This window comes from Hyalangium ruber, assembly GCF_034259325.1.
GTDB classification, from domain to species: Bacteria; Myxococcota; Myxococcia; order Myxococcales; family Myxococcaceae; genus Hyalangium_A; species Hyalangium_A rubrum.
Genome location: NZ_JAXIVS010000023.1, coordinates 57672 through 114786, shown reverse-complemented (window position 1 = coordinate 114786; position 57115 = coordinate 57672). Strand labels below are relative to the sequence as shown.

48 protein-coding genes (2 of these 48 only partly in view) are annotated in these 57115 nt (G+C 69.2%); 29 read left to right on the top strand and 19 right to left on the bottom strand.

What is annotated here, in order from left to right; genetic code table 11:
- On the top strand, positions 1-451 hold the end of the coding sequence (locus tag SYV04_RS40890; protein WP_321551526.1) for an Ig-like domain-containing protein. Its footprint begins 2477 nt before the window's first position; the window shows 451 of its 2928 coding nt (coding positions 2478-2928); the start codon falls outside the window, past its left edge; it ends in the stop codon at positions 449-451.
- A 182-nt stretch (positions 452-633) separates the two neighbouring features.
- Here the strand turns inward: SYV04_RS40890 and SYV04_RS40885 are convergent, their stop codons facing one another.
- The 3 genes from SYV04_RS40885 to SYV04_RS40875 form a co-directional block, all read right to left on the bottom strand.
- Positions 634-1197, bottom strand: a complete 564-nt coding sequence (locus tag SYV04_RS40885; protein WP_321551525.1) for an imm11 family protein — start codon at positions 1195-1197, stop codon at positions 634-636.
- Between the two features lie 21 nt (positions 1198-1218).
- Positions 1219-2571, bottom strand: coding sequence for an AHH domain-containing protein (locus SYV04_RS40880; protein ID WP_321551524.1), 1353 nt, complete (start codon positions 2569-2571; stop codon positions 1219-1221).
- A 253-nt stretch (positions 2572-2824) separates the two neighbouring features.
- Positions 2825-3805 (bottom strand): toll/interleukin-1 receptor domain-containing protein, encoded by a 981-nt coding sequence (locus tag SYV04_RS40875; RefSeq protein WP_321551523.1) that lies wholly within the window; start codon positions 3803-3805, stop codon positions 2825-2827.
- Positions 3806-4710: 905 nt separating this feature from the next.
- On the opposite strand from SYV04_RS40875, the gene SYV04_RS40870 reads away from it, so the two are divergent.
- Complete coding sequence (locus SYV04_RS40870) at positions 4711-5250, top strand: DUF1697 domain-containing protein (protein WP_321551522.1); 540 nt, start codon at positions 4711-4713, stop codon at positions 5248-5250.
- A gap of 23 nt (positions 5251-5273) precedes the next feature.
- Here the strand turns inward: SYV04_RS40870 and SYV04_RS40865 are convergent, their stop codons facing one another.
- The 3 genes from SYV04_RS40865 to SYV04_RS40855 all read right to left on the bottom strand — a co-directional run bounded on the left by SYV04_RS40865 (position 5274) and on the right by SYV04_RS40855 (position 7861).
- Entirely contained in the window at positions 5274-6245 is a 972-nt protein-coding gene (locus SYV04_RS40865; RefSeq protein ID WP_321551521.1) for a hypothetical protein, read from the bottom strand.
- Between the two features lie 192 nt (positions 6246-6437).
- Positions 6438-7343, bottom strand: a complete 906-nt coding sequence (locus SYV04_RS40860) for a TIGR01777 family oxidoreductase (protein ID WP_321551520.1) — start codon at positions 7341-7343, stop codon at positions 6438-6440.
- The gene (locus SYV04_RS40855) at positions 7340-7861 is read right to left on the bottom strand and encodes a hypothetical protein (protein WP_321551543.1); all 522 of its coding nucleotides are present in this window, start codon (positions 7859-7861) and stop codon (positions 7340-7342) included. The genes SYV04_RS40860 and SYV04_RS40855 overlap by 4 nt, the downstream gene beginning before the upstream one ends.
- A 162-nt stretch (positions 7862-8023) precedes the next feature.
- Between SYV04_RS40855 and SYV04_RS40850 the strand changes: the two genes are divergently transcribed.
- From SYV04_RS40850 to SYV04_RS40790, 13 genes are all read left to right on the top strand, one after another.
- Positions 8024-9106: a polyprenyl synthetase family protein gene (locus SYV04_RS40850; RefSeq protein ID WP_321551542.1), complete on the top strand. Its 1083-nt coding sequence runs from the start codon at positions 8024-8026 to the stop codon at positions 9104-9106.
- 10 nt (positions 9107-9116) lie between these two features.
- Positions 9117-10682 (top strand): phytoene desaturase family protein, encoded by a 1566-nt coding sequence (locus tag SYV04_RS40845; protein ID WP_321551519.1) that lies wholly within the window; start codon positions 9117-9119, stop codon positions 10680-10682.
- Positions 10679-11683, top strand: a complete 1005-nt coding sequence (locus SYV04_RS40840; RefSeq protein WP_321551518.1) for a phytoene/squalene synthase family protein — start codon at positions 10679-10681, stop codon at positions 11681-11683. The genes SYV04_RS40845 and SYV04_RS40840 overlap by 4 nt, the downstream gene beginning before the upstream one ends.
- On the top strand, positions 11680-13002 hold the full coding sequence (locus tag SYV04_RS40835) for a hydroxymethylglutaryl-CoA reductase, degradative (RefSeq protein ID WP_321551517.1): 1323 nt from the start codon (positions 11680-11682) through the stop codon (positions 13000-13002). The genes SYV04_RS40840 and SYV04_RS40835 overlap by 4 nt, the downstream gene beginning before the upstream one ends.
- Positions 12999-14462 carry a phytoene desaturase family protein gene (locus SYV04_RS40830; protein ID WP_321551516.1) on the top strand — a complete coding sequence of 488 codons (1464 nt, stop codon included), beginning with the start codon at positions 12999-13001 and terminating at the stop codon, positions 14460-14462. The genes SYV04_RS40835 and SYV04_RS40830 overlap by 4 nt, the downstream gene beginning before the upstream one ends.
- Positions 14459-15379: a carotenoid 1,2-hydratase gene (locus SYV04_RS40825; RefSeq protein WP_321551515.1), complete on the top strand. Its 921-nt coding sequence runs from the start codon at positions 14459-14461 to the stop codon at positions 15377-15379. Before SYV04_RS40830 ends, SYV04_RS40825 begins: the two co-directional genes overlap by 4 nt.
- Entirely contained in the window at positions 15376-16503 is a 1128-nt protein-coding gene (locus SYV04_RS40820; RefSeq protein ID WP_321551514.1) for a glycosyltransferase family 2 protein, read from the top strand. The genes SYV04_RS40825 and SYV04_RS40820 overlap by 4 nt, the downstream gene beginning before the upstream one ends.
- On the top strand, positions 16500-16814 hold the full coding sequence (locus tag SYV04_RS40815) for a lycopene cyclase domain-containing protein (RefSeq protein WP_321551513.1): 315 nt from the start codon (positions 16500-16502) through the stop codon (positions 16812-16814). Before SYV04_RS40820 ends, SYV04_RS40815 begins: the two co-directional genes overlap by 4 nt.
- Entirely contained in the window at positions 16811-17167 is a 357-nt protein-coding gene (locus SYV04_RS40810; RefSeq protein ID WP_321551512.1) for a lycopene cyclase domain-containing protein, read from the top strand. Before SYV04_RS40815 ends, SYV04_RS40810 begins: the two co-directional genes overlap by 4 nt.
- On the top strand, positions 17164-17841 hold the full coding sequence (locus SYV04_RS40805; RefSeq protein WP_321551511.1) for a lysophospholipid acyltransferase family protein: 678 nt from the start codon (positions 17164-17166) through the stop codon (positions 17839-17841). Before SYV04_RS40810 ends, SYV04_RS40805 begins: the two co-directional genes overlap by 4 nt.
- Positions 17838-18701 carry a MerR family transcriptional regulator gene (locus SYV04_RS40800; protein WP_321551510.1) on the top strand — a complete coding sequence of 288 codons (864 nt, stop codon included), beginning with the start codon at positions 17838-17840 and terminating at the stop codon, positions 18699-18701. Before SYV04_RS40805 ends, SYV04_RS40800 begins: the two co-directional genes overlap by 4 nt.
- An 11-nt stretch (positions 18702-18712) precedes the next feature.
- Positions 18713-19606, top strand: coding sequence for a MerR family transcriptional regulator (locus tag SYV04_RS40795; protein WP_321551509.1), 894 nt, complete (start codon positions 18713-18715; stop codon positions 19604-19606).
- Positions 19607-19725: 119 nt separating this feature from the next.
- The gene (locus SYV04_RS40790) at positions 19726-20880 is read left to right on the top strand and encodes a S8 family peptidase (RefSeq protein WP_321551508.1); all 1155 of its coding nucleotides are present in this window, start codon (positions 19726-19728) and stop codon (positions 20878-20880) included.
- A gap of 66 nt (positions 20881-20946) precedes the next feature.
- On the opposite strand, the gene SYV04_RS40785 is transcribed toward SYV04_RS40790, so the two are convergent.
- From SYV04_RS40785 to SYV04_RS40775, 3 genes are all read right to left on the bottom strand, one after another.
- Positions 20947-21327 (bottom strand): hypothetical protein, encoded by a 381-nt coding sequence (locus SYV04_RS40785; RefSeq protein ID WP_321551507.1) that lies wholly within the window; start codon positions 21325-21327, stop codon positions 20947-20949.
- A gap of 12 nt (positions 21328-21339) precedes the next feature.
- Complete coding sequence (locus SYV04_RS40780; protein ID WP_321551506.1) at positions 21340-22539, bottom strand: FAD-dependent monooxygenase; 1200 nt, start codon at positions 22537-22539, stop codon at positions 21340-21342.
- 178 nt (positions 22540-22717) lie between these two features.
- Positions 22718-24190 (bottom strand): M20 family peptidase, encoded by a 1473-nt coding sequence (locus tag SYV04_RS40775; protein WP_321551505.1) that lies wholly within the window; start codon positions 24188-24190, stop codon positions 22718-22720.
- A gap of 115 nt (positions 24191-24305) precedes the next feature.
- On the opposite strand from SYV04_RS40775, the gene SYV04_RS40770 reads away from it, so the two are divergent.
- The 5 genes from SYV04_RS40770 (at position 24306) to SYV04_RS40750 (ending at position 30593) form a co-directional block, all read left to right on the top strand.
- Positions 24306-24704: an ArsR/SmtB family transcription factor gene (locus SYV04_RS40770; RefSeq protein WP_321551504.1), complete on the top strand. Its 399-nt coding sequence runs from the start codon at positions 24306-24308 to the stop codon at positions 24702-24704.
- 35 nt (positions 24705-24739) lie between these two features.
- Complete coding sequence (locus SYV04_RS40765) at positions 24740-25222, top strand: SRPBCC family protein (RefSeq protein WP_321551503.1); 483 nt, start codon at positions 24740-24742, stop codon at positions 25220-25222.
- A gap of 218 nt (positions 25223-25440) precedes the next feature.
- The gene (locus tag SYV04_RS40760) at positions 25441-26688 is read left to right on the top strand and encodes a C-type lectin domain-containing protein (RefSeq protein ID WP_321551502.1); all 1248 of its coding nucleotides are present in this window, start codon (positions 25441-25443) and stop codon (positions 26686-26688) included.
- A gap of 122 nt (positions 26689-26810) precedes the next feature.
- Positions 26811-27278 carry a peroxiredoxin gene (locus SYV04_RS40755; RefSeq protein ID WP_321551501.1) on the top strand — a complete coding sequence of 156 codons (468 nt, stop codon included), beginning with the start codon at positions 26811-26813 and terminating at the stop codon, positions 27276-27278.
- A gap of 111 nt (positions 27279-27389) precedes the next feature.
- Entirely contained in the window at positions 27390-30593 is a 3204-nt protein-coding gene (locus SYV04_RS40750) for a carbohydrate binding domain-containing protein (protein WP_321551500.1), read from the top strand.
- Positions 30594-31930: 1337 nt separating this feature from the next.
- Here SYV04_RS40750 and SYV04_RS40745 read toward each other — a convergent pair.
- A complete protein-coding gene (locus SYV04_RS40745) occupies positions 31931-32722 on the bottom strand; it encodes a tetratricopeptide repeat protein (RefSeq protein ID WP_321551499.1) in 792 nt (263 codons plus the stop codon).
- A 103-nt stretch (positions 32723-32825) separates the two neighbouring features.
- On the opposite strand from SYV04_RS40745, the gene SYV04_RS40740 reads away from it, so the two are divergent.
- Positions 32826-33536 carry a 2OG-Fe(II) oxygenase gene (locus SYV04_RS40740; RefSeq protein WP_321551498.1) on the top strand — a complete coding sequence of 237 codons (711 nt, stop codon included), beginning with the start codon at positions 32826-32828 and terminating at the stop codon, positions 33534-33536.
- On the opposite strand, the gene SYV04_RS40735 is transcribed toward SYV04_RS40740, so the two are convergent.
- On the bottom strand, positions 33509-34936 hold the full coding sequence (locus tag SYV04_RS40735) for a hypothetical protein (RefSeq protein WP_321551497.1): 1428 nt from the start codon (positions 34934-34936) through the stop codon (positions 33509-33511). The two genes, SYV04_RS40740 and SYV04_RS40735, sit on opposite strands and share 28 nt — an antisense overlap.
- Positions 34937-34939: 3 nt before the next feature.
- Positions 34940-36184, bottom strand: a complete 1245-nt coding sequence (locus SYV04_RS40730) for a hypothetical protein (protein WP_321551496.1) — start codon at positions 36182-36184, stop codon at positions 34940-34942.
- Between the two features lie 89 nt (positions 36185-36273).
- Between SYV04_RS40730 and SYV04_RS40725 the strand changes: the two genes are divergently transcribed.
- Positions 36274-37017, top strand: a complete 744-nt coding sequence (locus tag SYV04_RS40725; RefSeq protein WP_321551495.1) for a YqjF family protein — start codon at positions 36274-36276, stop codon at positions 37015-37017.
- 37 nt (positions 37018-37054) lie between these two features.
- Here the strand turns inward: SYV04_RS40725 and SYV04_RS40720 are convergent, their stop codons facing one another.
- Positions 37055-38461, bottom strand: coding sequence for a serine/threonine-protein kinase (locus SYV04_RS40720; RefSeq protein ID WP_321551494.1), 1407 nt, complete (start codon positions 38459-38461; stop codon positions 37055-37057).
- A 227-nt stretch (positions 38462-38688) separates the two neighbouring features.
- Here SYV04_RS40720 and SYV04_RS40715 point away from each other — a divergent pair, with 227 nt between their 5' ends.
- The gene (locus tag SYV04_RS40715; protein WP_321551493.1) at positions 38689-40965 is read left to right on the top strand and encodes a serine histidine kinase EspA; all 2277 of its coding nucleotides are present in this window, start codon (positions 38689-38691) and stop codon (positions 40963-40965) included.
- Positions 40962-42767: an OPT family oligopeptide transporter gene (locus SYV04_RS40710; RefSeq protein WP_321551492.1), complete on the top strand. Its 1806-nt coding sequence runs from the start codon at positions 40962-40964 to the stop codon at positions 42765-42767. Before SYV04_RS40715 ends, SYV04_RS40710 begins: the two co-directional genes overlap by 4 nt.
- Here the strand turns inward: SYV04_RS40710 and SYV04_RS40705 are convergent.
- Positions 42748-46641 carry a serine/threonine-protein kinase gene (locus SYV04_RS40705; RefSeq protein ID WP_321551491.1) on the bottom strand — a complete coding sequence of 1298 codons (3894 nt, stop codon included), beginning with the start codon at positions 46639-46641 and terminating at the stop codon, positions 42748-42750. The two genes, SYV04_RS40710 and SYV04_RS40705, sit on opposite strands and share 20 nt — an antisense overlap.
- Positions 46642-46988: 347 nt before the next feature.
- Here SYV04_RS40705 and SYV04_RS40700 point away from each other — a divergent pair, with 347 nt between their 5' ends.
- Together SYV04_RS40700 and SYV04_RS40695 are read left to right on the top strand one after the other, a co-directional pair.
- Positions 46989-48176 carry a D-Ala-D-Ala carboxypeptidase family metallohydrolase gene (locus tag SYV04_RS40700; RefSeq protein WP_321551490.1) on the top strand — a complete coding sequence of 396 codons (1188 nt, stop codon included), beginning with the start codon at positions 46989-46991 and terminating at the stop codon, positions 48174-48176.
- Positions 48177-48197: 21 nt separating this feature from the next.
- On the top strand, positions 48198-49283 hold the full coding sequence (locus SYV04_RS40695) for a tetratricopeptide repeat protein (RefSeq protein WP_321551489.1): 1086 nt from the start codon (positions 48198-48200) through the stop codon (positions 49281-49283).
- Here the strand turns inward: SYV04_RS40695 and SYV04_RS40690 are convergent.
- Complete coding sequence (locus SYV04_RS40690; protein ID WP_321551488.1) at positions 49265-49822, bottom strand: metal-dependent hydrolase; 558 nt, start codon at positions 49820-49822, stop codon at positions 49265-49267. The genes SYV04_RS40695 and SYV04_RS40690 overlap by 19 nt on opposite strands.
- Positions 49823-50041: 219 nt before the next feature.
- Here SYV04_RS40690 and SYV04_RS40685 point away from each other — a divergent pair, with 219 nt between their 5' ends.
- Together SYV04_RS40685 and SYV04_RS40680 are read left to right on the top strand one after the other, a co-directional pair.
- Complete coding sequence (locus SYV04_RS40685; protein WP_321551487.1) at positions 50042-52375, top strand: esterase-like activity of phytase family protein; 2334 nt, start codon at positions 50042-50044, stop codon at positions 52373-52375.
- Between the two features lie 106 nt (positions 52376-52481).
- Entirely contained in the window at positions 52482-52832 is a 351-nt protein-coding gene (locus SYV04_RS40680) for a DUF1428 domain-containing protein (RefSeq protein ID WP_321551486.1), read from the top strand.
- 19 nt (positions 52833-52851) lie between these two features.
- Here the strand turns inward: SYV04_RS40680 and SYV04_RS40675 are convergent, their stop codons facing one another.
- A complete protein-coding gene (locus SYV04_RS40675) occupies positions 52852-53763 on the bottom strand; it encodes a LysR substrate-binding domain-containing protein (protein WP_321551485.1) in 912 nt (303 codons plus the stop codon).
- 119 nt (positions 53764-53882) lie between these two features.
- Between SYV04_RS40675 and SYV04_RS40670 the strand changes: the two genes are divergently transcribed.
- Positions 53883-54668 carry a L,D-transpeptidase family protein gene (locus tag SYV04_RS40670; RefSeq protein WP_321551484.1) on the top strand — a complete coding sequence of 262 codons (786 nt, stop codon included), beginning with the start codon at positions 53883-53885 and terminating at the stop codon, positions 54666-54668.
- A 3-nt stretch (positions 54669-54671) separates the two neighbouring features.
- Here SYV04_RS40670 and SYV04_RS40665 read toward each other — a convergent pair whose 3' ends face one another.
- The 3 genes from SYV04_RS40665 to SYV04_RS40655 form a co-directional block, all read right to left on the bottom strand.
- On the bottom strand, positions 54672-55019 hold the full coding sequence (locus SYV04_RS40665; RefSeq protein WP_321551483.1) for a hypothetical protein: 348 nt from the start codon (positions 55017-55019) through the stop codon (positions 54672-54674).
- Positions 55020-55158: 139 nt separating this feature from the next.
- Positions 55159-56190, bottom strand: coding sequence for a polysaccharide lyase family 20 protein (locus SYV04_RS40660; RefSeq protein WP_321551482.1), 1032 nt, complete (start codon positions 56188-56190; stop codon positions 55159-55161).
- A gap of 230 nt (positions 56191-56420) precedes the next feature.
- A protein-coding gene (locus SYV04_RS40655) for a FadR/GntR family transcriptional regulator (RefSeq protein ID WP_321551481.1) crosses the window boundary here: on the bottom strand, positions 56421-57115 show its 3' portion. The gene runs 553 nt beyond the window's last position; only the last 695 of its 1248 coding nucleotides appear in the window; its start codon lies beyond the right edge, outside the window — the gene reads right to left on this strand; the stop codon is at positions 56421-56423.

The window sequence follows — 57115 nt, the reverse complement described above, 5'->3', positions numbered from 1 at the left end:
CCCGCGCCTGGTGGGCAATGGCAGCCACACCTTGACGGCCAAGGCCTATGACCGGGCCTATAACGTGGGCAGCAGCAGCCCCGTTACCGTCATCGTCAACAACGACATCGCGGCCCCAGTGGTGTCCATCACCTCACCCTCCAACGGGGCGATGGTACAGGGCGTGCTCACGCTGGAGGCCAGCGCCACCGACGACCGGGCTGTGACCAGGGTAGAGTTCTTCTCTGGCACCACGCGGCTGGGCAGCGACACGACGGCCCCCTTCAGCATCCCCTGGGACACGAGTGCTCTGCCCAACACGGGTTACACCTTGACCGCCAAGGCCTACGACGCGGCGGGCAATGTGGGCACCAGCAGCCCCATCACGGTGACGCTCAGCAACTCAGACAGTGCCACCGAGGGTCCGGCACCCAAGGCGGCGGGAGTCGAACCCTCGGCAAGGCGAGAGTAAAACTCCCATGTGTTCGAGAAGCACGGGCCCGGGGTCTCGGTGAGCCCGGACTAAGCCCCCGGACATAGATGTTGATCACCTGCTGCTGCCGCATCCCGCCCGGCGGGTCTCCCCGTCGAGGGCGCAGTAGAGGGCCACCGGCAGCCCTCACTTCGAGGTGTGCAACAACGATGACCGAGGGCTTAGACCTCCTCAAGCCTCGTGCCGGTGGCGCCCATGCGATCCAATGCGTCCTTGATTTCCCCGGAGACGATCAGCGGGCCGGTCCATCCCTCGCACCGCAACACTTTGGCGCTTCCCACCTTGGCCTTGTCGATGTGCAGTTCGTACATGATGGAATACCGCCTGATCCTGTGAAGCACTCCCTCCTCGGGCGTCCACCGATCGAACTGGGAAGCATTTTCGTCGATGCAGTCGATGAGGCGTGTGGCCACGAGGATGAGGTACTGATCCGAGTGGCCCTCCACGTCCACGGGGATGAGTTGCGCATCATCCGGGGCCAGTTCCGAGAACATGGACGCGACCCGGACATGGACCACCGGGATCATGATGCCGGCCTCCGTGTAGTCCAGCGGCTTGCCCGCAACCTCGACGGGGATTCTCAAACGGCCCGTGGTGGAGACGGGAAGCCCAAGCCTGAACTGCCCGTCATCCACTTTGACGCCCTGACGGTCCCTGGGCATCGCCAGATGCCAGCGGTGCGGGACGTTCACATCGTCGGAGAGTCTGAAGAAACGGTGGGACATGGACTCCACTTAGCGCGGTTGCTAGCGGGTGACGAGTTGGTTCAGTTTTGTTCCCGGGGTGGCGATCTGCTTGGCCAGTCTTCGGAGTTCGTCGGTCAGGGCCGCGCGGCACTCGACGACGCTGCGACAGGTCGCCGTTGCCTCACTGAGCGCGTCCATGACGATCTGGTGATACCGCTCTGGGTGTGGTCCGTAATGCCCTGGCAGAGGCATCTTGTTCGCCGGGTCCTCCATCGACATTCCCGCCTTGGCGAAGATTTCCTGGAACCTCGGCGTCCACGGGCCACCGCGCTTGGTGTCCTTCTCATTGCAGATGGTGGCGATGTGGTGCGTCTCGATGCAGGGGCTCTTGCCGCTACTAGGCCGCATCGCCATGGCCACCGCGTTTGCGGGCAGCGTGATGCTGACGCCCTCGGCACTGACCGCGATCTCCTCCACCGCCCCCAGCGTGGGCAGAGAGATTCCTGCTTGCCCCTCGGCCTGTATGGCTACCTGAGCCGAGCCAGGCAGCGTTGGCACCTTCGCCGCGAACAGCTGCGCCGTCGAGCCGATGGCCGCAATCAGCAGCATGGCGAACGCGCGCGCTGCCTCTCGCCCGATGACCTTCCCGAAGCGCTCGCCCGCCTCGCGGATCTCCTCGAAGGTGGTTGCGACCTTCGCCGCCTCCGTCAACTCAACCCAGCCCGTCACGAGGTTGCGGAGCGTGTCATAGCCCACATACAGGAGCATCCCGACGCCCAGGACCGCCACCAGTGCCGGAGCCACGGGATTGAGGAGCATGATCAACAGCATGGAACCCAACGTCCACAGGGCCGCGCTGATGAGCGCACGGAAATCCGCCAGCTCGCCCAGCGCCTTCTTCATCTCGTCCAGCACCGGGCTCTTGCTCATCGCCAACGCCCAGACGTAACGGCCTTGCCTGTCCAGGTAGCGGCCTGCCACCAGCGCGCCCCCGAGACAGTCTCCATAGAAGTTGTAGGCGCTCTGGCACCAGAGCCGATAGCGTTCCGCCAGCGAAAGCTCCTCTTTCGTCAACGTGCCGTCCCAAGGCTCGCCGGGCCCTGCTGGCACCAGCTTCTTATCTCGCTGAAGGTAGAGATAATTGCCGCTCTGCGGGTCCAGCTGAAACGCCTTTTCCGCCGTCTGGCGCGGCGTGCCTGTCATTCGCACCTCGCGCGCAAGGCGCCTCACGGCCTGCTGGAACTCCTCTTCCTCCAGTTCCACGGGTTGCAGGTCAGCAGTACGAGAGACGTGGACGACAGCCTTGCTCTGGCCGGTGTCCTCCACGCGGGGGACCCTTGGGACGCTGGCGCACCCCACGATCAACGCAAGGAATAGCGCTTCGGCCTTCCAGAGAATCCGCCACGGAAGCATGTGTCACTCCTTCTTGCGAGGAGGTGGTCAGGATAGAGGGCAGCCGCGGGGAAGAGGAGGAGACGCCAGGTGGTGCCCGTGCTTCATCTCTGGCACCCCGCGGGGGCAACCTCGCGCCCGACGCTGACGCATGGATGCTCGCCACGTCCTTGCTCCCTCCCAACGCCTGCCGTGCATGTGGAAAGAGATCTTCAGGCTCGCGCGGGTATCGGGGCAGGCGGTCACCGATGACCAGTTGCTTTCCGACCCTTCGTTACCGCTGAAGCCTCTCCATGAGCAATGCCCACAGGTACTCGGCAGCGCCTTGGTGTGACAGTTTCTCATCGCGCGACTGCCCAAAGGAAGACATTCCTAGGGGTTTCAGGTAGAGCGACTGGCTATCGTGCTCGACATTGAGCATCTCGTTGATGCCATTTACGCTTGCGGATGCGCCGTGCGAGAAGGCAATGCTATCTCTGCGTCCTAAGCTGGCCAAGCTGATCGAGCACTCCGTCAACTTCTCGCCGTTTCTATAGACATGGGCGACGAATCGACGCGCATCGATGCGCTGATACCTCGTCTTGATGTCAGCGTTGCGCTCCTGGAGTTCTCCCAGCGAGCCTTCGAAGAACCTCGCCGTATACTCGAAGGCGTCGTGCAAGAACTGGTCTTGGTCCAGTTCTGAGAATTCCTTCTTCACTCGCAGGTTGCTCGAGCGTAACCGCTCCGGTGCCGCCAATGGGGAGGCTGTCGCAAAGGCTGCTCCCCCCTTCGGTGCCGATGGGACCTGCGGAACGCCCCCTGGCACTTGGCGCGCACCCAGTTCCTTGACGGCCTCACGGACCTTCACCGCGACATCTGTCAACGCTTCATCTTCGTTTGGCCACATTGTAATGGCTTTCCCATCGCGAGGCGCAGCCAACAACTTACCAAATGGCGCCGAGTGCCAGTCACACGGACGTAGAATCACGGGGATGACCCGGGCCTCGCTAGAGTCGTGACGCTCAAGCGCCCTCATCATCTCCTTGGAGTAGCAGTACTCAGAGGCAAGGAAATCAGAACTCACGAGTAGCAGGATGACGTCAGCCACCTCAAGCTGCCTGCTGATAGAGGCGTCGAGTTCACTGCCCACTGTGATCCGCCGGTCATGCCAGGACTCGATGAGTCCTTGGCGACGGAGCATCGAAAGGTGAGCCTCCAGCTTGTTACGAAGTGCCTCATCGGCGTGGCTGTAGGAAAAGAAGAGCTTTGCCATGAACTGGAGCCTCGGTCAAACATTCGCGGGAAAGTACTGCAAAGCCTTTGGCAAGCCCTCTTTGAGGGAAGCTGAAGTGGCTCCGCCATATCAAATCAAGTCGGCTTCTTTTCTTTGGTGTACGGCATCACTTTCTTGGCATCCGGATACCGGCAGATGAGTGCGGCAAAAACGTCTCTCTCCCAATCGGTACCTATGTACGCTCCTCCTGGCGTCAGGCTCTTGCCATTGACAACGAGCGCATTGAGCGGAGGAAGATGGTTCGCTATACAGAAGTGAGCGATCTCTCCCAGATAGCGTCCAAGCTTGATCGGGGGAGCGCTTACTCCAGCTGCCGCTCTGATCTTCCCGTAGGTCGTTAGTCGCCTGGGTATCCGTTCAGGACGATAGATCTGGCGAAAGACGAGCCGATGCTTCTTCTGATGCCGCAACAATGCTCGGAGCAACTTCCGAGCAGTCAGGGACATCGGCATCCGTTTCAGCTTTCTTTCTGGCTTGGATGGGCCCTCCATTGTGCATGGTCTCCATCGAAGAATGAATGGCCTCAAGGTAAAAAGGCCCTCCAGCCTCTGCAAGTCACCCCCAGAGCCTGTGGATAATTCTTAACAAGCCAGGAAATCTCTATGGGTTCCGGTGACTTGGAGTGTCGCGGAATCATAGTCTTCTCCCTGGTGCCCCTTCGTGTTCCCTTCGATGCCTCTTGGGAAGCCCTACACCAACGGTGTGGCGCCAGTAACCACCCGTAGATACCAGCCCGTGTCACTGAAACCGGCCTCTCAAGTCAGTGTAGGCGGAAGAGGTGAGGCCCCCAGTCTTGGCAGCAGAGAGGGAGGAGATCTGCAGGACTGCGAGCCTGGGACGGCTGCCGCGCGCAGTCTGTTGCCCGCGTGTTAAAGCCCGGGGCCATGGCCCGGTATGTCGCCTTGCTGCGCGGTATCAATGTCGGTGGAAACAAGAAGGTCCCGATGGCGCGGCTGCGTCAGCTGCTGGAGGGACTCGGCTACACCGACGTCGCGACCCTCCTCCAGAGCGGCAACGCCGTCTTCACCAGCAAGAAGAAGGCTCCAGCCCAGCTCGCCAGGCAGATCGAGGCAGCCATCACCGAGGAGTTTGGCTTCCAGGTCTCCGTCCTCGTTCGCACCCGGGATGAGCTGGCCGCGGCGATCCAGGCGAACCCTCTCCCTGGCGCCGAGGAGGCTCCCTCCCGGTTCCTGGTGACGTTCCTGTCCGACGTGCCGGATCCGAAGCGGCTCGAGAAGATCGACCCGGCGGCGTACCTGCCGGATGAGTTCCGCGTCGTGGGGCGTGAGATCTACGCCCGGTTCCCGAATGGCATCGGGGAATCGAAGCTGGCCATCGTGCTCACGGGTACGCGCTTGGGGGTTACCCCGACAGCACGCAACTGGGCCACCGTCACCAAGCTCCTGGAGCTCGCCGATCGCTGAAGCCACCTCGGGTCAACGGAAACTCATCCCTGGGAACCCAGCAGCAAGGAGGAGAGACTCGCGACGAGAGGCGCCAGCACGGTGATGCCTTTCTGGAACTCCAGGAGTGCGGTGCTCTGCAGGCCCAGGTAGGCGCGGACGGCTTGCTGCTCCTGGGACCAGGACTGCCAGGTGGTGCCTGCGCCGATCGATTGCCGGACGAGCCGGTCCGTCAACCTCTGGCCTACGTCACTCAGGGTCTTGTGCGCTGGCAGGTAGACGAGGGCGAGAAGCAGGGAGAAGTAGATGCCGTGGACCAAGACCAGCGAAGCAGGCATCGCTTCGGAGGGAGAAGCGCGCAGCTCATTGAGCAGGTTGCGAAAGGCCCCCACGCTCAGGCTCGCGGTTCCGATGATGGTGGCGGTGAGGCTGAAGAACCGCTCCAGCTGGGACCGGAGTCGCAGATACCAGGACACTTCTTCCTCGAGCTCCACCGCCTCTGGCGCATCCTCGTGAGACGGGGATCGCCGGAGACGGCCGATGAGCTGGACATGCACGGTAAACATCCCAAAGGTGTGCAGCGTCACGGCCCCCGCATAGAGAAGGCCCAGGATGAGTGCTCGGGTGCGGAAGTCAGGCAACTGGAGCAGGGCGTCCAAGTCCGGAGTCAGAGGCGAGCTTGGAGCCCTGTTGGTGGCCAGGACGGGGAACGTGGTCAGGGTGGCCAGCAGGAGCGTACAGAGCACAACCACCGTGCGCTCCCGCCACGTCCCAGGCCAGGCCGAGCGGCTGCGCTTCAAGTCATGGGAGACGATGAGCAGGGAGGCCACCCAGAGCATCGGTTGTACCGCGATGAGCATGTGCCAGAGCCGCAGCCGGCCCGAGGTCAGCAGTTGCAGGCTCTGGGACCCGAGGTCTCCCTGGGGAAAAGGGAGGAAGAAGAGGATCGTGGCCGGGAAGGTCAGGACGCAGAGGACGAAGAAGGCGAGCGGCGAGCAGAAGAGGAGCGAGAGCACGGCGCGTGTTTCCCTCCAAACAGGAGAAGACCCGCCGCGCGTGCCCGACATGAGAGCCCCCTTTGCCGCGAGAGCATGCGTCGAGCCTCCGAGCGCCACCAGTGTCTCGGGGTAGGGCATGGGCCCAGGTGACGCGGCACCCGACAGACGACGGGCGCGGAGGGTCCGCGAGACGACTCGCGGGCTCACAGGTCACGCGAGCAGGTTCTTCAGTGCCTCTTCCAGCCGGGGAAACTGGAACGTGAAGCCTGCCTCCAGGAGGCGTCGAGGCACCACGCGCTGTCCCTCAAGCACCATCATCGACATCTCTCCCAGCGCAGCCTTCAGCACGAAGCCCGGCACGTGCATGACGGAGGGTCGCCCCAACGCCGTGCCCAGCGCGTGGGCGAACTCCGTGTTGGTCACGGGCTCGGGGGAGCTGAGGTTGAAGGAGCCCTCCAGCGCGGGGTTCTCTACCAGCAGGCGCAGCCCCGCCAGCGCATCCTCCCGGTGGATCCAGCTCACGTACTGCTTGCCCGAGCCCACGCGCCCGCCGGCGCCCATGCGGAACGGGGGCAGCATCGCGTGCAGCGCTCCGCCCTCCGGGTGCAGCACCGCGCCCATGCGCACCACCGCCGTGGAGATTCCCGCCTCCCGCGCGCGAGAGGCCTCCGCCTCCCAGTCCCGGCAGACGCTCGCCAGGAAGTCCTCTCCCGGGGGACTCTCCTCCGTCTTCGGCTCGGCCGAGCGCGTGCCGCCGTAGTAGCCCACCGCCGACACCGACACGAAGCGCCGCACCGTGCCCGCTGCTCGCATGGCCTCCACCAGGGCGCGCGTGCCCTGCACCCGGCTCTCGTGGATGCGGCGCTTGCCCTCGTGTGTCCACCGCTGGTTGACCGGCTCGCCCGCCAGATGCACCACCGCCTCCGCCCCCGCCAGCGCCTCCGGGCCCAACGGCTCGCCCGCTCGGAACACCGCCCCCGTCACCCCCGGGGGGAGCTTGGACAGCGCGTGTTCAACGTTTCGCACCAGCACGTGGACCGTGTGCCCCCCGTCCACCAAACCTTGGACAAGACGGGTCCCTACGAAGCCGCTCCCCCCGGTGACGGCTACCTTCACGGCTTCGGCTCCGCGGCGAGGTCCACGCCGATGAGCCCCGACAGTGCTTGGAAGAATGCCTGGCGATCCGCCTCTCCCAGCTTGCCCGAGTAGCGGTAGACAATTGCTCCGCTGGCATCCAGCAGCATCACCGTGGACGTCTTGGTGGGCAGGCTCCACGGCGCGCCGCCCAGCGTTCCCTCCAGGTCCACGAGGATGGGTACCCCGGCCTTCTTCTCCTCATCCCGCACATACGAGAGGGCGATCTGCCGAGCGGGGAAGAAGTTGAACGGCTTGAGGTTCGCCACCGCCACCACCCAGGCCGCCTCCAACAGGCCCCGCGCCTTGCCGCGCTCGAACAGCTCCTCCTTGAGCGGCAGGTTGAGCGTCGTCGAGTCCTTGTCCTCGTAGAAGAGGATGACCGGCTTGCCCCGCCACTTCGACAGCGGCGCTTCGTCTCCCTTCGAGCTGTGCAGTGTCGCATCCAGCGGACTGGCCCCCAGTCCCTGCGCGGAGACGCTCCCGGTGGCCAGCGTCACAGTCAACGCGCTTGCTATCCAAGCCTTCATAGAGCTCCCGTGTACAAGGTTCCAACAAACGTTGAACATAGCCTTGACAAAACCTGTACGCAAACGCTACCTGATGAAGGGAAAGCTCCCGAAGACTCGGAGGACGTAGCGATGGCGCCACCCCTCACCACGATGCCTGCTCCGTCCCCGGCGCCGCCTCCGCCGGTCGCGCCTCGGCCGGAGCAGGCCTGGCTGCAGCTGGTGCAGCAGCAGGTGGAGGCCTCGCTCGCCGAGCTCTTCGAGCTGCCGGATGAGGCCACGTTAGACCCACGTTGGACACGGGCGATGGAGCGCACGCGCGCCTTCAGCCTGCGACCGGCCAAGCGGGTGCGGCCCGCGCTGGTGATGGCCGGATACAGCCTGGCGCGGGGAACGACTTCGGTACCTTCGGGGCTGTGGCGCTTCGCGGCAGGGCTGGAGCTGCTGCACACCTTCCTCCTCATCCATGACGATGTGGCCGACCAGGCCGAACTGCGCCGAGGAGGCACGGCGCTCCATCGCCTGCTTGCTCCTGGGAGAGCAGGCGAAGACCTGGCCGTGGTGGTGGGCGACCACCTGTTCGCCCGCTCGCTCGAGGCCATGCTCTCCTCGGGCCTGCGGGGCGCCTCGCGGACGTGCCAGTACTACCTGGCGGTGTGTCGGCACACTGCGGCGGGGCAGTACCTGGACCTGGAGCTGTCGCACGCGCCGCTCTCGGAGGTGACGCTCTTTCAGTGCCTGCGCGTGGCGTCCCTCAAGACGGCGCGTTACGGCTTCAGCGCGCCGCTGGTGTGCGGGGCGATGCTGGCGGGCGCCGACGAGGCGCTGTGCGAGGGACTGGAGCGCGTGGGCCGCCACGTGGGGCTGGCCTACCAACTGCGCGACGATCTGATCGGCCTGTTCGGCGACACGGACGTGGCAGGCAAGGCCTCGGACGGAGACTTCGCGCAGGGCAAGCGCACCTTCCCGGTGCTGGCGGCCTACACGCGCGCGGGTGAGTCGGCGCGCGCCGAGCTGGAGCGGCTGTGGGCGCTGGCGCCGGAGGCCAAGGACGCCGAGGCGCTCGCCGTGGCGCGCGCGCTGGTGGAAGAGCACGGAGGCCGCGCCGCCTGCGAGCGGATGGTGGAGCGGGCCTCTCGGGCGGCACGTCGCGCCCTCCACGCCCTGCCGGACAGCGGCGGGATGAAGGACTTGCTGGACAGCCTCATCACCCGGTTGGCGCATCGCGCCGCCTGAGGAACGGAACATGGCCATGGAGCACGGAAGGCCGAAGGCAGTGGTGGTGGGCGCCGGCGTGGGTGGGCTGGCGGCCGCGGCGCGGCTGGCGCGTCAAGGCTTCGAGGTGCGGCTCTTCGAGAAGACGCATGGGCCGGGCGGGCGCTGCAACCAGCTCAAGGTCGAGGGCTTCACCTGGGACATCGGCCCCACCATCGTGCTCATGCCCGAGGTGTTCGAGGAGACCTTCCGCGCGCTGGGCCGCCGCCTCGAGGACTACCTGACGCTGCTGCGGTGCGAGCCCAACTACCGCATCCACTTCCGGGATGGCTCGGACATCACCTTCACCTCCGAGCTCTGCACCATGGGCAAGGAGCTGGAGCGCTTCGAGCCGGGCAGCTACGCGCGCTTCCTGGCCTTCATGGCGCAGGGGCGCGAGCAGTACCGCACCAGCCTGGACCACCTCGTGGGCCGCAACTACGCGGGGGTGACGGACTACTTCGCCCCGAGTGTGCTCTCGAAGATCTTCAAGGTCCGCGCCCACCGCCGCATGTACTCCGACGTGGGGCGCTACTTCCAGGACGAGCGCCTGCGCGCGGCGATGACGTTCCAGACGATGTACCTGGGCGTCTCTCCGTTTGCCTCGCCGGCGGTGTACGGGCTGCTGCCCTTCACCGAGCTGGGCGTGGGCATCTGGTTCCCGAAGGGGGGCCTGTACGCCATTCCCCAGGCGCTGGAGAAGGTGGCGCGCGAGGAGGGCGTACACCTGCACTACGGCGCTCCGGTGAAGCGCATCCTCACGGAGGGCGCGCGCGCCACGGGCGTGCAACTGGAAGATGGGCAGGTGGTGAAGGCGGACGTGGTGCTGTGCAACGCGGACCTGCCCTACGCCTACCAGAAGCTGCTGGAGGGCGCGCCCACCGCGCTGCCGCGCAAGGAGAAGCTGCGCTACACCTCGAGCGGCTACATGCTCTACCTGGGGCTCAAGCGCCGCTACCCGGGGCTGAACCACCACAACGTGGTGTTCGGCCGGGACTACAAGGGCTCGTTCGATGACATCTTCGAGCGCTTCCGCGTGCCGGAGGACCCGAGCTTCTACGTGAACGTGCCCACACGCACGGACGCGAGCCTGGCGCCCGAGGGCAAGGACTCGGTCTACGTGCTGGTGCCGGTGCCGCACCAGCACCCGGGCCTGGACTGGAAGGTGGAGGGGCCGAAGGTGCGGGCCAAGGTGTTCCAGCGCCTCGCGGAGCTGGGCTATCCGGACCTGGAGCGCGACATCGCCGTGGAGCGCGTCTTCACGCCGGATGACTGGGCCTCCTCGTACAACCTGATGCACGGCAGCGCCTTCGGGCTGGCGCAGAACTTCTTCCAGATCGGCCCGTTCCGTCCCAGCAACCAGGACCCCCGGGTGAAGAACCTCTTCTTCGTGGGGGCCTCCACGCAGCCGGGCACGGGGCTGCCCACGGTGCTCATCTCCGCGCGGCTGGTGGTGGAGCGGATGCTCGGGTGGGCGAAGGAGGCGGGTCTCTCCCATGTCCCCGTCGCGGGCCCGGTGGGCACGAGCGCCCCGGCGGCGGTGGAGGTGGCGGCATGAACTCGCACGAGGACATGGCGCTGGTCTCCCGGGGCTACCAGCTCGCGCGGCAGGTGACGCGCCACCACGCCAAGAGCTTCTTCTTCGCCTCGTACCTGATGTTTGGCGCGCGGCGCCGGGCGGCCTTCGCGCTGTATGCGTTCTGCCGACGGCTGGACGACATGGTGGACGAGGGCGGCGAGGGCGTGGCGCCGGTGGACCTCAAGGCGCGGCTGGAGAATGCGCGGCAGATGGTGGCCGAGGTGTACCTGCCGATGCCGGAGCTGGCGGCGCCGGGCATGGACTCTCCGGCCGAGCGGCTGATGAGCGCGCAGGCGCAGTCTCCCTGGGACGCGGGGGAGTTCGCCGCGCTCAAGCACTGCGTGCGCCACTTCCGAATCCCCGAGCAGCCCTTCCAGGACCTCATCTCCGGCATGGAGATGGACCTGACGAAGGACCGCTACGCCAGCTTCGCGGAGCTGGACCTGTACTGCTACCGGGTGGCGGGCGTGGTGGGGCTGATGCTGACGCCGGTGCTGGGGTGTACCGAGCCGCGCGCGGCCTCGTACGCGGCGGACCTGGGCCGGGCGATGCAACTCACCAACATCCTGCGCGACGTGCGTGAGGACCTGGAGCGCGGGCGGGTGTACCTGCCCGCCGACGAGCTGAAGGCCTTCGGGCTCAGCGAGGAGGACCTGGGCCGGGGGCAGGTGGACGCGCGGTGGCGTGACTTCATGCGCTTCCAGATCGCCCGGGCCCGCGCCTACTACGCGAGCGCGGCTCAGGGGGTTCCCTACCTCACCGGCCTGGGCAGCCAGCGCATGGTGCGGCTGATGGGCGGCATCTACGGAGACATCCTCCGGGTCATCGAGGAGCGCGACTACGACGTGTTTGGTGCCAGGGCGTACGTGCCGGGGCGGCGCAAGCTGGCGCTGGCGGCGGCGGCCATGGCCCGGCCCGCGGCGGTGCTGCCCACGGGCGAGGTCCGCGTGCCACTCCTTCCGACGGGGACGCGGGGATGAGCGACGACAAGATCAAGACCCTGGAGGTGAAGCGGACGTCGCGGCTGTCGGGCTTCTACCGGCAGTCTCCGGAGCGGCGCCGGGCCCGGCTGGTGGAGGCGCGCTGGTTGTCTCCCGAGGAGCAGGAGGCGTGCTCGGGGCTGGGAGGCTTCGACGAGGCGTGCGCGGACGCGATGGTGGAGAACGTCATCGGCCTGCACGGGCTGCCGCTGGGGGTGGCGCTCAACTTCATCATCGACGGGCAGGAGCGGCTGGTGCCCATGGCGGTGGAGGAGCCCTCCATCATCGCCGCCGCCTCGTACGCGGCGCGGCTGTGCTCCGAAGGGGGCGGCTTCCGTGTGGAGGCGGATCCACCCATCACCACCGCCCAGGTGCAGTTGCTGGACGTGGCCTCGCTGGAGCTGGGCCGCGCGGCGCTGCTGGCGCGCAAGGAGGCGCTGCTGGCGCAGGCCAACGCGCGGATGCCCGCCATGTGTGAGCGCGGCGGGGGCGCCCGGGAGCTGGAAGTGCGGGTGCTGGATGCCACCACGCTGGTGGTCCACCTGCACGTGGACACGCGCGATGCGATGGGCGCCAACCTCGTCAACAGCGTGGCGGAGGACCTGGCGCCGCGGCTGGCCGAGCTGGCCGGGGGCCGCGCGGGGCTGAAGATCCTCACCAACCTCGCGGACCGCCGGAAGGTGAAGGTGCGCACGCGGGTGCCGAGCTCGGTGCTGGCCTCGGAGGGCTTCCCGGACGGGGAAGAGGTGCGCGACGCCATCCTCGAGGCGCAGCGCTTCGCGGAGCTGGATGTGTACCGGGCCGTCACCCACAACAAGGGAGTGATGAACGGGGTGGACGCGGTGCTGGTGGCCTGCGGCAACGACTGGCGCGCGGTGGAGGCAGGGGCGCACGCGTACGCGTCGCGCTCGGGCGCCTACCGGCCGCTCACCTCCTGGTGGAAGGGCAAGGACGGCCAGCTGTGCGGCGAGGTGGAGATGCCGCTGGCCACCTCCACGGTGGGTGGGGCGGCGCGCTCGCACCCGGGCGTGCAGCGGGCGCTGCGGCTGGCGGGGGTGCAGGGCGCGGTGGACCTCGCCGGGCTGGCGGGGGCGGCGGGGCTGGCCACCAACCTGGCGGCGCTCAAGGCGCTGTCCACCGAGGGCATCCAGAAGGGCCACATGGCGCTGCACGCCCGGCGCATCGCCGCCGAGGCGGGGGCCAGTGGAGAGTGGGTGGAGGTCGTCGCCGAGCGGCTGTCGCTCGAGCGGGTGTACCGGCCGGAGCGCGCGCGCGAAATCCTCGCGGAGGTCGCGGGGCGCAAGGGTGGCCGGCGATGAGGCGCACCCGGGTGGCGGTCATCGGCGGCGGCATCGGCGGGCTGACGGCGGCGGGCCTGTTGGCGAAGGAGGGGCATGACGTCACCCTCTTCGAGCAGGGCGCCAGCCTGGGCGGCAAGGCGCAGGCGGTCACGGTGGACGGGGTGACGCTGGACACGGGGCCCACGCTGCTGACAATGCCGGCGCTGGTGCGCGGCACCTTCGAGCGGCTGGGCGCGCTGGACCTGCTGCCGCCCTTCACGGAGCTGGAGCCGCAGTGCGTGTACCGCTTCGGGGACGGCTGTTCCTTCACCGCATATAAGGATGTGGAGCGCATGGCGGCCAGCGCGGGTGAGCTGCGCCGCAGCGAGCAGAAGGGAATCCTCTCCTTCTATAAGGAGGCGGAGGCCATTTACCGGGCCGCGGGCGAGCCGTACCTGGAGGCGCCCTTCGAGGGGATGGCGGGCTTCATGGCGCGGGTGGCGCGGCGCGGGGTGGGAGCGGTGCTCGCGGGCATGCGGCTCAACACGCTGCACGAGCTGGCGGTGCGCCACTTCAAGACGGAGCACCTGCGTCAATACGTGGGGCGCTTCGCCACGTACACGGGCGCCTCTCCCTACGAGGCGAGCGCGGCCTTCGCGCTCATCCCTCACATCGAGCGGGCCTACGGCACGCACCATGTGCGCGGCGGCATTGGCGCGCTGGTGGAGGCGCTGGGGCAGGCGGTGCGGCGGTTGGGCGCAGCGGTGCGGCTCAACGTCCACGCCCGCTACGAGCGCGACCCCCAGGGCGGCTGGCGCGTGGGCCCCGAGGGAGCGGCGGAGGGGTTCGACAGCGTGGTGGTGAACGCCGATCCGCTGGGGGCGCTGCGGCGCGAGGGCGAGGCGTTGGCGCTGTCCGGCTACGTGCTGCTGCTGGAGGTGGATGGGCGCCCGCCGGTGCCGCACCACGCGGTGCTCTTCAGCCAGGACTATCGCCGCGAGTTCGACGAGCTGTTCACGGGCAGGCTCGCCAGCGATCCGACGGTGTACGTGTGCAACCCCTCGGCGACGGACACCTCCATGGCCCCCCTGGGGCGCACGGGGCTGTTCGTGATGGTGAACGCGCCGCCGCTGCCCACGGGGCTGGCGCGGGCAGAGCGCGCGGCCGAGGGGTGGGAGTTGAACGCGGAGCGGGCCAAGGCGCAGATGTTCGAGCGGCTGTACGCGCACTTCCCGGAGCTCCAGGGGCGGGTGCGGGTGCTGGGGCAGCGCACGCCGGTGGATCTCGCGGCGCAGGGTGCGCCCGGGGGCTCCATCTACGGCTTCCTGCCGCACGGGAAGTTTGGCCCCTTCCGCCGGCCGCGCATTCGTGGCAACAGGCCGGGCCTGTTCTTCGCGGGTGGGGGTACGCACCCGGGAGGTGGGGTGCCGCTGGTCATGTTATCGGGCAGCTTCGCGGCGGAGATGGCCTCGGAGCACCTGCGGGGAGTCGAGGTATGAGCCTGTCGAGCGCCCTGCCGCCCCTGCCTTCCGGGCCGGGAACGTACCGTTGGTATTACGCGGACGTGACGGCGGGAGACTACAGCGCGGTGTTCATCTTCATGGTGGGCTCGCTCTTCTCGCCGCGCTACTCGGTGGCGGCCCGGCGCGGAGGGCTGCCGCAGGAGCACTGCGCGGTGAACTTCGCGCTGTACCACAAGGGGGTTCGGCGCCGCTGGGTGCTCACCGAGTACCCGGTGGTGGAGCTGGGGAGCCCGCGCCGGCTGCGCATCGGCAACTCGGCGCTGAGCTACGAGGAAGGGCGCGTGCGCATGGTGGTGGAGGAGCGCACGGCGCCGTGGGGCCGGCCGGTGCTGGCCAGCCTGGAGCTGGAGCCGCTCACGCCCATGGGGGAGGAGGTGCAGCTGGTGCCGGGGCTGCCGCACTGGTGGCAGCCGATGGCGCCGCGCTCCCGAGCGCGCCTGGAGGTGGCCACCGAGGGACTCTTCGCGGAGGGGTTGGGCTACCACGACACGAACCACGGCGAGGAGCTGCTGGGCGAGCGGCTGCCCGGGTGGCACTGGGCGCGCACGCACGGAGAGCGGGAGACGGTGGTGGACTACGTGCTGCCCGAGGGCGTGGCGCCGGTGCGGGTGACGGCGGGGCCTCGCGGGGTGCTGTGCGAGCGGAGCGCGGGCCTGGAGCGCACGCCCACGGAGCTCACGGGCTGGGGGCTTCGGGTGCCCCGGCAACTGCGGACGGGCAACACGGTGGTGGGAGCGCCGCGCTTCCTGGAGTCCTCGCCCTTCTACGCGCGGGTGGAGGCGCGGCAGGACGGCTGGGACACCCTGGGCGAGGTGGCGGACTTCCGCCGCTTCCACTCGCCGCTCATTCGGTGGATGGCGCACTTCCGCACGCGCGTGGAGAGCCGCTCATGAGCCCGGTGGCGGTGGTGGGCCTGGCCTGGGCGGTGCTGGCCACGGGCTTCAGCGCGGTGGCGCTGGGGCGGCTGCTGCGGCCTCGGCGCGCCGGGGGGAAGGGGACGCGGGTGCCGGTGCTGTTGCTGCGGCCGGTGGATGCGCCGACGGAGCGAGAGCTGGAGAACCTCGCGCAGCCGGTGGACTACGCGGGAGCGCTGGAGCAGGTGGTGGTGTCCCCGTACCGGCCTCGGCTGGGGCCGGGGGTGCGCTGGCTGCCGAGCGATCCGCCGACGCCGAACCGGAAGGTGGGCCACCTTCTATATGCGCTGGGCGCGCTGCGGACGCAGGGGCGGGTGGTGCTGGCGGTGGACGCGGACGTGGCGGTGACGGGCGCGCTGGTGGAGGCCCTGGCGGCGCCGGTGGAGGCGGGCGCGGCGCTGAGCACGGCGGCGCCGACACCGGTGGGTGCGCGGGGCATGGTGGCGCGGGCGGTGGCGGGCCTGCTGCGGCACAGCCACCACAGCTTCCTCGCCCTGCACGCGATGAGCGCGGGAGCCAAGGCGGTGTGTGGCAAGGCGCTGGGGCTCTCTCCGGTGGCGATGGAGGAGCTGGGCGCGCTGGGGGACCACATTGGCGAGGACCTGGAGCTGGCCCGGCGACTCCATGCGCGAGGGCTGGAGGTAGCGCTGGCGGAGGTGCCGGCGCTGGTGCCGATGGAGCCGATGGGCTCCTGGCGGCCAGCGGTGGAGCGCTTCACGCGGTGGATGCAGGTGCTGGCGAGCCACCGGCCGGAGCTGTACCCGACGGTGCCGCTGCTCTTCACGCCGACGCTGCCGCTGGCGGCGCTGGCGGCGGTGCTGGGCTCGTGGGAGCTGGCGGCGGCCACGGGCGTGCTGGTGACGGTGCGCACGCTGCTGTCGTGGCGGCTGACGGTGCTCACGCGGCCCTCGCCCTCGCTCCCTTCGCCCGGAGCCCTCACGGTGGCCACGGCCTGGCTGCTCGGAGAGGCGCTCCTGCTCATGGCATTCCTGCGCTCCACGTGGCGCGCGGGCACGGTGACCTGGAGGGGCCGCACCTACGCGCTGGAGCGCGGAGGACGCATGGCCCCGGTGTGGCCCGAACTCAGCGGAGGTCCGGGATGACGTACGCGAGCTTCCTGGCAGTGTTCGTGGTGTTGCCCATCGCCTTCCTGGCGGTGCGCTACCGCAAGACGTTCACGGCGCGGAGCCTGTTGCCGATGGGGCTGCTGCTGGTGGTGGTCTACGTGGCGACGACGCCCTGGGACAACATGGCGGTGAAGTGGGGGCTGTGGGGCTTCGACCCCGAGCGCATCTGGGGCATCAAGCTGGGCTACCTCCCGCTCGAGGAGTACCTCTTCTTCGGGCTGCAGACGCTGCTGGTGGGCCTGTGGGCGCGGGCGCGGCTGGCGCGAGCCCTGGAGGCCACGCCATGAGCGAGCTCTTGGAGTCGCGCTGGGCCTATCTGCTGCACCTGCTGGTCTGGACGGGGCCGGTCATCCTCGTGCAGCTCTTCTTCCTGGCGCGCCACTACAAGGAGCGCACGGGGGCGGTGCTGAGGGCGGTGCTGCCCCCGGCGTTCATCATCGGCGGTTACCTCTCGGTGGCGGACCACCTGGCCATCTCCGCGGGCATCTGGAACTTCGGCGAGGGCCGGCACCTGGGGGTGTACGTGGGCAAGGTGCCGCTGGAGGAGGTGCTCTTCTTCGTGCTGACGAGCCTCCTGGTATCGCTCGGGCTGGCGCTGTTCACGGCGTTGGTGAGCGCGAAGGAGGCTCGGGTGCCGTGATTGGCGCGGCCAAAGGGGGGCCACTGGGCTGGCTGCTGGACGGGTACGTGGGGTGGAAGTTCCGCTCCACCTTCCGAGGCCTGTGGGTGCGCGGCGCGCTGCCCACGGGAGCGGAGGGCCGTCTGGTCTACGTGAACCACACGAGCTGGTGGGACGGCTTCGTGCTGCACCAGCTCTCGCGCGCGGCGGGCTGGGACGCGTACTGCCTCATGGAGGAGAAGAACCTCGCCCGCTACCGCTTCCTCTCGCGGCTGGGCGCCTTCAGCATCCGTCCCGGAGAGGCGGCCTCCTCGCTGGAGTCGCTGCGCTATGCGCGCGAGCTGCTGAGCCGGCCGCGCGCGGCGGTGTGCCTCTTCCCGGAAGGGGAGCTGCGGCCCTTCGGCGTGCTGCCATTGAAGTTGCGGCGCGGGGTGGAGCTGCTGGCGCGAGTCGGCCGGGCGGAGTGCGTGCCGGTGGCGCTGCGCTATGCCTTCTTCGAGCACGAGCGGCCGGACGTGCTGGTGGAGGTAGGAGCGCCGCACGCGCCCGGCGAGCTGGAGCTCTTCCAGGACAACCTGGAGGCGGTGGTGCGCAAGGTGGCCGCCGCCACGAGCCTCGAGGGCTTCACCCGGAGGGTGTCGGGAGGCAGCGGGGTGGCCGAGCGCTGGGACACGGTGCGGGGGATTCGGGCATGACACTCCTGCGCATTCGCACCATCGCCCGGCTGACGGGCATCCGCGAGGCGACGCTGCGCGCGTGGGAGCGCCGCTACGGCTTTCCGCGCCCGCACCGCAGCGAGAACAACTACCGGGCCTACACGCGCGAGGAGGTGGAGAACATCCGCCGCGTGGCCCGCCACATCTCCGAGGGGCTGTCGGTCAGCGAGGCCATCGCCCAGGTGAAGACCACGCCGGTGCAGGGGCTGCCCACGGGAGAGCGGCTCTCCGAGCGCTTCTGGTCCGCGGTGATGGTGATGGACGCGGACGAGCTGCGGCGGGTGCTGGACGAGGGACAGGCCTCCATGGAGGTGGAGGTGTACTGCAACGGCTTCCTGCTGCCGCTGCTGCGCGAGATGGGGATGCGCCTGGACATCGCCCGCGAGCACCTGGCCTCGGCGCTCATCCGCCAGCGGCTGCGCGCGCTGCTGGACAGCGAGGAGCAGCGGCCCGAGGGCCCTCGGGTGGTGTTGGCGTGTCCGGCCAGGGACCACCACGAGGGGGGCCTCCTGGCGCTGGGCCTGCACCTCAAGCGCCGGGGCTGGCGGGTGACGATGCTGGGCGCCGACACCCCGGCCGAGGCGCTGCGTGGCGCGTGTGCCCAGGTCCACCCGGAGCTCGTCGCGCTGTCCTTCGTGCGCAGCCGCGACGCGGCGGAGGTGTCGGAGGTGCTGACGGAGGCGATGCGAGCCTGCGCGCCGACGCAGGTGGTGGTGGGCGGGCCGGGCGTGCGCGAGCACCTGAAGACGGTCTTCTCGCTCGGCGCGCAGTATGCTGAGTCAGCCGATGAGCTGATTGCCCTGTGGCAGCAGGCTCGCGGCGCCTCGAATCGGACCTGAGCTCCCGCTGCATGGCTGAGCGCACCCACCGCATCCACGTCGCCGCGCGGCTTTCCGGAGTGCGCGAGGAGCTGATCCGCGCCTGGGAGCGCCGCTACGGGGTGCCGCGGCCCCAGCGCACGCCCTCGGGCTATCGCATGTACACGGACGCGGACGTGGAGGTGCTCAAGCGGCTCAAGCAACTGACGGAAGAGGGCGTGCCCATCAGCGAGGCGGTGAAGCTGCTCCCCGGACGGGAGGCGGAGCCCGTCCGGCGGCCCCGGCAGCCGCCCGTGGAGGTCAGCGGCACGGCGGTGGAGGGCTGGCGCGCGCGGGTACTCCAGGCCGCCCTGGCGTACGACCAGCGGCAGGTGGCCGAGGTGCTGGATGAGGTGCTCGCGGCGCTGCCACCGCTGAAGGCCTTCGACGAGGTGCTGGCCCCGGTGCAGCGAGAGGTGGGTGACCGCTGGCATGCGGGAGCGCTCACGGTGGCGCAGGAGCACCTGGTCTCCCAGGTGGTGCGCGCGCGCCTGGTGAGCCTGCTGCACGCGGCGCCGGAGAACGAGGGCGCGCGTCACGCGGTGCTGGCGTGCTTCCCGGAAGAGCAGCACGAGGTGGGGCTGCTGGGCGCGGCGCTGCGGCTGCGCCATGCCGGACTCCGAGTGACACTCCTGGGCCAGCGCGTGCCGGCCCGGGACCTCGGGCAACTGGTGGCCGAGCTGCGGCCCGACGTGGTGGGACTGTCCGCGGTGATGGACCCGGGCGCCAAGGCCTTCGAGCGGCAACTGGCCGAACTGCTGGCGGCGCTCCCCCCGGACTGCCCCGTGTGGGTGGGGGGCGCGGCGGCACAGGCTCACCCCGAGGTGTGCGAGCGGCTGGGAGCGCGCCTCTTCCAGCCCAACGACTGGGACGCACTCGCGGTGTAGTCGTTGCTCCGACAAGTAAAGCTTCGTTTTTCAGTTTTCAGGGCTTGTCCTGGTTTATGAGATTCTGTACTTTGCCGCGCGTCGCAGCCCCATCCCCCCCGCAGTCCAAGGAGCTCCCCATGAAGAACGCGCGCAATACGCTGTTTCTCGGCTCTGTCCTTGCCCTGGCCGCTTGTGGCGGTGAGATGAACGACATGGACTCGCTCGAGGCGTCGGAGCTCGGGCAGACGCAGGCGCCGCTGCTCAAGGCCGAGCCGGGCAAGGCCATTCCGGGCGCCTACATCGTCAAGCTGCGGGACGGGGCCCAGTTCAGCACGCTGGGGAATGTGATGGCTGAGGTGAAGACCCGGCACCAGTACTCCATCATCAACGGCTTCGCGGCGGACCTGGACGAGAAGCAGCTCGACGCCCTGCGCCGCAACCCCATGGTGGAGTACGTCGAGGAGGACGGCGTGGCCTCCATCGACGCCACCCAGACGGGCGCTCCCTGGGGCCTGGACCGCATTGACCAGAAGACGCTGCCGCTGAACGGCACCTACATCTACACCTCCACGGCTTCCAACATCAACGCGTACATCATCGACACGGGCATCTACACGGCCCACTCGAACTTCGGTGGCCGCGCGACCAACGTATACGACGCCTTCGGCGGCACGGGCGCGGACTGCAACGGCCACGGCACGCACGTGGCGGGCACGGTGGGCGGCTCCACCTACGGCGTGGCCAAGGCCGTGAAGCTGCGCGGCGTGCGCGTGCTGGACTGCAACGGCTCGGGCTCCTGGTCGGGCGTCATCGCCGGCATGGACTGGGTGCGCCTCAACCACGTGAAGCCGGCGGTGGCCAACATGAGCCTGGGCGGTGCGGCCAACACCTCGGTGAACACGGCGGCCACCAACCTGTCCAACGCGGGCGTGTTCGTGGCGGTGGCGGCGGGCAACAACAGCGGCGCCAACGCGTGCAGCTACTCGCCGGCGGGCGCCACCAACGTCACCACGGTGGGCTCCACGGCCAGCAACGACACGCGCTCCTCGTTCTCGAACATCGGCAGCTGCGTGGACATCTACGCGCCGGGCTCCAACATCCTGTCCACCTCGAGCAGCGGCGGCACCGCGACCATGAGCGGCACCTCGATGGCCAGCCCGCACGTGGCCGGCGTGGGCGCGCTCTACAAGGCCACCTACGGTGACGCGTCCTCGGCCACCATCAACACCTGGCTGGTGAACAACGGCACGACCCTGTCGTTCGGCAAGCTGCTCTACAAGTCCTCGCTGTAGTCCCTCCTCGCAGCAAGAAAGTACCTCCGGGGGTCGTGGCTTTGCGCCGCGGCCCCCGGTCGCTTTTCAGGCGCAGCCGGGGACATCCTCCAGCCGGTAGAACACCTGCTTGCCCTGAGCCAGCGTGGTCCGCACCATCTCATCGGCCCCCTGCGAGGCGCCGCCGATCCGCAGGCATGCGTCACAGCGCTCCAGGATGCGGTGCGCGATGGGGTGGAAGATCTCATTGAAGGGGCCATCGCCAACCTTCTGGGAGCACGCCGCTTCGACCAGGGGCAGGGCGAACCACTCGCCCACCACGGGCAGGTGCCCGGCGCGATACAGGCGCAGCGCGATGTCCGTCATGGCGGTGACGTTGGCCGCCATCTTCACGGGGTCGTCATTCGTCCCGGAGCGATAGGGGCCGGCGACGAGGATCATCAAGGACTGGGGGCGAGGGCTGTTCACGCGCCCATCCTGTCACGGCCCTGGCGCGAGCGTGTCTACCCGTCCCCTGCGGACCCATCTCCGGGCGGAGTAGAGCGAGCGCAGCAGGCCCCGCAGCGCCGCCTGCTGACTGGCGAGGTAGAGCGGGTAGCGCCACGGCGGGCCGCCGCGACGATTCAAGAGGGCGTAGGCGAACCGGAGGGTGTCTTGCTCGACGTGGCGCGGAACGTTCTCGAACCACTCGGCGCTGCTGCGGGCCGCGTTCTGGAGCGGGAGCAGGGCGGTGCGACGCTCCTCCTCATAAGCCCTCAGTGCGCTGGGGAGGTCCGCGGTGTCGCGCAGCTTCCCGGCGAGCCCGATGGCGTCCTGGATGGCGAGCTTCGTCCCGGAGCCGATCGAGAAATGGGTGGTGTGGGCCGCATCGCCCATGAGCGCGACGTTGCCGTGGAACCAGCGCTCGTGGCGGATGCGCTTGAAGTTGAGCCACGGCGTCTTGCCGAGCCCGCGAATCTGGTTGAAGAGCAGGTGGCCCGCGAGCTGGCGCTTGAAGATGTCCTCCAGGCGCCGGAGGGTCTCTTCGGGCCCGAGCGTGTCGAAGCCCAGCGCCTCCCACGTCTCCTGCGGGCACTCGACGATGCAGGTGCTGGTGGTCCCGCTGAAGCGGTAGGCATGGAACCACAGCCACCCGGCGGGAGTCTCCTCGAAGGCGAAGGTGAAGGCGTCGAACAGCTTGTTGGTGCCGAGCCAGATGTACTTGTTCCTGCCCACCTCGATGTGGGTCTGGAAGTGGCTGGCATGGAGCCGGCGCACCTTGCTGTTGGCGCCATCGCACGCGACGACCAGGTCCGCGTCGGCGAACTCGGACAGGTCCTCGAGCTCGCGTTGGAACTGGATCTCGACCCCGAGGCTCAGCGCCCGCCGGGTGAGGATCTCCAGCAACCGGTCGCGACCGATGCTGAACCCGAAGCCGCCGATGTGGACGGCCTGCTCGCCCCGGATGTGGACCTCCTGCTGATCCCATCGGGCCGCGCTGTCGGCGATCTCTCGAGCGCTCACCGGGTCGTTTCGGTAGAGGTCGTCGAGAAGGTCTTCCCAGAACACGACACCCCAGCCGTACGTCACCCCGGCGGGGTTGCGCTCGATGATAGTGACCTGGTGATGGGGATGGGACAGCTTCGCCAGGATTGAGAAATACAGCCCCGCGGGGCCGCCGCCGACACAGACGATCCTCATACGCTTGTCCCCCCCGCGCCCCAAGCGTGGAGCGCGCGGGGGGAGATACTGGCTCGGGTCTCCACGCGCCAGACCGCGGAGGGCCGAGTTGGCATCCAGCTGACGCGACTGCGGTCTGGCTCGAAGCCCACTTCCCGACGCTAGGGCGTGAGCCGCCTCATCCGCCGGGGTGAAACGTTCACCGGGCGGTGGTGGCGATCAGCCGGGCATAGAACTGCACCATGCGCTCCATGCCCTCGAGGGACAGGTGCTCGTTGGTCCCGTGGATCTGGCTCGTGCTGGCCATCGTCAGCTCGATGGGCTGGAACCGATAGACGTCCTTGGCGACGGGCTGGAGGTAGCGGCTGTCGGTGCCGGCGAGCACGAGGCCCGGCGCCACCGGAGCGCCGGAAATCTCACCGGCCACGGCCGCGAGCGCCTTCCAACTCTCGGACGTCGTGGAGGAGACAGGAGAGGCCTCGTTCGGTGTCTTCGTCCAGGACAGCGTGACGGGCAGGTCCCCGACCGCCGCCTTCGCGCGGGCCATCACCTCGGTCGACGCATCGCCGGGAGCGAAGCGGTAGTTGATCCAGGCGGTGGCCTCCTGAGGCAGGACGTTCTCCTTGGGACTGCCCTTGAGCATGGTGGGCGCGATGGTGGTGTGGAGCAGGGCCGCGCCCTCCGGCGTGGCTCCCACCTGGGAGACCAGCAGGGGCTCGAAGAGCCAGGTGTTGGCCACCGCCATCTTCACGGGGAAAGAGGCGTGAGCGGCCGCGCTGCGCACCATGGCCGCGCCGGGACCCTGGAAGTCGAGCGGGAAGGGGTCCTCGACGATGGCGGTGACGGCGCGCGCGAGCGTCGTGACCCCGGTCTCCTTCGGCGGTGTGGAGGAGTGCCCACCCGTCGCCTGCGCGGTGACCACCAGGGTGGCATAGCCCTTCTCCGCCACGCCGATGATGGCGAGCGGGGCGCGGGTGATGGGGTTGTCGGAGATCACCACCATGCCCTCGTCGAGGACGAACTCGGCGGTGATGCCACGGGACTTGAAGAGCGCGGCCACTCCTTGAGCTCCCAGGCCATTCGCCTCCTCGTCGTGGCCCAACACCAGCATCACGGTGCGGCGGGGACTGAAGCCCTGGAGCGCCAGGGCCTCGAGCGCCTCGAAGATGCTGACCAGCGAGCCCTTGTTGTCGAGGGTGCCTCGGCCCCAGACCGAGCCCTCGGCGATGACGCCCGCGAAGGGAGGGTGCTTCCAATCCTTCTCGGTGCCCTTGGTGACGGGGACGACATCCTGGTGAGCCATCAGGACGATGGGGGAGAGGTTCGCGTCGGTGCCCTTCCACGTGTAGACGAGGGTATGGCCGGCGACGAGCTCGCGGGTCATGGCGGCGTGGGCGGAGGGGTACGTGGTCTGCAGCCAGGCATGCAGCCGCTCCCACTCCGCGGGCTGGTTCTCGGAAGGGTCCTGGTGGCTGATGGTGGGAATCTGGATCGCCTGGGAGAGGTGCTCGGCGGCGCGGGCGCGATCGAAGGTGACCGCCGGGGCGAGCTGCACGTTCGCGGGGTCCACTGCGGCGGGCGGCGCATACGTCGCGGTGCGGACCAGAATCACCACGAGCAACAGGACGAGCGCGGCCAGCAGGCCCAACACGCTCTTGGCAACCTTACCCATCGGCATCCTCTCCACGCGTACCGCTCGCCCGGCAGGTTAGCCGAGCTGGACGCCCCATAGCTGTTCCTCACTTGCATTTAACCAAATGGTTAGTTAACCATAAGGTTAATCAGCCATGCAGACCGATGCCCTCTCACGAACCTTCTCCGCGCTCGCCGACCCGACCCGGCGTGCCATCCTCGCGCGGCTGTCGCAGGGCGAGGCGGCGGTCACCGAGCTGGCGGCCCCCTTCGACATGAGCCTCCCGGCGGTGACCAAGCACCTGAAGGTGTTGGAGCGGGCAGGGCTCATCACTCGGGGGCGGGAGGCGCAGTGGCGGCCATGCGCGCTGGCGGCGACGCCGCTGCGCGAGGTCTCCGAGTGGGTCGAGCAGTACCGCGAGCACTGGGAGCAACGGCTCGACCGACTGGAGTCGTACCTCCACGCCCTGCAGGCCAATCAGAAGCAATCCGAGCGCAAGAAGCCGGAACCCGCAGTCTCTTCCCCCGAAGCGAAGAAAGGACGTCGACGATGAGCCCCACCCCTCGCCACGCTCAGGAGCCCCGCCCGATGCCTGCTGTCCCCAACCCAAGCCCCACGGCGGATCGGGAACTCTCCCTGTCGCGCCTGCTCGATGCCCCGCGCGAGCTGGTGTTCGACGCGTGGACGGACCCGGCCCATATGACGCAGTGGTGGGGGCCCAATGGCTTCACCACGAAGGTGTACCAGATGGACGTGAAGCCGGGCGGCACCTGTCGGTTCCTGCTCACGGGCCCCGACGGCACCCAGTACCCCAGCCGCTTCACCTACCGAGAGGTGAAGCGCCCCGAGCGGCTCATGTACCGACACGGCTCGGACGTGGACGACGACCCGAACGCGTTCGAGGTGACCGTGACCTTCGAGGCGCAGGGCCAGAAGACTCTGCTCACCATGCGCTCGGTCCTCCCCACCGTGGAGGCGTGCGAGCACGTGAAGTCGTTCGGCGCCGTGGAGCTCGGCCATCAGACGCTCGCCAAGCTCGACGCGTTCGTGCAGCGCGCGCTCGCGCGCTGAAGGCCCATGACACGCTCGTCCGCAGGGAGGACTCGCGCGTGTGCCAAAGCTGGCACGTTCCACCCCGAGGCATGGCGCTCGGCGGGCCTCCTCGGCGGCTAACAACCGGAAGATACGGGCTTTCCGTGGAAGCCCGCGCCGTGGCACCGCGCTTGCGATGAGGGGTGTTGGCTCGAGCCCCCTGGCCCGAGCGGCACACACCTCCGGAGAGCAAGACGATGAGCCAGCAGAGAACGAGAGCGGCGCGCAGGGCGTGGATGAAGCTGGGAGTGAGCTGGGCGCTGGGCGCCGCGATGTCCCTGGGCTGTGGCGGTGAGGCCTGGGAGGCCGAGGGAATCTCCCCGAGCGGTGAGCCCACGCTGGGCACGCTCTCCCAGGGGCTGGAGTACGGCGGCCATGAGTACGTCTTCGTGCTCACCCCCAAGACGTGGCCCGAGGCCGATATGGCCTGCCTCAGCATGGGCAAGAAGCTGGTGACGCTGGAGAGCAGCGCGGAGGCGGACTGGTTGCTGTTGCAGCAGCCCTCGGCGGGGGCGGTGTGGCTTGGCCTCAATGATCGCGTCATCGAGGGCGCGTGGGATTGGACGGACGGGAGCTCCACCTACACCCGCTGGGCCGTGGGTGAGCCCAACAACGCGAACAACGAGGACTGCGCCGCCTTTAGCCCGGGCACCGGCTTGTGGAACGATCTGCCCTGCACGAAAGCCCAGCCCTTCGTCTGCGAGAGCTTCGACCCTCACCAGGAGAAGGGCTACAACGGCCACAGCTACATCTTCTTTGAGGGGCGGAAGACCTGGCTGGAGGCGCAGTACACCTGCTCGGCGCAGGGCATGGCGCCGGTGACCCTCAACGACGCGGACGAGGAGCAGTGGGTGAAGCAGCAACTGCCGGCCACGCGCTCGTGGTGGCTGGGTTACACCGATAGCGCGAAGGAGGGGACGTGGGTCTGGTCGGCACCTTCGTCCGGATACCTCAACTGGCGCCCGGGGGAGCCCAACAACTCCGTGGGCAACGAGGACTGCGCCGTGGCCAACGCGGGGCCAAACGGGAGCGCCCCCGCGGGCAAGTGGAACGACATCCCTTGCAGTGAGTACGTCCAGGTCATCTGCGAGAGCTTCAGCACGGGGCCCGTGTTCTACGAGTACGTCAACTTCTCCACGACGGACACCCAGACCGCGACCCGCTACACGACCGATGTAACGGTGACGCTGCAGCCGGGGCAGGTCCTCGACGTGGGGACCTGCGGAGTGCCGGGAGCGTTCGCTTCGAATGACACGTACCTGCGCCTGCTGGGCCCGGATGGGCTGGAGGTGATGGAGAACGATGATGCGTGCAAGGGCTCGGGCTCGCGCATCCGCTACCGGGTGCCGGACTGCGGTGGTGGCACGTACGTGATTCGAGCCGGGTGCTACGACGCCGGAAGCTGTGGCGGTCGGCTCGGTTACAACATCGGCTACACCTACTGAGCACTGCCGTCCTGGAGGAGCTGGGCCTGCCACGAGCGCGCAGGCCCGGCTCCTGGTGGATGCGAATTCACGGGGGGTGTGTTAGTTCAGGGCTCGAACTCCAGACGGCAGGAGCCGTCCTCATGACCCTGAAGATTGGCGACAAGGCCCCGGACTTCACGCTGCCGAAGCAGGACGGCACTCCCGTGCGTCTGCAGGACCTGCTCCAGAAGACAGCGGTGGTCCTCTACTTCTACCCCAAGGACGACACGCCGGGTTGCACCGCGCAGGCCTGCTCGTTCCGGGACTCCTACGAGGCTTTCAAGGAGGCCGGCGCCGAAGTCGTCGGAATCAGCTCGCAGTCGACGGCCTCCCACGAGTCGTTCTCCTCGAGACACCGGCTCCCGTTCACGTTGGTGAGCGACGAGGGCGCCAAGGTGCGCAAGGAGTACGGCGTACCGAGCACGCTGGGGCTGCTTCCCGGGCGGGTGACGTACGTCATCGACCGGGAAGGGACCATCCGGCACATCTTCAACTCCCAGTTCAACGCCAAGCGCCACGTCACCGAGGCGCTGGGAGTCATCCAGCAGCTCCAGCAGCCAAGGAGCTGACTCGCCACGGGAGTACCGGAAGCGGTTCGCGTAAAACAAACTTTCCATTGAAAGCCGTTTTAAAGATCTTCACTCTGAGCGAACTCTGATCAACGCCCAGAGGAGGACTCGATGACGCGGTGGAGAGCTTGTGCCTTGATGGGGCTGCTGCTGGGAGTGAGCCTGCCCGCGGCGGCCGGTACGGCGACGGTCTACTACTACACGCCCTACAAGGGCTGGAGCAGCGCCTATCTCCACCATGACGCCAGCGGGAGCTGGACGAGCGTGCCGGGCACCCTGATGGAGTCGGCCTGCACGGGCTGGGTCGCCAAGGTCCTCACCACGGGAACTGGCAGCACCTTCCAGGCCGTCCTCAACGATGGCCAGAACCGCTGGGACAACTACAACAACCAGTCCGGCGCCAACTACGTCCTGCCCACCCAGGGGACGCATCAGATCAAGAACGGCCAGCTGCTCGCCAACGCGGGGACTCCCTGCGCTGCGGACACCCAGCCGCCCACGGTGCCCACGGGCCTCAGCCCGGGCGCGCTGACCCCGAGCTCCGTCGCGCTCTCGTGGACGCCGTCCACCGACAACGTGGGGGTGACGCGCTACGAGGTGCTCCGCAACGGCGCCACGGTCGGCACGCCCAGCGGCGCGAGCTACACCGACTCGGGCCTGACGCCGGGCACGTCCTATTCCTATACCGTGAAGGCCGTGGATGCGGCAGGCAACGTGTCCGCGGCGAGCAGCGCGTTGTCGGTGACGACGCCCGCCGCCAGCCAGGCCGAGGTCTACTACTACACCCGCACGCGCGGCTGGAGCGCGGTCAACATCCACTACGCGCCCACCGGTGGCGCGTGGACTCCCGTGCCAGGCGTGGCGATGAACGAGCCGGCCTGCACCGACTGGGTCAAGAAGACGATCAACCTGGGCTCGGCCACCGGCATGAAGGCCGCGTTCAACAGCAATGGGAGCTGGGACAACAACGGTGGCGCGGACTACTCCCTCGGCACGGGACTGATCCGCGTGAAGGATGGCGTCGTCACCCCGAACGCCACGACGCCGTGCGTGGTCCTGCCGCCGGACACCACGCCTCCCTCGACGCCCTCGGGAGTCACCGCCTCGGCGACACAGACGCGCATCGATCTGGGCTGGAGCGCCTCGACCGACGATCGCGGCGTGACGGGCTATGAGATCTCCCGGACGGGAGGAACCCTCGGGCCGAAGACGGCGACCTCCACCCTCACCAGCTACAGCGACACCGGCCTGGAGCCCCAGACGACCTACAGCTACACGGTGAAGGCCCTCGACGCGGCCGGCAACACGTCCGCCGCCAGCGCCTCGGCCTCGGCCACCACGGGCAGCGCGCCGCCGCCGCCTCCTCCCGGGCAGCCGCTCGGAGGGGACATCCGCGAGGACGCCATCTACTTCGTGCTGACCGCCCGGTTCTACGACGGCGACCCGTCCAACAACCGTGGCGGCAGCATGCACGTGAAGTCGGGCAACGCCGCCAACAACGACCCCATGTTCCGCGGGGACTTCAAGGGGCTGATCCAGAAGCTGGACTACATCAAGGCCCTGGGCTTCTCCGCCATCTGGATCACCCCGGTGGTGCTCAACCGCTCGGACTATGACTACCACGGCTATCACGCCTGGGACTTCAACCGGGTGGATCCGCGCCTGGAGTCGTCGGGCGCCTCGTATCAGGATCTGATCAACGCGGCCCACGCCAAGGGCCTCAAGGTCATCCAGGACGTGGTCTACAACCACTCCAGCCGCTGGGGTGCCAAAGGACTGTGGAACGCCAAGGTGTACGGGGTGCGCGACAGCCAGTGGAGCTGGTTCTACGACGCGCCAGTGCCCGGGCTCGAGTACGACGGGCTGACCGTCGATCCGAACACCGGCAAGTCTTATTACAACGGGGACCTGTGGTCGACGGCGGAGCCCGCGGGCAACACCTGTCGCAACTGGGGCGTGCCGACGGGGAGCTATAGCCAGGAGGGCTATCGCATCTACAACTGCCAGTGGCCGAACCCCACCTCCGGCATGTTCCCGGCGCAGTACTTCCACCAGTGCTGGATCGGCAACTGGGAGGGAGAGGACTCGCGCAGTTGCTGGATCCACGAGGACCTGGCGGACTTCAACACCGAGAGCGCGCCCGTCCAGAACTTCCTCATCGGCGTGTACAACAAGTACATCGACATGGGAGTGGACGGCTTCCGCATCGACACGGCGGTCCACATCCCGCGCGTGACGTGGAACCGGCGCTTCCTGCCCGCGGCTCGCCAGCACGCAGAGCAACAGTTTGGCGCCAAGGGGCGGGACTTCTTCATGTTCGGCGAGGTGGGCTCGTTCGTGAACGACAAGTGGAATCGAGGCTCGCCCAACCACTCGGCGCAGTTCTTCACCTGGAAGGAGCGCAGGACATACAGCGCGGATGACACGGCGGCCGCGCTGGAGCAGTACAACTACGAGCAGGCAATGGGCACGGGCAGCCAGCCCACCTCCACCAACGCCTTCCTCCAGGGCAACAGCTACCACGCCCCGGATCACAGCCAGTTCTCCGGCATGAGCATCATCGACATGCGCATGCACATGAACTTCGGCGAGGCCAGCAACGCCTTCTGGAACGGCAAGGACTCGGACGACAGCTACAACGACGCCACCTACAACGTGGTGTACGTGGACTCCCACGACTACGGCCCCAACAAGTCCTCCACCCGCTACGCGGGCGGCACGGAGGCCTGGGCCGAGAACATGAGCCTGATGTGGACCTTCCGTGGCATCCCGACCCTGTATTACGGCTCGGAGATCGAGTTCCAGGCGGGCCAGCGGATCGACTGCGGCCCCACGTGCGCGCTGGCCACCACCGGTCGTGCCTACTACGGAGCGAACCTCGAGGGGAGCGTGACGGCCTCGGACTTCGGCGTGGTGTCCTCCGCCTCCGGCAAGGTCGCGGAGACGCTGAGCAAGCCACTGGCCAGGCACCTGCAGCGGCTGAACCAGCTCCGGCGGAGGATCCCCGCGCTCCAGAAGGGCCAGTACTCCACCGAAGGTGTCACGGGGGGCATGGCCTTCAAGCGCCGCTTCACGGACTCGGCCCGGGGCGTGGACAGCTTCGTGCTGGTCACCGTCTCCGGCGGCGCCACCTTCACGGGAATCCCGAACGGCACCTACAAGGATGCCATCACCGGAGATGTGAAGACCGTGGCGGGTGGCACACTGACCGCCAGCGCCACCGGCAAGGGCAACCTGCGGGTGTATGTGCTCGACCTGCCGGGCAACCCGGCGCCGGGAAAGATCGGCAGTGATGGTCCCTTCCTGAAACCTTGAGTTCTGGAGGAGGGCGCTTGCCTGCCAGAAGGCCTCCGATGAGCGGCTGGCGGTGGATCCAAGAGGTACAGAGTGCCGTGGCGGTGAGTCGAGCGTTGTGCGTGGTGCTCTGCGCCGTGACCCTGCTCACAGGCTGTCCGGATCGCGGCGGAGGTGGAGGAGGGGGGAGGGACGATGGTGGCTCTGGCCCGGAGTCCTGTGAGACCACCGGGGACTCGTGCATCGCACTGGGGGACTGGTGCGAGACCTTCGCGACGGAGGAGTGCAGCCGGCGCGTGAGGTGCGGCATGGTGGAGGAGTCCAAGATGCCAGGCTGTGTCCGCCGGCTGGCCGAGCTCTGCCCACGGGAATCGATCGCTCACAGCGTTACCTCCGGCCGTGTCACCTACAGCGGAACCCGCGCGCGAGAGTGCGTGACCCGCTACCTGGAGACACTCGGGTGTGGGGAGGGCTTCCACGGCTTCTATGCCTACGAGGCGAATCTCTTCCAAGAGGTACTCACTCCGGAGCCTCCCAGCCTGGCGGTGTGTCGGACCGTCTTCGAGGGCAGGAGCGAGCCTGGCGGCGTCTGCGGGCAGGCCATCGACTGCGTGCCCGGCTCCTTCTGCGAGCTGACGACCTGTCCTGGAAGGTGCGTGGCCTATCGCCAGATGGGGGAGCCCTGCGAAGGTGACGCATGCGGGCCGAATGCGCTCTGCGCCGCCCGTGCGGACAACACGTTCGTCTGCCAGCCGCGCCATGAGCTGGGGCAGTCCTGCATCTGCCCGCTCCACCGGGTGGATGCGCAGTGCGGGTGCCGTCCGGAGCTGAAATGTGATGCGGCTCCGCTTTCAGCCGGTGGCCGGTGTGTACAGGCTCGCGCGGCCCTGGGCGAGTCGTGCGGCACCTATGGTTCCAGCTGTGTCCCCAGTGGGTATTGCGGTGACGCCTGTATGCCGCTCGAACCGCGGGGAGCGAGCTGCACCCTGTCTGCTCGTAGCTGCGAAGCAGGGCTCTCTTGCCGCGACGAGCGCTGTACCGCGCGAGGCAATGAAGGCGACGCCTGCCAGCTCCATTCCGACTGCAAGTTCGCGCTGTTCTGCGAGAACTCCCGTTGCCGGGCCTTCCCGGGAGAGGGCCAGCCGTGTGCTCCGGTTGCCCCCTACTGCGAATCCGCGCACGCGTGTAGCGAGAGCGGATTCTGTGTCCGCCTCCCGGAGGCTGGAGAGCCTTGTGCCTGCTCCACCCACTCAGGCATCGAGAGCTGCATCTGCCGCAGTGGCCAGTGTGGTCCGGACCGGCGATGCACGGCTCTCTGCCTCCCATAGCATCGGCACCGGCGGAGGGCTCCCTCCGGTTCAGAGGCCGGGCGCGTTGAGCATCTCCCGCGCCAGTGCGTGGGTGCTCGGCAGCAGGGAGGCGTCATCGATGACCGCCTGGAACTGTTTGCGCGCGGCCTCCCCGTCGCCGCGCCGCTGGAGCAGCACGCCCTTGTGTACCAGCAGCTCGCCTCGCGTCTCCACGTCCGGCTGCAGGGCCAGCGTCTTGTCCACCAGCCCCGCCCCCTCGGCGGGGTCCTCCGCGGACATGGCGAGGTCCTGCCAGGCGAGTACGAACGCCGGCGCCTTCTTCGTCAGCGCCTCCAGCCGGCGCCGTACCTCGTCCAGGTCCCGCAGGCGCTGCACCTCGAAGTACTCGCGCAGTGTCCCCTTCGGCACGCGGCCGTCCTGCTCCCGCCGCAGGCTGTCGAGCATCTTCTTGCTCTGGGAGAAGCCCTGGGGCGACAGCTTGTCCACCTGCTCGTAGACCAGCAGCGCCTTGGCCGTCTCCCCCATCAATACGAAGGTGTAGCCTGTGTCGTAGAGGGGCATCGGCCAGCTCGGGGCAGCCGCCTGGGCCTGCTGGAAGGCCTGGAGCGCCTCGTCGTATCGGCCCGCCTCGCCGTGCTCCCGGCCCTGGGAGTGGAGCTGCATCGCCTGTTCGGGAACGGGCGCCTCTGCTGGAGGCTCCTGCGCCGCGGGGGGAGCCGGCTGTGCCTTGCTCGCCGCCGGCCCCGAGTCAATGACGGAGGCGATGGGCGCGGGCTTGCCCTCGCAGGAGCAACCTCCGACGCAGGCCAGGGTTGCACACAGGACGAGGAGGCGGCGCATTCGGGGTGACCTCGAGGGCTCTCGGTACACCGGGGACGGTGGATTCGCCGAGAGGGCGGCCACTATAATCGACCGTGGGAATCCCACCCCTTCCTCTCTGCTCATGACCGACTTCATCGAGATCCATGACGGTGCCCTGGAGCCCAAGCTCTGCGAGGACATCATCCAAAGGTTCAACAAGAGTCCCCAGGTACACCGGGGGCGCACGGGTCATGGCGTGGACCTGGAGAAGAAGGACAGCTTCGACCTGACCATCAACCTGGTGCCCGAGTGGGAGGCCACCGTCCGGCTGCTGATGGAGAAGGCCTTCCCGCCGCTGCGCAGCTACCTGCGCAAGTACCTCTACACGTTGATTGGCGCCGTCTCTCCCTCCCTCAAGCACCCGAAGACGGGCCGCATGGTGACGCTCAACGAGGAGAACTTCGCCGAGCTGGGCGATCCGCTGCTGGATCAGCTCATCGGCAGCTTCTACCGCTACGGCATGCTCAACGTGCAGAAGTACATCAAGAGCTCGGGGGGCTATCCGCACTGGCACTCGGAGATCTACCCGCAGGACGCGAAGTGCGAGCCGCTGCACCGGGTGCTGGCGTTCCAGTTCTACCTGAACGACGTCAGCAAGGGCGGCGAGACCGAGTTCTACTACCAGAAGCGCAAGGTGGAATCGAAGGCGGGCCGGATGATCATCTTCCCCGCGGGCTTCACCCACACCCACCGTGGCAACAAGCCGGAGTCGGGCGACAAGTACATCATCACCTCCTGGGTGCTCTACCACCGCTCGGAGGACATCTACCGCAACCCGCCTCCGCCAGCGTAGGCAGGGCCGGGGGGGGCCGAGGGGGCTGTGCCCGCCGTGAGGCGCAGCTCCTCCACCCCCAGCCTGGCGTCACGCGGGACCAGCCAGGCCTCGAAGTCGCTCTCGGGGTCGAGCCAGAAGGCGGCCTCCAGCTCGGGTGAGAGCACCTCGGGCCAGGCGCCTTGCTCGGCGCGCGCGAGGTCCACCTCCACCAGGGCCGCGAGTGCCAGCGCCTGGAGGGGCTGCGCGGCGAACGTCTCGGCCTGATCGTGGTAGTCCTTGGCGCGCCAACGGTGCTCTCCAGGCAGGAGGCCCGTGTTCTCGTCGATGGCGAGGAAGGCCTCGCGGCGCTGCTCGGGGGGAAGGTCCGCCGCGGCCACCATCGCGTCGAACAGGGCCGCGTTGCGGCGCCACTCGTAGGGCCGCAGCCGCGGGTGTCTGCTCGAGCGGGCATAGGCGAACATCCAGGAGTCATGGGGCGTGACGAGCTCCTGGCTCTGGGGCGGCAGCAGGTCGAAGGCGGGGGGGGAGACCAGATCGCCATAGGCGCTGAGCTGCTCGTAGACGGACTCTTCGCGGAGCACGGCGGACAGGGGCGGGAAGCCCTGACGGAGCCGGGCGAGCTGCTCCAGGGCCAGGCGTTGGCGCTCCCGGGGCGCCACGTCCAACGCCTGCGCGCACGGCTGGAAGAGGAACTCGTGGCAGGAGGCGGACAGCGCCCGGCCATACATGCCTCCGCCGAGGCTCAGCTCGCGGCTCAGGGCCAGCGCGTCCAGACAGGTGTCCACCGCCTCCTCCGGTCGGCCCTCGGCGCCGAGCACCCGCGTCTCCAGCGCGGCCAGCTCCACCACGCGCTTGAGGGAGTTCATCCGCGTCGGGTCCAGCAGGTCGGCGGGGCGGGCCAGGCCGCCCATGCTCGCTGGAAGGCCCCCCACCTCGACGCGCGTGGCGACCAGCACCCGGTGGAGCAGCTCCCGGCTCTTGTGGAGCACCTCCAGGCAGGCCCCCGGCGCGGCGGACAGCGGGGCCTCGCCCCGGGACACGGCCTGGCACTGCTCCTCGAGCGCGTCATAGGCATCCGAGTAGGCCTCGGACTCGCCCTCGGACTCCGCGTCGAGGTGGGGACTGGCTCGCAGGGACGGCGCCAGCTCGGGCAGCGCGTTGAGCGCGGGCAGCAGCGGGGTGAGGGCCTGGGCGAACGTCCCCGGTGGCGCGGGGGTGACATGGGAGGGGCGTGGCCAGGCAATGCCCTCGATGGCCTGGGCCTCGCGCGCCAGTCGCTCCGAGAGCGGCTCGGTCTGCGTCATCAACAAGAAGGCGCTGAAGGCGCAGAAGATGAAGAGCACGGCCGAGCCGGCCGCCACCCAGAGCACGGTGGGGTTCAGGGCAGCGGAGGGGCTGGGCGGGGTGGACGCGTCCATGGGCTACGGCGGCGTGTCGGCGGTGATGACCAGAGCGTACTCTTCCCACGTGAGGTCGAGATGCTTCAGGTGGGCTTCCGTGGGCTGGAGGACTTCCAGGGCGAGGAACTGTGCGGAGGCGGGCGGAAGCGCGGGGGGCCATGTGCCCTTCTCGACGCGCGCCAAGTCCACCTCCACCACGGTCCGCAGCGCTTCCACCCGGAGCAGCTGGCGATCCAAGCGGTCGGTCATCTCCCGGAGGCTCCAGGCCTCCTCCGGGGGCACCTTGAACCAGCGTTGCTCCAGCCCTTCATCGAGGCGGGCCAGGGCCTTGCGGCGCTCGTCGGCGGGCAGCGCCACGCTGGCCACCATCGCATCGAAGGTCTCCACGCTCGCGCGCCAGTGGCGACGCGCCAGTGCTCCGGGACCCGGGAGGACGCCAAGCCCGTACCCGTTGCGCACGATGGCGTCGGCCTGGGGCAGCAGCTCGCGCCGCTGTTCCTCGGAGAGCATGATGCCGTAGTGGACGAGCTGGGTGTGGATGGCCTCGTCCTGGACCACGAGGGACAGGGGCGGAAAGCCCTCGCGCAGCCGGGCGAGCTGCTCCAGGGCCTGGCGCTTGCGCTCCGGCCGCGCCGCATCGAGTGCCTGTGCGCAGGCGGGGTAGAGGTACCCATACCCGTGGGCGGAGATGAGGCTTCCCGTGAGACCGCCGCCGAGCGCGAACTCCCGACTCAGGGCCAGGCCATCCAAGCAGGTGTCCACCGCCGAGTCCGCCTGCCCCAGGGAGAGCTTCCGCAGGGTCTCCAGCGAGGACAGCCGGATCAGCATCCGCAGCGCGGCCTTTCCCTTGGCCTGGTAGGGGTGCTGGGGATCGCTGGAGCTGCGCAGCCCCTGGGGCAGTCCGCCCTGTTCGTGGCGGGTCGCGGTCAGCACCCGGGGAAGGAGGTCCTTGGCGTTGTCGAGCACCTGGAGGCAACTGGGGGGCAGCGCCTCGAAGGGTGCCAGGCCCCTGGCCACCTTGTTGCAATCGTTCCCGAAGAGGGTCTCCGAAGGCACCTGGAAGCGCAGCACCTCGGGCATCAGCGCATCCAGCGCTTCGGTGAAGGAGCCCGCGAGAGGCGGGACGACGTGGGAGGGCCGAGCCCAGGTGAGCTGCTCTCGCGCGTTGGCTTCCCGCACCAGCCGATCCCCGAGCGCCCCCGCGCGTCGGCCCATCCACATCAGCCCGCTCAGGCTGACCAGGAGGAGCAGGAGGGTGCCACCCATCACGGTGATCAAAGAGCGGTTCATTGCCAGGGAGGCATGAGGATACGCAGGTCTTCCACCCTTGAGCTAGGGTGGGTGCCGGAGCGTCCATGTCCGAGTCCGACACCCTCGATCGCATCTCGCCCACACGCCGCCCCGCGGGGCGGACGGTGATGTACCAGCGCTGGCGGACGCTGTTGTTCCTGCATTGGGAGGTGCCGGCGGAGGCGCTGGCTCGGCTGCTGCCGCCGGGGCTGACGCTGGACACGTACGAGGGCCGGGCCTTCGTGGGACTGGTGCCGTTCACCATGCGAGGGGTGCGGCCGGCGGGGCTGCCGCCGTTCCCGCCGCTGTCCAACTTCCACGAGACGAATGTGCGCACGTACGTGCATCGCGAGGGGAAGGACCCGGGGGTGTGGTTCTTCAGCCTGGAGGCGGCGAACTCGATCGCCGTGCGCCTGGCGCGGGCGTGGTTCAAGCTGCCGTACCACTTCGCGAGGATGCAGTTGGATCGCGAGGGCGAGTGGATCTCCTACCGCTCCGAGCGGCTGTGGCCCGCGCCGGTGCCCGCGCGGTGCGCGGTGCGCTGCCTGCCGAAGGGAGAGGCGACGGCCTCGACGCCCGGGACGCTGCAGCACTTCCTGGTGGAGCGCTATTTCCTCTACACGGCGCACGGTGGGGCGCTGTGGCGGGGCCAGGTCCACCACCCGCCGTACCAGGTGCGAGGCGCGGAGGTGGAGGGGCTGGACGAGACGTTGCTGGAGGCGGCGGGGATTCAGCGGCCGGCGTCCACGCCCCTGGCGCACTTCTCGGACGGCGTGGACGTGGACGTGTTCCGGCTGATGCGCGCCTGAGTCTCCTGGGCGCGCGGTAGCAAACCGGCGACGAGGTTCACCCTGGCCCCGCGAGCCCCAGGAGGCGCGCGGCGCTCGCGGTGAGGTGGAAGCCGCCAGGCGCGCGCAGCACCCAGCTGCCCAGGTCCGTCACCGCTCCCCCCAGCACCTCGAAGTCCTGTCCCTCGCCGCGCACTTCCACGGGCCCCACGTGCAGGCAGAGGTGGACATGCGCGCCCACCTCCTTGGCCAGCGACTCGGTGTCGCGACGCAGCTCCTTCAAGTCCTCGTACAGGTGCCGGGCCTGCTCGGGCGGCAGCGGCCCGTCGCCCTCCAGCAGCCGGACGCCCAGCAGCGCCGTGCCCGCCTGCAACGCCAGCACGAAGCCCGTGGTGCGAAGCTCCTGCTCCAGACAGTCCAGCACCTCGGCCAACGCGGCGTGTACCAGCTCGTCGTCCTGGGGGCCCTCGGCCACCACCACCTCGGCGTGCAGCGCCAGCGCCTGGCACGTGCGGCCCGCGGGCTGCACCGTGCTCGGCGCCGCGACCGCCTCGCGCAGCGCCGCGAGGAAGGCCGGGGTGTTGGGGAAGCGCCGCTCGGCCTCCTTCTCCATGCAGCGCAGCACCACCGCGTCCACCGCGAGCGAGACGGGCGCCGAGGCGCTGGGCCGTGGCGGCGGCGCCTCCATGTGCATCCGCTCCAGCTCCATCCGGTCCTTGGTGTGGAACGGGTAGCGCCCGGTGAGCAGCTGGAACAGCAACACCCCCAGCGCGTACACGTCCGTGGCCGGGTGGATGGGGCCGCCGCGCAGCTGCTCGGGCGCCATGGCGTACGCGGTGCCCAGCCGCTGCCCCGCCAGCGTCAGCCCCGCCTGCTCCGGGTCCGGCTGGATGATCTTCGCGATGCCGAAGTCCAACAGCTTCAGCCGCGGCTTCTCCCCGTCCTCCACCACCATCACGTTGCTGGCCTTCAAGTCCCGGTGGACGATGCCCGCGCGGTGCGCCGCGTCCAGCGCCCCGCACACCGGCTCCAGGTAGGCCAGCGCCCGCTCGGCGCTCATCCGCCCGCGCTCCTGCACCAGCTGGCTCAGCGTGCGGCCCTCCAGCAGCTCCATCACGTAGTACGGGCTGCCGTCCGCCAGCATCCCGAAGTCATAGATGTCCACCACGTTCGGGTGGCGGATCTGGTTGACGATGCGTGCCTCGCGCACGAAGCGCTGCAGCATCTCGCCCTGGTCGGCCAGGTGCGCGTGCAGCACCTTCACCGCCGCGCGCCGGCCGAGGATGCGGTGCTCGGCTTCGTACACGCTGCCGTGGCCGCCCGAGGCGATCAGCCGTTTGATCAGGTACTCGCCCGCGAGCGTGGGAGTCGAGCCCTCGGCGCTCTCGGTGGCGCCAGACTCGGTCTTCCAGGGGACCTGAGAGCTTCCCCCGGGAATACGGTAAGTGTTTTCGGAGTCCCCCATACGCTCTAGGACTAGTTAACCGCCCTAGCGGCCACGAAACAATCCACGCCCAGTGTGTGAGAGCCCTGGGAGCGGGAGTGTCCGAGATCCAGCATCCGGTGGCCCTTCCGGGCACTCGGCGTGTCCGTTGGTGGATGCTCGCGAGAGAGGAGAGGGGTTGGCCGTTGGACGCGGCGGCTCCGGGCTGGTGGGATTTCCCTCTGTAGTAGGGGGGGGGATTGACCACCATGACGAAGCTCGACGACCTGACAACCTGTGCGGGACTGCCACTTGCGCCACCGTCCGCCACGGCGGGGGCTTGTCTGATCCTCATCAGCACCGCGATGCCTGCCTCCATCGGCAGGACCTTCCGGCTGCAGCCCGGAGAGCACGTGCTGGGTCGTGGCTCCGAGGTGGACATCCGCATCGACGACCACGGCGTGTCGCGCCGGCATGCCCGCGTCATCCGCACGCCCGACGGGGCCTGCCACGTCACCGACCTGGGCTCCACCAACGGCACCTACCTCAACGGGGTGTCCATCTCCTCCGCGGAGCTGCGCGAGGGAGACCGGCTGCAGATTGGCACCGGCACCATCTTCCGCTTCTCCACCCGCGAGCAGCTTGAGCCGCGCGAGGAACAGCTGCGCCAGGCGCTGTCGGCCGCCCGTGTGGGCATCTGGGACTGGAACGCCGCCAGCGGCGTGGTGACGTGGTCCGAGCACGTGGATCGGCTCCTGGGCCTGCCGGTGGGCAAGCTCTCCGGCCGCGCCATGGACCTCAAGGAGGTCATCCATCCGGCGGACCTTACGCGCGTGCGCGAGGCGCTGGCGGGCGCGCTGGAGCACCGCACGCAGGTCGAGCTGGAGTACCGCATCGAGCCGCCTGGTAGCGGCTGTCGGTGGCTGTCCTGCAAGGGAGATGTGCTGAGCGACGCGGCCGGGGTGCCCGCGCGCATCACCGGCACGGTGATGGACATCACCGCGCGCAAGCAGGCCGAGCAGGAGCTGCGCCGCCAGGCCCTGCTCTTCGAGAGCTTCTATGACGGCGTGGTGATTACCGACCTGTCCGGTCGCGTCCTCGACTGGAACCCGAGCGCGGAGCGGATGTTCGGCCGAGGCAAGGCGGAGGCGGTGGGACAGACGCTCTTCGCGATGCTGCACCCGGGAGAGACGGACGCGCTCACAGCCTCCATCCTGGGCGCGCTGGAGCAGGGCGGCCGGTGGACCGGAGAGATCGAATTCCGCCGGCGGGACGGCGCGCCGTGCTTCTGTGAGTGCGTGGGGGTGCCGCTGCGGGACGCCGAAGGGCGCACCATCGCCTGCGTCGTGGTCCTCCGCGACATCACCGAGCGGAAGACGCTGCAGGCACGCCTGGTGATGGCCGACCGGCTGGCCTCGCTTGGCACGCTGGGCGCGGGGGTGGCCCATGAGATCAACAACCCGCTGGCCTACATGCTCGTCAACCTGCACCTCATCCGCGGCGGGTTGGAGCAGATGAAGCTCTTCTTGCCGCACGGCTCCACCGAGCCGCTGCAGCAGCTCGTGCTGGAGACCACCGAGGGCGCCGAGCGCATCGCCGGCATCGTCAAGGACCTGAAGACGTTCGCGCGCGGCGAGGTGGATGCGCGGCTGAGCCCCGTGGACGTGCGCCGCACGGTGGAGCTGGCCTGCAAGATGGCCGACAACATGCTGCGCCACCGCGCGCGGCTGGTGTTGGAGTTCGACGCGGTACCCCACGCCGAGGCCAACGAGTCGCGGCTGTGCCAGGTGTTCCTCAACCTGCTGCTCAACGCGGCGCAGGCCATCCCGGAGGGCGAGCCGGCCGAGCGGCACGAGATCGCCGTGCGCTTGCGTACGGGAGCCTCCGGACAGGTGATGGTGGAGGTGCGGGACACGGGTGTGGGGATGACGCCCGAGGTGCTCTCGCGCGTGTTCGATCCGTTCTTCACCACCAAGGCGGTGGGGGAGGGCACGGGGCTGGGGCTCTCCATCTGCCACGGCATCGTCGAGTCCATGGGCGGCACCATCTCCGCCGAGAGCGTGCCAGGCCAGGGCAGCACCTTCCGTGTCGCGCTGCGCGCCGCGCCCCTGGAGACCGAGCTGCCCGTCCGCTTCGTGCCCCGCCTGGTGGAGCCGGTGCGGGAGGCTCCCCGGGCCCGCGTGCTGGTGGTGGATGACGAGCCGAACGTGACGCTGGCGCTCCAGCGTGCCCTGGGCTCGGAGCACGAAGTGTCCACGGCGCACAACGCCCGCGAGGCGCTGCAGATGGTGTCCGCGGGCAGCCGCTACGACGTCATCCTCTGCGATGTGATGATGCCGGGCATGACGGGCATGGACCTCTACAACGAGCTGGGCCGCGCCGCGCCGGATGCGGCCGGGCGCGTCGTCTTCATGACGGGAGGGGCCTTCACCCCGCGCGCGGAGTCCTTCCTGCAGGAAGTGCCCAACCCGAAGATTGGCAAGCCCTTGAACCTGGAGGAGCTCCGCATGCTGTTGTCACGGCGCGTCGTGGAGGCGAGGCGATGAGTCTTCCCTCGGAGCCGCTGAGCAGCCCCGTGGTGCTCGCGGCGCCTCCCGCTCCCGTCCCCGCGATGCTCGTGCCCAGCTCTGGGGCGCTGGCTCCCTCCGGGGAGTTCACCCTCCGGGCGATGGTGGGCGGCTGCATCATCGGCTCGCTGCTGGCCGTCACCAACGTCTACATGGGGTTGAAGACGGGCTGGTGGGAGAGTGGCTCCATCGTCGCCGCGGTGCTGGGCTTCAGCGGCCTGTCCGCGCTGGGCCGGCGCGGGGGCGCGGCCTCCACGCCGCTGGAGGTCAACCTGACCCAGACGGCCGCGTGCGCGGTGGGCGCCATGCCCGCGGCCATCGGCCTGCTGGGTTCATTGCCGGCACTGCAGATGATGGACATCTCCGTGCCCTCGTGGGGCGTGATTGCCTTCGGCACCGCGCTGGGCGTGCTGGGCGTGCTGGCCGCGTACCTGCTGCGCCGGCGGCTCATCGTCGAGGAGGGCCTGGCGTTTCCCACCGGCGTGGCCACCGCCGAGGTGATTACCGCCATGCACAAGACGGGGCGCGTGGAGCGGCCCGGTCGCGCGCAGGTGCTGTTGGGCTCGGGCCTGGTCTCCATGGGCGTGACGTGGCTGAGGGATGTCCACGCGTGGATTCCGACGATGAGCGCGCTGCCGTTCCGGCTCGCGGGGATGCCCGCCTCCACCTTCACCTGGGGCATTGGCTGGACGCCCATGCTGCTGGCGGTGGGGATGATGTCGGGGCTGTCCATGGGGCTGAGCATGTTGCTGGGCGCCGTGCTGGCCTGGGCCGTGACGGCGCCCGCGCTCGTGCAGGGTGGGGTGATTGCCGGCGACGCCGGGTATGAGGTCTTCGCCGCGTGGCTCACCTGGCCGGGCGTGGGGCTGATGGTGGGCGCGGCGATGGCCTCGCTGGTGCTTCAGGCGCGCTCGCTGCTCGGGGCGGTGAGGGACCTGCGCGGGCTGGGCAGCGTCGGCGATGGCGCGGGCCGCTGGGTGGCGGGGCCGGGGCTGGTGGCGTGCGCGCTGACGCTCGTGCTGGGCAGCGGGGTGTTTGGACTGCCCATGCTCCACACGTTGCTGGCGCTGGCGCTCGTCCTGCCGCTGTGCGCGGTGTGCGGGCGCGGGGCGGGGCAGACGGACATCTCTCCCGTGAGCCAGATGGGGCAGCTCACCCAGGTGGCCTCGGGCACCCTCTTTCCTGGCCCAGCCGCGCTCAACGTCGCCGCGGGCTCCGTGGTGGCGGGCGCCGTGGCGCAGACGGGCGTGAGCCTCTGGTCGCTCAAGGCCGGGCAGTTGTTGGGAGCCTCGGCGCCCAGGCAGCTCAAGGCGCAGCTGCTGGGCGTGCTCGTGGGCGCGCTGGTGAGCGTGCCCGCCTACCTGCTGCTGGTGGGTGCCTATGGGCTGGGCAGCGAGGCGCTGCCGGTGCCCTCGGCGCACCAGTTCCGCGCCGTGGCGGAGCTGGCCACCCAGGGCGTCTCCGGGCTGCCTCCCTATGCCGCCGAGGCCGCGGGCCTGGGCTTCTCGCTGGGTGTGGTGCTGACGCTGGCGACCCGGGGGAAGCTGGAGCGGTACATGCCCTCGGCGGTGGCCATGGGCATCGGCTTCATCATGCCGGCGCACGGCGCCGTCGCCATCGCCGCCAGCGCGTTGCTCACCGAGCTGGTGCGCCGCGTACGGCCCTCGTGGGTGGAGAAGCACGCCATGGCGGTGGGCGCCGGAGCCATCGCCGGCGAGTCCGTCATGGGCATGGCCATCGGCGGGCTGGTGGCGCTCGGCTTCATCCAGCGCGTCGGGTGAGGGCCCGGTCCCGGGTCCTGCGGATGCGCTCCTCCATGACGTTGGGGAGGCGCGCGGCCAGTTGCAGCGCCTCCTCGAGCAGGCGCAGGCCCTCCTCGTGGTCCCCGCGCCGCAGCGCCGCCAGCGCCATCACCTCCAGCACCTCCAGCGGCTCCTGCTCCACGGACACCTCCATGGAGCGCTGTCGCAGCGCGTGCCAGGCCTGGGCGCTGGCCTCCCGCGAGGCCAGCTCCACCATGGTGTAGAGCACCTCCTCGGAGGGGCTCAGCTCCACCGCGTGGCTGCGCAGTGTCAGCGCCTCGCGCACCTGCCCGAGCCGCTCTCGCGCCTGGGCGTTCTTGCCCTCCCAGGCCAGCACCCGGGCGTGCAGCAGCAGCGCCCACGGGCGGGAGGCCACCTCCAGGTGGCGGCGCTCCAGCTCGATGGCTCGGGCGATGTGGGGCTCGGCCGCCGCGGTGTCCCCCGCCTGGTAGTAGAGCTCGCCCAGGTTGTGCTCGGCGAAGTACTCCCAGCCCACCACGCCCAGCTCGCGGCCCAGGGTCATGAAGAGCTCCTGGTCCTTGAGCGCGCGCGTCAGGTCCTTGCGCGCCACCCAGAGGTTGCGGCGGTTGTTGATGGCGCCGCCCAGGTGGAAGCGGTCCCCGTGCTCGGTGCAGGCGGAGATGAGCTGCTCCAGCACGGCCTCGGCCTCGTCGATGCGGCCCAGGTTGGGGAGGATGACGGCCAGCAGCAGCTGGGACACCACGCGCGTCTCGTAGCCGGCAGCCCCCAGCGCGAGGGCGCGGTCCGCGGCGGCCTCCAGCGGAGGGCAGGCCTCCTCCCAGCGGCCCTGGCGGAACCAGGAGCGGCCCACTCCGAGCAGCAGGCGCGCCTGGACATAGGAGGAGTGGACCTTCACCGCCTGCTCGCGCGCCTTGCGCACGCACGCCTCCGAGCGCGCGTAGTTGTTCACCCAGTCCAGCGCCATGGCCTCGTCCAGCAGCACCTCCACCTCGGCGCGGGTGTCGCCCAGCTTCTCGGCCAGCTCGCGCGCGCGGGTGAAGTCCGCCAGCGAGTCGTCATACCGGCCGATGCGGTAGCGCATCAGGCCACGTCCTCGGAACAGGGTGAGGCCGCGCAGCTCATCGCCCGCGTCCAGCAGCTCCAGCGCGCGCGTGTAGAGCGTCTCCGCGTTGAGGTAGGCGTGGCGCCCGCGAGCCGCCTCGGCCAGGTCCACGTAGAGCGCGAGGGCCTCCTCGCGCAGGCCGGCCTCGGCGGCGTGGAAGGCCAGGCGCGGCAGCCGCTGTCGCTCCAAGGCGGCGCCCGGGCCCTGGTAGAAGCGGAAGGCGGCGGCGTGCAGGCGTGCGCGCTCGGCCTCCGGGAGCGTGCGCGCCACGGCCTCGCGCACCAGCTCGTTGCGGAAGCCCAGCTCCTCGTTGCGGTGCGCCACCAGCAGCCCCATGTCCACCAGCCGGTGCGTGGCGTGGCGCGCGTCCAACGGGAAGTCGGCGGCGTTGCCCTCGCGCTCCAGCTCATGCACCACGCCCTCGGCCGAGGCGGCGGTGAACTCCGGGCCGAGCAGCGCGCACAGCCGGGCGTGCGCCGCCAGCGCCTGGGGCATGGCGCCCAGCTCCCGGTCCGCCAGCCACTCCACCAGCCGCAGCTCCGGCACATGGTCCAACTCGTCGGTGACGAGGTACCAGCTTCCACCCGGCCCGCGCTGGCGCACCAGGCCCTGGCGCTTGAGGGCGCGCACCAGCTCCACCAGGAAGAGGGGCACGCGCCGGGCGCGATCGATGATGCGATCCACCGCCTCGGCGGGCACGTTCTCCACCGGACGCAGCAGCGCGCGGCACAGCGCCTGGGCCTGCTCGGGCCCCAGCGGCCCCAGCGTGAGGGAGGGATGGTGCGCGGCGCGCAAGCCCCAGGTGGGGCGGCTGCGCTCGAACTCGGGGCGGGCCAGCACGGTCACCCACAGCGGTACGTTCGCCTCCGCCAGGCACGCGTATTCCAGCGCATCCAGTGCCGTCTCGTCGGCGAAGTGCGCGTCATCCACCAGCAGGCACAGGGGACGGATGCGGGCGGTGGCCGCCAGCAGCTCTCCCGTGGCGCGCACGGCCAGGGAGCGCAGGGCGCCGGGCGCCGCGGCCCTCAGCTGCACCTCGGGGCTGTCGGGCGAGGACCAGCCGAGGGTGGCGGACACGCCGGGCCACAGCTCCGCGGCCCGCTCCGGCCCCAGCCGCTCGAAGAAGGCGGCGCGCCCCTCCTCCATGGAGCCCGTCTCGTCGCGCTCGAAGGCATGCAGCGCCAGGCGCAGCAGGGTGCGCAGGGTGCCGTGCGGGTCTCCCTGCACCGGCTCGCGCGCGCGCACCGAGTGGACGCGGGCCTGGGGAAGGTGCTCGTGCAGCCAGTGGGCGAGCGTGGCGCCGAAGTGGCTCTTGCCGTGGCCCCGCTCGCCGAGCACGGTGGCCAGCGTGGGCGCTCGGGTCTCCACCGCCTCCCGCGCGCTCTGCCGCAGCCGCTCCAGCTCGGCCGCTCGGCCGATCAGCACGTCGATGCCCAGGGGCGGCACGGGCGTGTCCATGCGCGGCGCCACCTCGAGGGGCAGCGGGCGCACCAGCCCTTCGCGGTCCGGCACGGAGACACAGCGCACGTCGGGCACGGCGTCCGCCGCCGCGGTGGTGAGCAGCAGCGGAGGAACCTCCGGGCCGGAGGGGTAGCGCTCCTTGCGGGTGAAGGCGCCGCCGAGATAGCGCGGCGCCGAGCCCGCGCGCTGCTGCACGGTGACGGTGACCACGTCCACGAGCGCGGTGGAGGTCAGCCCCCGCTCCTCCAGCTCCTCCGCCGCGCGGATGGCCCGCTGCACGGGGTTCTCTCCAGCATTGGGATCGAACACGCCGGCGAAGCGGGTGCCATCGCGGAAGGCGACCTGTCCTCCGAAGGCACCCAGCGCCTTCTGGATGGCGAGCGGGTTGGCGCTGGAGGAGGAGAAGAGCACCGCCACCGAGCGGCGCGTCTGGGCCGAGCGCGGGGACTCCTCGGTGGGCGAGGGCCGCTCAGGAGCGGGCCTGGGGGGCGCGGGCTGCGAGAGGGCCTCGCGCAGCGCGCCGAGAACGGAGGCCACGCTGTCGAAGCGGCGGAAGCGCTCCTTGGTCAGGCACTGCAGCACCACCGCCTCCACGGCGGGAGGGGTGGGCGCCAGCTCGGAGGGAGGTGGCGGGCGCCGCGTGAGGTGGGCCTGCAGCACCTCCGCGTAAGAGCCGAAGAAGGGAGGCCGCCCGGTGAGCATCTCGTAGAGGATGACGCCCAGGGCATACACGTCCGTGCGCGCATCCACCTTGGAGGAGCCCGTACACTGCTCGGGCGCCATGTACTCGGCGGTGCCCTCGTAGGCGCTGCTGCTGCGGGTGGAGTGCTCATGCGCCGGGCGCAGCGCGGACACCGGGCGCACCAGCCCGAAGTCGAAGAGGCGCACGCGCCAGGCCGCGTCGTCGATGAAGAGGTTCTCGGGCTTGAGGTCGCAATGGACGAAGCCACGGCCGTGCAGGGTGTCGAGCGCCTCGGTGAGGGCGAGCGCGCGGGTGGCGAACTCCTCGGGCGGCATGGGCCCGGAGAGCTGGGCCAGGCGGACGGCAAGGGTGGGCAGCGGCACGTACTCCATGACGATGTAGCGGCCCCCGCCCTTGAGCATGCCCGTCTCGTACAGCGCGGGGACGGAGGGCGCCCCCAGCACGCGCAGCGCCTCGCCTTCGCGCACGAGCTGCGCTTCGGCGAGCGGGTGGCTGGCATGGCCCACCTTGATGGCGACGCGGGTGTCATCCGAGAGCCGGCGCGCGGCGAGCAGGGTGCCGAAGCCGCCCCGGGCGATGAGGTGCTCGACGCGGTAGCCGGGCACGGACAGCTCCGGGAGGACGGAGGCCTCCGGAGTGGCGGGCAGCTCATGAGCGGGAGGGGCCCCGCGTGGGCACGGCGCGTGGGTCCCTCTCCAACGCCGACCACATGTCAGACAGCGCGGCACGGAGTGACTCTACGTGGCCATAGGCGGGCCGTGTACCCCCTGGGTCTTCATCGCCTCGGAGTTGACAGGCGCTCCGGAAGGACTCTCTGGGCGGCTCGCTCTCCACGGCACGTGAAACCCGGAGCCGCCCTCCGGGCAGTCACATTCCCTCCCGGGGCACTCCTTCCCCCGGGAACTCCTCTCCCGGTACGCACCTTGAGAAGGAGCAGCCAAGGGAGCTGGACATGGGATGGGACCTGACGAAGCAGCTCGTGTGGGTGGTGTGCGTGGGCCTCCTCGCGAGCTGTTCGTGTGGCCGGGAGGAGCCGGGCACGGGCGGCAGTGGTCCGCTGGCGGGGGACGAGGTCCAGACGGACCAGGGCAAGGTGGTGCTGGAGATCACCGAGGCCTTCTCGCGGGGAGAGCGCGAGGGGCCGGTGCGAACCTCCTTCATCTCTCCCTCCGAGGAGCTGATCGTCCGGGCGCGCCTCACCGGTGCGCCCGCCGGAACGGAAGACCACATCCGCTGGGCGGTGCGCCCGGTGGGGCTGCACACGGGCCCGGCGGTGCCGGACACGCACGAGGGCAAGGAGTTCAACTTCCGAGGCAGCTCGGCGCTGGCCAAGGACGGCAGCCGCAAGCCCAACCCGCCGCTGGAGTACGAGGTGGTCGCCTCCGTCACGGTGGACGGCGAGACGCTGGAGGCGCGCCTGCCGCCCACCACGTTCCTGCGGCAGGACGAGCTGGACACGCTGCGGCAGGAGTACGCGGACTTCGGCACCCGCTTCCAGCCGCGCCTGGTCAACGTCTCGGTGCCGCGCCGGGCGCGCTTCAACACGGGCAACTACACCGTCATCGTCGAGGAGTCCGCCGGAGGCTTGGAGAAGCTGCTGACGGACGTGGAGACGGAGGTGAACAAGATCCTCAACGACGACGTGCAGCGCAAGAACGTGGGGACGCGGGCGTTGCGGCCGAACGAAGTGGTGGTCGCTTCGGGGCCCTCGCTGCCGGGCGTGGGAGCGCTGGGAGACACGGAGCCGCGGGGGGATGACGTGTGCGCTGGTCCACAGGTGAACGGCGGCTGCGCGGGCCCCATCCACGCCGGACCCAATGGCATCGCCGAGACGCGCGCCAACAATCGGGGTGTACGGGTGTCCTTGGAGTCCCTGGTCACCAGCGCCTTTCGCAACCCGCAGCGCAACCGGGCGATCGGCTCGCTGTCGCTCAACAGCCGGCACACCCGGGGCCGGGCGCTGGACATCGATCCCCGCCCGCTGAAGGTGCCGGGCAAGGACGCGCGGCAGCTCATGTGCGTCATCGAGGTGGCCGGAGCGCGCGTGGTGGGAGAGGCCAACTCCTTCACCGAGCGCGGCGCGGCCACGTTCCTCGACTGCAACGACCCGGTGGCAGACCACGTCCACATCCAGCGCTGAAGCCCACGAGGAGCCCGCACCATGAAGACCGCTCGACTGTCCTGCGCCCTCGTGGCGCTCCTGCCCGCGCTGAGCTGGGCCCAGGCCGCGCCGTCCCAGGCGCTTCGGCGCACGGCGCCGCTCTCACCTGTCGCGCAAGAGGGACTCCAGCTGGCGCAGCAGGGGTGTCAGTCGGACGGCTACGAGCCGGAGCTGTGCGAGCGGGCCATCGCCCGGCTCGAGGAGGCGGCGCGTGAGGATCCGGAAGGGGTGGACGTGCAGGTGGCGCTGGCACAGGCGTACTGGAACCGCGGCCAGGTGGAGAGCCCCCAGTCGCGCGGGCGCCAGAGCTGGCGGCAGCGCTCGGTGGACACCCTGCAGCGGATGGTGGACCGGAAGGTGAAGGATGCGCGGCCGTACTACGAGCTGAGCCTGCGGCAGGAAGAGGACGCGAAGCGCACGCCGCTGCTGGAGCGCACGGTGGAGCTGGAGCCGCGCCACCCCCGGGCGCGCCAGGACATGGCGTGGGGGCTCCTCCGGCAGGGGAGGGCGGACGAGGCGCTGCGGGCCTACAAGGAGCACATGGAGGCCAGCCCCGTGAAGGACCGGCAGGAGGCACGGGAGAACCTCCGGTTCGCCGATGAGATGGCCCGGAGGAAAGGGCCCAGGCAGGCGGCGCAGGTGCTGGAGACGGTGATGAAGCAGACGCGAGAGGAGCGCCGCTCCGAGCGCTGCCTGCTCTTCCAGGCCGTGGATCCACGTCTGGCCGAGAGCGCACCCGTGGTGCGCGGTGAACTACAGGCGCTCAGGCCCTACTGCACGGACACCCAGCACCTGGATCGCGCGGTGGAATTGGAGCGCCAGGGCCGGGTGGACGAGGCCGTCACGGCGCTGGAGCAGCAGGTGGCCACCAACCCCAAGCCGGAGGAGACGCACGTGATGCTTGAGCGCCTCTACGAGCGAAAGGGGCAGGTGGCGAAGGCGGCGGAGGCGACGGCGCGAGAGCTGCGCGCGAAGCCGGACGTCCGGGAGCTGTGCGAGCGCTTCCGGAAGGTCTCTCCGCTCACCTTGCGCGCCATGAACAAGGAAACGGTGGAGGCGGTACGGCGTCAGTGCCGCGAGCCCTGAGCCGGGTTCGGTTCGACAGAGGACTCACCGAGGAAGCGGCGCCGCAGCGTGCGGGTCACCTCCACGTCCCAGCGGGGGGCCAGCAACTCCACGACGGTGCGGCGCCAGCGCAGGGCACACGCGAGACAGGCCAGCGTGGCGACCAGTCCGATGAGGCTGTTCTGCCAGGAGGCCAGATTCCACTGCCCCTTCCAGAACCACTCCCGCATGTCGGTGGGCCAGAAGTAGTGGATGGGCCAGCCGGGGCCGCTCCCGGCCAGGTCGCACAGCAGGTGCAGGTGGAAGGCGACGAGGGAGAGCAGGGCCACCCACCCGCGCTGCCGGGCGAACGCCACGCACACCGCCATCGTGACGAGCGCCCCGACGTAGCCGTGGGAGAGCACGTGGTGATAGCGCGCGTACATGTCTTCCCCCGCGAGCAGGGTGAGCCCGTCCACGTCGGGCGCCAGCCCCGCGAGGGTGACGAGCACGCGATCACGCCGCTCGCGAAGGCGCAGGGTGAGCAGCCAGGACAACTCCGCGTGGACAATGGGATTCACGAACCGGGAGCATAGCCCGATAACCTCCCCGACGAACCCGACCCGGAGTTTCCCCTGAACGCGCTGAAGGCCCCCCCCTCTGTCCTAGGCAGCGCCACCCGGAGGTGGCTGTCGGTCCTGCTCGCATGTGCGACGCTCCATGGCTGCGCGGACGACAGGCTCCAGCCCCGGAAGACCGAGAGCCCCGCGCTCACGCGGCCACGCCTCGACGGGCGCGCGGTGCTGCCCGCCATCACCTGGGGTCCGGGGCCCACCTCGGGCACACGGCTGGGGCAGGGGCCCTTCAACGGCGTGCCCGTGCCCTTCCTCGATCGACAGCCAGTGCAGGGCTTCTCCGGAGCGCTCGACAACGGGGACGGCTCATTCCTGGTGATGACCGACAACGGCTATGGCGCCCTGGAGAACTCGGCGGACTCCGTCTTGCGTGTCTACACGGTGCGGCCCGACTTCAAGACGCAGGAGGGCGGGCGCGGGGGCATGGCCGTGGAGGGCGGGTTCGACCTGAGAGACCCGGACAAGCACGTCCGCTTCGCCATCACGAACCACTTCACCCCCGAGCGAATCCTGACCGGCGCGGACTTCGACATCGAGTCCTTCCAGCGCACGCCAGACGGCACGCTCTGGTTCGGTGACGAGTTCGGCCCGTTTCTTCTGCACACGGACGCCAGCGGCAAGCTGCTGGAGTCGCCCATTCCCTTGGTGGACGCGGCCCACGGTGGCGAGCTGCGTACCCCCCAGAACCCCTTCTCCGAGGAGGCCTCCGCCGTCCGGGTGATGAATGCGCTGCGAGCCCATGCCCGCGGCCATGGTGCCTTCAAGGTGCCGGTGTTCTCGCCGCACTACGCGCTGCTCAATGACAAGAACGCGGCCACCGGAGTGCCCAATCGCCTGGCACCGCCCGCGGGCTCGCGGCTGAGCCCCGCCACCAGTGACGTGTTCGAGGTGAAGTCGCTCCAGACGGCCGGCTACCCCGTCGTCCCGTGGACGGTGAATGACCTGGCCTCGATGAAGTCAGTGCTCGCCTTGGGTGTGAACGGGATGATCAGCGATCGGCCAGACCTGCTGCTCCAGGCGGTGCGCGAGCACGTGGTTCCCGGACAGGCCCAGCCCGGTGGCCTGATGGACGCGGACGGCCTCATCGACGGCTCCCGATTCGATGCGCAGGGCCACCGGGGCGGCCGGGACCTGCGCCCGGAGAACACCCTGCCTGCGATGGAGGTGGCGCTGGACCACCTCATGACGACGCTGGAGCTGGACACCGGCATCAGCGCCGATGGCGTGCCGATGCTCGACCATGATCCAAGCATCGAAGCCGCCAGGTGCCGGCGTGCGGACAAGCGCACCTACGACCGGGGCAGCCAGGTGCTGGTGAAGAGCCTCACCGCGGCGCAGATTCAGTCCACCTTCATCTGCGACAAGGTTGTTCGGGGAGCCAGCCAGCTCAATGACCCGGCACGCTCACCGGCGGCGGCGGCCTTCGCGGCGGGCAGGGGGCTGCGGCACGTGTATGTGATGCCCACGCTGCAGCAGGTGTTCGACTTCGTCCGCTTCTATGGCGAGTACTACCGCACAGGAGCAGGGGCCTCGCACCCGGAGGCCGCTCGGCGCGCGAAGAACGCGGAGCGGGTGCGCTTCAACATCGAGACGAAGGTGAACCCGCGAGCGCGCTACGCCGCGAACACGGTGGAGCCCAAGGCGTTCGCGGACGCGGTCGCGCGGGTCATCCTCGGCAATGGCTTGGCGGACCGGGCGGACATGCAGAGCTTCGACTTCCGCACGCTGCTGCGGGTACACGAGAAGTACCCACAGCTCCGCACGGTGTTCCTCTTCGGTGACTTCCCCGTGTACGCGGACACCTCGCTGGCGGGCACGGACGATGGCACCAACCTGCAGCCGGAAGACACGGCGAACACGCCGTGGCTCGCGGGGCTGTACTGGCCCTACCGCTCCACGGCACCGGACAAGCCGTTTCGCGTGCTGCCGAGCGGCGGCTTCGAGAGCCTGGCGCTTGGCAAGGACGGCACGAAGCTCTACCCGATGCTGGAGAAGGGGCTGGTGGGCGGCGAGGCGGGCTCGCGGATCATCTACGAGTTCGACATCGCCAGCCGCCGCTACACCGGCGTGAAGCACCTCTACAAGATGGAGGAGAAGGGCGAGTCCATCGGTGACTTCATCCTCTTCGACGAGGGGCGCGGCCTGGCCCTGGAGCGGGACGGCACTCAGGGCAAGCTGGACGGCTTCAAGGCCGTCTACGAGCTGAAGTTCAACGGAGACGGGCAGCAAGTGTCCAAGCGGCTGGCGGTGGACCTGTTGCGCATCGATGACACGGCCGGCATCGCTGGCGCGGGGAGCCCAGGGGACGTGGGGCTCGGCGCGGACTTCGCCTTCCCGTTCGTCACCATCGAGGACGTGCTCTTCTTCGACAGCACGCACATCGGCGTCATCAACGACAACAACTTCCCCTTCAGCGTGGGCCGCCACGTGGGCACCGGCGCGCCGGATGACACGGAGTTCATCCGCATCCAGCTCGACCAGGAGTTGGGGAAGCTGTAGCTGGCCGTGCGCGCCTGCTTGTGCTCGAAAGACGATGAAGGAATGTGGACGTGCTTGAGCGACACCTCGACCTGAAGCACGGTTCGGGCCTTCACATGGAGGATTCATGAGATACGTCGATGGCTTCGTCTTACCGGTACCCAAGAAGAACGTGCAGGCCTATCGCCGCATGGCTCAGAAGGCGGGGAAGATCTGGAAGGAGCACGGCGCGCTCGAGTACATCGAGTGTGTCGCTGACGACGTGAAACCGGGCAAGGTCACGTCGTTCCCGCAGAGCGTCAAGCTCAAGCCGGATGAGATCGTGATCTTCTCGTGGATCGTCTTCAAGTCACGCGCGCATCGCGACCGCGTCAACAAAAAGGTCATGGCGGACCCGCGCTTGCAGCAGCCGAAGGACACGCCCTTCGACATGAAGCGAATGATCTACGGCGGCTTCAAGTCGCTGGTGGAGCGCTGAGCGGTTCATTGCCGCCACGCTAGCTCCCGGGATAGACGCTCTTGAGGGTCGTCGCGACCTGCTTGAGCGCTCCGGCGAGGGAGGAGCGCTTCCGCCAGATGAGGGCGAGCGTCCGCTTGGGGGCTGGCTCCGCGAAGGGGCGCGCTCGGAGCTGCGAGCGCTGCACCTCCGTGGGCACCGCCAGTTTGGGTAGCAGGGTAACTCCGGCTCCCGAGGCGATCATCTGTGTGAGGGTAGTGAGGCTCGTCGCGCGGAACTCGAGCTCGTGTGCGCGAGCCTTGGAGCACAGCGCCAGGGCCTGGGTTCGAAAGCAGTGCCCCTCATCCAGCAGCAGCACGTCCTCCCCGCGCAGCTCCGCCGGCGAGGCCTCGTCCTTCCGCGCCCCGAGAGGATGGTCCTTCGGCACCACGAGGACGAACGGGTCCTCGGCGATGACCTCCGACTCCACATCTCCAATGTCCGCCTCCAGGGCTACGAGCGCGGCATCCAGCGCGCCCCGCTCCAGCTCTCGAGTCAGCACCTCGGTCTTGTCCTCGAGCCAGAGCACCTTGAGCCGGGGGTAGCTCTTGCGAAGCGCGGGAGTCACGGTGGGCAGGAGGTAGGGGGACACCGTGGGAATCACGCCCACCCGCAGGGTGCCGCTCAAGGGGTCACCCGCACGCCGGGCAGCCTCCACGAGTTCGTCCGCCTCGACGAGCAGTCTCCGGGCGCGCTCCACCAGCTCCTTGCCCGCGGACGTGAGCAGCACGCGCCGGCGATCACGCTCGAAGAGGCGCGCTCCCAGGACCCCTTCGAGCTGCGCCAGCTGCGCGCTGAGGGAGGGTTGGGACACATGGCAGCGTTCCGCCGCCTTCCGGAAGCTCAGCGCGTCCGCGACCGCGACGACGTATTGGAGCTGTCGAAGGGTGAAGGGATGAGGCGAGAAGCTCATAGGCGCAGGCTATCAGGCCCATCCCGACGTGCAGGAGCGTATGGTGCGGCACTTCACCCCATGAGATCCGGACGATGGCCGGCGGGTGGCGCAGCGGTTGGGCCTCCCGGAAAGGAAGAATGAAGCGCGCGAATGCCTTGGCTCTCTTGAGTCTGCTCTTTCCTCTGGTGGTGTCCGCGGCAGGGGTCGAGCTTCCCGTCGAAGGCCCGGGACTCCGGGCCGCGCTCACCGAGAAGGGGACGGTGCTCGTTGTCACCACTCCCGGTTGGGATGCTCCCACCGGGCACTTGTGGATGCTGACACGCGACGGCGACGGCTGGCGCCAGCTCGGCAGCCCGATGAAGGTGAACGTCGGGCGGGCGGGACTGGGCTGGGGCCGCGGCCTGTCGCAGCCACCGGCGGAGGCCCGCAATCCCATCAAGCGCGAGGGGGACGGCCGGGCCCCGGCTGGGCTGTTCCGCCTGGGACGTGTGCGCGGCTACGGGGCGCAGCCTCCTTCGGGGCTGCGGCTTCCCTACGCACCCTCTACCCAGCGCTCCTTCTGTGTCGATGATGGAGCCTCCGCTGCTTACAACCAGCTCGTGGACCTCGCTCAGGGCGAGAAGGTCCAGTGGAAATCGGCGGAGGTGCTTCGCCGCAAGGATGGCGTCTACGAGCTGCTGCTGACGGTGGACCACAACGGCCTGGAAGACGCCAAGGCGGTTGTCCCCGGGGCCGGAAGCTGCATCTTCATCCACATCTGGCGTGGGCCCGGTAAGCCCACCGTGGGCTGCACGGCGCTGGAGAAGAAGGAGTTCGAACGTGTCCTGGCCACCCTCGAGCCGCGCAGCCTGCTGCTGCAGCTCCCCGAGGCCGAGTATGAGGCCGCACGTCAATCCTGGGGATTGCCGGCGCTGAAGCCCTGAGGCTCACTGAAGCGTCAATGAGAGCTGCTCTCCCTCGCGCACCAGCAGCTCCTCCTCGCGGGTCAGCAGGTTGTCCGAGCCCAGGGCCTCGGCCTGGAAACGGAGCCTGCCTGCCCCTTCGGTGAGCAGCTGGGGAGGAATGACGAGGGTGCGGGTCCTGCGGGCTGGCACCGTGCCCATTCGCACGCGCTGGGTCCTGTCGAGCGCGTAGAGGTCGACATCCACCGGATGCCGGTTCCGCACCTCCAGCGTCGTCCGAGGACGGTCCGTCGTGTCGGCGGACGACTGCGCCGGCTGCACGCCACTACAAGCCACCAGGGAAACGAGCCAGAGCAGGACAAGGGAGCGCATGGGACCTCTGCATCCGCGGGAGATGCCTCTGACGAGATACTGAGGCCCCACGTCCCGAGCTGGAAGCACAGCGAGGCTGCTCCCTGGGAGAGCAGCGAAGCTCACGGGCCGGAGGTGCCCGACCCGTGAGAGCAGGGCGCTACCGGTTACGCGAGCGCGCCCGGGCGAGCGCCTGGCGGCGCCGCGTGAGCATCATCACACCCAGCAGGGCGGCCGCGACAACCAGGGGCATGCCACCGCTGGCGGAGGCACCACAGCCCTGGGGCATCGGGCCGGCACCCAGATCGCCGGGAGGCCCCTCCGGATCACTCGGGAAGGTGCTGAAGTCCGGCGTGGGATTGAGGGTCGAGGGCAGCTCCACCTCGGGCAGGGGCTGCGGCGTGGGCGCGGGCTGCGGCGCGGGCGCGGTCTCCTGCGGCGGCGCGGGCGTGGGCTCAGGCGTCGTCACGGGCGTGGGCGCGGGGGCCGGCGGCATCACGTCCTCCAGCTTCGTCCCCATGGTGAAGCCGTCATGGTAGACGACGCCCACAGGGGAGATGGAGGCGTCTCGGTAGAGCCCCAGCTTCAGGTAGTTCTTCTCCTTGCCGAACTGCGTGGCGGCCATCGTGCGAGGAACGACGAGCTTGCCGTTCTTGTACATCTCCACGAAGCCCACCTTCGGGTCCGAGGACCACTTCACTCGCAGCACGAAGTCATGCCAGCTGTCGCGCACCAGCGGAGCGGTCCAGACGATCTTGCCGTTGGAGCCTCCCACGCGCATGCGCATCTGCTCGCCCACCACGTAGAACTCCAGCGGAGGTGAGCCGCAGCACCCATCCTGGTGCCACTGCGCGAACACCTGCCACTTGTTGGCTGACGGGTAGTTCGCGGGGAAGAGGGTGCTCCACTTGTAGAAGTACTCGTTACCGGTCGTCTCGCGGCTCAGGTACACCAGCTCGTTGCGGTTACCGCTCGCGCCGATGGGGTCATCGCCCTTGCGCACGGTCGCCTTCAGCGCGTACTTGCCCTCGCGCACCATGTCGGTGACGACGAGCAGGCGATCCGAAGAGACGCTCTGGGACTTCGTCCACTGCGAGAGGTTGCCGGGCTCGAAGTCTCCCTTCCAGAGGGTGGAGGCGGACGCCACCATGGGCACCAACAGGAGCGGCACGAGTCTGAGGTAACGCGTCAAAAGCAGGTCCTTTCGTTCCAGTTGCGGCACCTCGGACAATTGGAGAAGAAGCTCCCTTCCCGCTGCGCCTGGCCGCCAACCCCCTGGCGGCCGCGCCCTCCCTGGTCCGCAGGCACCGCGAGCGAGGCGATTCGTGCTCCCCTCCTCGGCAGCTCACAGAGCGGTATGAAAGCCCTCTGATTTCAAAGAGGTGCGTGGGAGTCGGGCCAGGGCTGAGCGGCTTGGAAGCCCTAGGGGACATCGGCTGCTCCCTGGCCGTGCGAGCTCTCATCGCTCGGGTCTGGAGCGAGCGAGGCGTGGCAGAAGCGCTCGTTTGGAGTCCGACAAGGCGGGCGGAAGCACCGCAGTGCCACGTCCAAGCCCAGTGCCCCTGGGGGAGCGCCGAAACAGACAGAGGGAGCCCCCGACCAGGGCCGCCCGTCGACAGCGACTGGCAGAAACCTGTCTGACAACCAGACAGCTTTGGAGAGCCCGCCTCCGGCCGGTCCCCACTGGGAGGCGGAGGCGCTGACGTGGGCACACTGGCGGACTTCGGAGGTGGGGCTGGGAGGGGGTGCAGCATCCCCCGGTGCTGGAATCTCCCGGTGCTCAGGTGCAGTCGGGACCGCGAAACGTTCCGTACACTTGTCCTCCTTCGCAGGCTTGGACGCACGTGCCGCGGTGCCAGCAGATAGTTGCGCGGGTGGCGGCTCGCTCCCGACAGGCTCAAGTTCTACGGAGCGTGCAGGGTTGGGCAGTGTCTCGATGGGGAGGGACTGGGGGGCTTCGTGAGCCGCCCACACGTTGCGCAGCAGGTGTTCATCGCTGGCCTGGAGCAGTGCCGGGAGCTGTCGCCTCAGGGCCTGCGCGTCCCGTTGAGTCAGGCCTTCATAAGCACACTTCGCCCATTGCAGGACGGACTGGCTGTCCGACTGGAGCACCACCC

Bases quoted from the DNA above. Each gene is read 5' to 3' on its own strand.
- SYV04_RS40800 (WP_321551510.1), top strand. From the start codon at position 17,838: ATGACACTCCTGCGCATTCGCACCATCGCCCGGCTGACGGGCATCCGC.
- SYV04_RS40770 (WP_321551504.1), top strand. From the start codon at position 24,306: ATGCAGACCGATGCCCTCTCACGAACCTTCTCCGCGCTCGCCGACCCG.
- SYV04_RS40740 (WP_321551498.1), top strand. From the start codon at position 32,826: ATGACCGACTTCATCGAGATCCATGACGGTGCCCTGGAGCCCAAGCTC.
- SYV04_RS40710 (WP_321551492.1), top strand. From the start codon at position 40,962: ATGAGTCTTCCCTCGGAGCCGCTGAGCAGCCCCGTGGTGCTCGCGGCG.
- SYV04_RS40730 (WP_321551496.1), bottom strand. From the start codon at position 36,184: ATGGGTGGCACCCTCCTGCTCCTCCTGGTCAGCCTGAGCGGGCTGATG.
- SYV04_RS40820 (WP_321551514.1), top strand. From the start codon at position 15,376: ATGAGCCCGGTGGCGGTGGTGGGCCTGGCCTGGGCGGTGCTGGCCACG.
- SYV04_RS40735 (WP_321551497.1), bottom strand. From the start codon at position 34,936: ATGGACGCGTCCACCCCGCCCAGCCCCTCCGCTGCCCTGAACCCCACC.
- SYV04_RS40790 (WP_321551508.1), top strand. From the start codon at position 19,726: ATGAAGAACGCGCGCAATACGCTGTTTCTCGGCTCTGTCCTTGCCCTG.
- SYV04_RS40665 (WP_321551483.1), bottom strand. From the start codon at position 55,019: ATGCGCTCCCTTGTCCTGCTCTGGCTCGTTTCCCTGGTGGCTTGTAGT.
- SYV04_RS40680 (WP_321551486.1), top strand. From the start codon at position 52,482: ATGAGATACGTCGATGGCTTCGTCTTACCGGTACCCAAGAAGAACGTG.
- SYV04_RS40780 (WP_321551506.1), bottom strand. From the start codon at position 22,539: ATGAGGATCGTCTGTGTCGGCGGCGGCCCCGCGGGGCTGTATTTCTCA.
- SYV04_RS40750 (WP_321551500.1), top strand. From the start codon at position 27,390: ATGACGCGGTGGAGAGCTTGTGCCTTGATGGGGCTGCTGCTGGGAGTG.
- SYV04_RS40810 (WP_321551512.1), top strand. From the start codon at position 16,811: ATGAGCGAGCTCTTGGAGTCGCGCTGGGCCTATCTGCTGCACCTGCTG.
- SYV04_RS40875 (WP_321551523.1), bottom strand. From the start codon at position 3,805: ATGGCAAAGCTCTTCTTTTCCTACAGCCACGCCGATGAGGCACTTCGT.
- SYV04_RS40815 (WP_321551513.1), top strand. From the start codon at position 16,500: ATGACGTACGCGAGCTTCCTGGCAGTGTTCGTGGTGTTGCCCATCGCC.
- SYV04_RS40840 (WP_321551518.1), top strand. From the start codon at position 10,679: ATGAACTCGCACGAGGACATGGCGCTGGTCTCCCGGGGCTACCAGCTC.
- SYV04_RS40725 (WP_321551495.1), top strand. From the start codon at position 36,274: ATGTCCGAGTCCGACACCCTCGATCGCATCTCGCCCACACGCCGCCCC.
- SYV04_RS40700 (WP_321551490.1), top strand. From the start codon at position 46,989: ATGGGATGGGACCTGACGAAGCAGCTCGTGTGGGTGGTGTGCGTGGGC.
- SYV04_RS40830 (WP_321551516.1), top strand. From the start codon at position 12,999: ATGAGGCGCACCCGGGTGGCGGTCATCGGCGGCGGCATCGGCGGGCTG.
- SYV04_RS40675 (WP_321551485.1), bottom strand. From the start codon at position 53,763: ATGAGCTTCTCGCCTCATCCCTTCACCCTTCGACAGCTCCAATACGTC.
- SYV04_RS40760 (WP_321551502.1), top strand. From the start codon at position 25,441: ATGAGCCAGCAGAGAACGAGAGCGGCGCGCAGGGCGTGGATGAAGCTG.
- SYV04_RS40715 (WP_321551493.1), top strand. From the start codon at position 38,689: ATGACGAAGCTCGACGACCTGACAACCTGTGCGGGACTGCCACTTGCG.
- SYV04_RS40695 (WP_321551489.1), top strand. From the start codon at position 48,198: ATGAAGACCGCTCGACTGTCCTGCGCCCTCGTGGCGCTCCTGCCCGCG.
- SYV04_RS40870 (WP_321551522.1), top strand. From the start codon at position 4,711: ATGGCCCGGTATGTCGCCTTGCTGCGCGGTATCAATGTCGGTGGAAAC.
- SYV04_RS40720 (WP_321551494.1), bottom strand. From the start codon at position 38,461: ATGGGGGACTCCGAAAACACTTACCGTATTCCCGGGGGAAGCTCTCAG.
- SYV04_RS40670 (WP_321551484.1), top strand. From the start codon at position 53,883: ATGAAGCGCGCGAATGCCTTGGCTCTCTTGAGTCTGCTCTTTCCTCTG.
- SYV04_RS40775 (WP_321551505.1), bottom strand. From the start codon at position 24,190: ATGGGTAAGGTTGCCAAGAGCGTGTTGGGCCTGCTGGCCGCGCTCGTC.
- SYV04_RS40755 (WP_321551501.1), top strand. From the start codon at position 26,811: ATGACCCTGAAGATTGGCGACAAGGCCCCGGACTTCACGCTGCCGAAG.
- SYV04_RS40850 (WP_321551542.1), top strand. From the start codon at position 8,024: ATGCCTGCTCCGTCCCCGGCGCCGCCTCCGCCGGTCGCGCCTCGGCCG.
- SYV04_RS40835 (WP_321551517.1), top strand. From the start codon at position 11,680: ATGAGCGACGACAAGATCAAGACCCTGGAGGTGAAGCGGACGTCGCGG.
- SYV04_RS40765 (WP_321551503.1), top strand. From the start codon at position 24,740: ATGCCTGCTGTCCCCAACCCAAGCCCCACGGCGGATCGGGAACTCTCC.
- SYV04_RS40845 (WP_321551519.1), top strand. From the start codon at position 9,117: ATGGCCATGGAGCACGGAAGGCCGAAGGCAGTGGTGGTGGGCGCCGGC.
- SYV04_RS40795 (WP_321551509.1), top strand. From the start codon at position 18,713: ATGGCTGAGCGCACCCACCGCATCCACGTCGCCGCGCGGCTTTCCGGA.
- SYV04_RS40745 (WP_321551499.1), bottom strand. From the start codon at position 32,722: ATGCGCCGCCTCCTCGTCCTGTGTGCAACCCTGGCCTGCGTCGGAGGT.
- SYV04_RS40885 (WP_321551525.1), bottom strand. From the start codon at position 1,197: ATGTCCCACCGTTTCTTCAGACTCTCCGACGATGTGAACGTCCCGCAC.
- SYV04_RS40880 (WP_321551524.1), bottom strand. From the start codon at position 2,571: ATGCTTCCGTGGCGGATTCTCTGGAAGGCCGAAGCGCTATTCCTTGCG.
- SYV04_RS40825 (WP_321551515.1), top strand. From the start codon at position 14,459: ATGAGCCTGTCGAGCGCCCTGCCGCCCCTGCCTTCCGGGCCGGGAACG.